This window comes from Stutzerimonas kunmingensis, assembly GCF_014764705.1.
Taxonomy (GTDB): Bacteria; Pseudomonadota; Gammaproteobacteria; order Pseudomonadales; family Pseudomonadaceae; genus Stutzerimonas.
Genome location: NZ_JACXXG010000001.1, coordinates 283681 through 338594 on the forward strand (window position 1 = coordinate 283681; position 54914 = coordinate 338594).

The following is a 54914-nucleotide window of genomic DNA, read 5'->3' on the forward strand; positions in this document are numbered from 1 at the left end:
CAACCACCGCATCGGTTTGTACGACGCCTTCCTGATCAAGGAAAACCACATCGCCGCTTGCGGTGGCATCGCCGAGGCGGTTGCTGCTGCACATCGCATCGCGCCGGGCAAGCCGGTGGAGATCGAGGTGGAGAGTCTGGACGAGCTCGAACAGGCGCTACTAGCAGGTGCCGATATCGTCATGCTGGACGAGCTCAGTCTGGATGACATGCGCACCGCGGTGGCCATCAATGGCGGGCGGGCCAAGCTCGAAGCGTCGGGCGGTATCAGCGATGAAACGCTGCGCAGCGTGGCGGAAACGGGGGTGGACTACATCTCCATCGGCGCGCTGACCAAGCATGTGCGGGCGGTGGATCTGTCGATGCGCTTGCGGCAGTAAGGGCGGGGCGAGGTTGCGGTGCCTGGCGCAGCGGCTGCGCCAGGCGGATCGGTCAGTGACGGCTTTTCAGGCCGAAATTCTCGTGCAGGGTGCCGGGGGTGTCGTCGCCCTTGGGCGCATAGTCCTTCGGCGGCTCGGTGAAGGCCGGCGACGAGAGACGCTCACGAGTGCCGTGGTTCTCTTCGCTGTGCAGTGCGGCCATCAGGCGTTGACGGGTCTGTTCGTCGAGTGCGAGGCGGCTGGCGCCGTCGGACAGGTGATCCTGAATGTCCTGATAGTTGTTGGTCAGCTTGCGCAGCAGGCTGGCGGTGGTGTTGAAGTGGGTAACCACCTCACTCTGATAAGTGTCGAAACGCTCTTGCAGGTCATCGACCTGACGCTGTGTGCGGTTTGGTGCGCTGCTGCGTGCCACCAGATAACCGATGGCGATGCCGGCGATCAGGCCGACGATCGGGAGCAACCAGGTCGCGAGGGTCTGTTCCACGAGTCCTTCCTCTATATAAACGGCTGTGCTTACGTTAACGTCTCGTACCTGCTCTGTATACCGCGACGCGAGGCGGCGGTTATTGGCAGCTAGTTAGCAAGACGAGTCGACTCGTCCCAAGGTCACGGAGTTCCTGCTTTGTTGAAACGCGAAACCCCCCTCACTCTCGACGGCCCTTGCGGGGCGCTTGAGGCGCTTTACTTCGACCAGCCTCAGCCAGTGGGGCTGGCGCTGATCTGCCACCCGAACCCGGTCAAGGGCGGCACCATGCTGAACAAGGTGGTCTCGACCCTGCAGCGCACCGCTCGCGACGCCGGCTACAGCACGCTGCGCTTCAATTATCGCGGTGTCGGCGGCAGCGCCGGCGCGCATGACATGGTCGAGGGCGAGGTGGATGACGCCGAGGCTGCGCTGCGTTGGCTGCGCGAGCAGAATCCGGAGCTGCCGCTGACGCTGCTGGGGTTCTCCTTCGGCGGGTTCGTCGCCGGCAAGCTGGCCCACCGTTTGAACGCGGAGGGCGTGGCGGTACAGCGGCTGATGATGGTGGCGCCGGCAGTGTCGCGCCTCGTCGAGCTGTCGTTGGCTGACGATTGCCAGCTGACGATCATCCAGCCGGAGCAGGACGAGGTCATCGATGCCGAGTCCGTGTACACCTTTTCCGCGCAGCTGCAGCACCCCCATGAGCGGCTGAAAGTGGCAGAATGCGGCCACTTTTTTCATGGCAAGCTGGTGGAATTGAAGGAGCTGGTCGCCCCGCGGCTTTGATGCCCGAACCTGCTTCTCTCCGCCGCGCTCAACGATCGAGAATGACTGCATGACTACCCGCATCCTGACCGGTATCACCACCACCGGCACGCCGCACCTGGGCAACTACGCCGGCGCGATCCGCCCGGCCATCCTGGCCAGCCGCGACGCGGCCGCCGATTCCTTTTATTTCCTGGCCGACTACCACGCGCTGATCAAGTGCGATGACCCGCTGCGTATCCAGCGCTCGCGCCTGGAGATTGCCGCGACCTGGTTGGCATGCGGCCTCGATGCCGAACGCGTGACCTTCTATCGTCAGTCCGACGTTCCGGAAATCCCCGAGCTGACCTGGCTGCTCACCTGCGTCACCGCCAAGGGGTTGCTCAATCGCGCCCACGCCTACAAGGCCTCGGTGGACAAGAACGTCGAGAACGGCGAGGACCCGGATGCCGGCGTGACCATGGGGCTCTACAGCTACCCGGTGCTTATGGCGGCGGACATCCTGATGTTCAACGCGCACAAGGTGCCGGTTGGCCGCGACCAGATCCAGCATGTGGAAATGGCCCGCGATATCGCTCAGCGCTTCAATCATCTGTTCGGTCACGGTCGTGAGTTCTTCACCCTGCCGGAAGCGGTGATCGAGGAAGGCGTCGCCACGCTGCCCGGCCTTGACGGACGCAAGATGTCGAAGAGCTACGACAACACCATTCCGCTGTTCGGCAGCGCCAAGGAGCTCAAGGGCGCGATCGCACGCATCGTCACCGACTCGCGCCTGCCGGGCGAGCCGAAGGACCCCGACAGCTCGCACCTGTTCACCCTCTACCAGGCGTTCGCTACCGCGCAGCAGCAGGATGCGTTCCGCCAGGAGCTGCTCGACGGGCTGGCCTGGGGCGATGCCAAGCAGCGCCTGTTCGAGCTGCTCGACAACGAGCTGGGCGAGGCGCGCGAGCTGTATCACCAGCTGATCACCAAGCCCGCCGAGCTGGAGGACATTCTCCAGGCGGGCGCGGCCAAGGCGCGCCGAATCGCCACGCCGTTCCTTGGTGAGCTGCGCGAGGCGGTGGGCCTGCGCAACTTCCGCAGCGAAGTTAAAAGTGCAGCGCCAGCCAAGAAGAAGTCCAGCAAGGTGGCGCGCTTCGCCAGCTTCCGCGACGCCGACGGCGCGTTCCGCTTTCGTTTCTTCGCGCCCGACGGCGAGGAGCTGCTGCTGTCCCGTCCGTTGAGCAACCCGAAGGCGATCGGCAGCCTGACCCAGCGGTTGATTGCCGGCGGGCCAGACGCGCTGGAACTTCGCGAGGACGAAGGCGATCAATTCACCCTGTGGCTGGACGACGAATGCATCGCCGACAGCCCGCACTACGAGAGCGCCGAAGCGCTCGACGCCGCCATGTTGCGGGTGCGCGAGGCGCTGGCCACGCTTGTCGAGTAACGCTGCTGGCTGGCCGGGCGCAGCCGATGGGTGCGCTCGGCGACGCGGTGATTTCCAAGTACGGGTGTCCCAGGAGGGCTGACGCTTGAACGACCTGAGTAAATTGCCAACCACCGAGGGCGCCGCTAAAGTGTCGGCCCCGTTTCACTACCCAGACTCCGCCATGACTCCTCTTGAGCGCTATCAGGCCGACCTGAAACGTCCTGACTTCTTCCACGATGCCGCCCAGGAAAACGCGGTGCGTCACCTGCAGCGTCTGTACGACGACCTGGTCGCCGACGATCGCAGCAAGAGCGGCCTGCTCGGCAAGCTGTTCGGCAAGAAGCAGCAGGGTCCGATCAAGGGCATCTACTTCTGGGGCGGCGTCGGCCGCGGCAAGACCTACCTGGTGGATACCTTCTTCGACGCGCTGCCCTTCGAGCAGAAGATGCGCACGCACTTCCACCGCTTCATGAAGCGCGTGCACGAGGAAATGAAAACCCTCAAGGGCGAGAAGAACCCGCTGACCATCATCGGCAAGCGCTTCGCCGACGAGGCCCGGGTGATCTGCTTCGACGAATTCTTCGTCTCTGATATCACCGATGCGATGATCCTCGCCACGCTGCTCGACGAGCTGTTCAAGAACGGCGTGAGCCTGGTGGCGACGTCCAACATCGTGCCCGACGGCCTGTACAAGGACGGCCTGCAGCGTGCCCGCTTCCTGCCGGCGATCGACCTGCTGAAGAAGCACACCGAGATCGTCAACGTCGACAGCGGCATCGACTATCGCCTGCGAGCGCTGGAGCAGGCCGAACTGTTCCACTTCCCCCTCGACGCCGAGGCCGAACAGAGCCTGGAGCGCAGCTTCAAGAGCCTGCTGCCGGAGAACTGCCGGGTCGTGAACAACGACGCGCTGATGATCGAGAACCGTGAAATCCTCGCGGTGAAGACCGGCAACGACGTGGCTTGGTTCGAGTTCCGCGAGCTCTGCGACGGCCCGCGCAGCCAGAACGACTACATCGAACTGGGCAAGATCTTCGGCGCCATCCTGCTGGCCAACGTCGAGCAGATGAGCGTCACCAAGGACGACATGGCGCGGCGTTTCATCAACCTGGTCGACGAGTTCTACGACCGCAACGTCAAGCTCATCATCTCCGCCGAGGTGGAGCTCAAGGACCTGTATACCGGTGGGCGTCTGGAGTTCGAATTCCAGCGCACCCTGAGCCGGCTGCTGGAGATGCAGTCCCACGAGTACCTGTCGCGTCCGCACAAGCCCTGATACGCCCCGGCGCTGTCGCCGCGGCGGTCCTCCTCGCTTCGGCGCGCAGCGACCGCCGGCCGCCAGCGATCACCCCTGGGCTTCCGGTCGGTACTTCTGCCGGTAGTGATTGGGTGACAGCTCGGTGTGCTGGCGGAAAAGGCGGGCGAAGAAGCTCGCATCGTCGTAGCCCACTTCGTAGCTGATCGTCTTGATGCTCTTGCCGGTGGTGGCGAGCAGGCTCTTCGCCGTCTCGATCCGCAGGCGTTGCAGATAGTGCAGCGGCTTGTCGCCGGTGGCTGCCTGGAAGCGGCGCATGAAGTTGCGAATGCTCATGCCATGCTGCCGCGCCACGTCCTCGAAGCGAAACTTTTCGGCGAAGTTGGCTTCCAGCCATTCCTGTATCTGCAAAACCCGCGTATCCAGATGCAGCTTCTGCCCGCCGAAACCCAAGCGCCCTGGGCTGTAACTGCGTTGTAGCTCGTAAAGCACGTCACGCGCCATGCCTTGGGCCACGTGTGCGCCGCAGAAGCGCTCGACCAGATACATGTACAGGTCGCAGGCCGAGGTCGTGCCGCCTGCGCAGTAGAGGTTGTCGCTGTCGGTGAGGTGCTTGTCGGCGCTGAAAGCCACACCGGGGAAGCGCTCGACGAAGTCATTGGCAAAGCGCCAGTGGGTGGTCGCCTCGCGGCCTTCCAGCAGGCCCGCCTGGGCCATCCAGAACACCCCGGTGGCTTCGCCACAGATGACGCTGCCTGCTGCGTGACGCTCGCGCAACCAGGGCATCACACGCGGATGCTGCGCGCAGAGCGCATCGAAATCTCCCCAGAAGGCCGGCAGGATCACCATGTCGGCGTCGTCCAGCGGACTATCCACGGCGATGGCGATACCGCTGAAGGTATTCACCGCCTTGCCGTCCGGGCTGACCAGACGGGTTTCGAAAGCAGGGGTGAGGTCAAGGCCGAGCTGTTTGCCATAGCGCAGGCTGGCCATGTGGAAGAAATCCTTGGCCTGGGTGAGTGTCGAGGCGAACACCCCTTCGGTGGCAAGTATGCTGACGCGCTGGATCGAGGCGAGATTGGGCATGCGATTCTAATTATTGTGGTGAGTAACAGGGTAAATCTGCCGTGTGGCGGCTGGAGCGTCCTATTTTTGAGTGCATCTGTCCAGCCTTCCCTGAAGCGATGCGGCTGAACCGTCACGGCGACCCGGCGTCGAACGGCTGATGCACAGGAGCGAAGAGATGAGTGAAAGCAGTCAGTATCCGACAGCCCCTTTTGGCGATTGGGACGGCAGCCCGGCCGCAGCGCGTGCGATGCAGCAGAGCCTGGCGGCGCAGGTGAGCTTGCAGGATGACTTCCCACCGTTGCGATTGATCGCCGGGGTGGATGTCGGTTTCGAGGATGGTGGCACTATCACCCGCGCCGCGGCAGTGCTGCTGGATGCCGATACCCTGGAGCTGGTCGGCAGCAGCCTGGCGCGAATTCCGACGAACATGCCCTACATTCCGGGCCTGCTTTCGTTCCGTGAGCTACCCGCGGTGCTGCAGGCGCTCGGCGAACTGCCGGCCGTTCCCGACCTGATCTTTTCCGACGGCCACGGCATCGCCCACCCGCGCCGCCTGGGCATTGCTGCTCACCTGGGCGTGGTGACCGGCCTGCCCACCATCGGCGTGGCAAAGAAGCTGCTCACCGGGGCGCACGACGAGCTGGATCTGGCGCGTGGTGCACAGGTCGAGTTGCGCGACAAGAAGACCGGCGAAGTGATCGGCTGCGTGCTGCGCAGCAAGGACAAGGTGCGGCCGCTGATCATTTCCCCGGGTAACCGGGTCAGCATCGTCACCGCACCGCAGCTGGTGATGCGTTATGTCACGCGCTATCGCCTGCCGGAGCCGACCCGGCTGGCCGACCGGCTGGCATCGCGGCGGGAAGAAAAGGCCGCCGCGCGGCGCTTGTCTGGAGCGGCCGAGTAGTTAAAGCAGTTGTAACCGGGATTGCCCGCGACCGTGGCGACGCTTGCAGCTGGCGTCTCGCAGGCGCTAGCCTGCGGGCCTGTTGTCAGCTCGGACCCTACGATGATTCTGGATTGCGCTACCGGTTGGTGTCAGGGCGTTCGCCACTGCCCGTCACCGAACTTCAACCAGCGGCCGGCCGGCGAGATTTCCCTGCTGGTGATCCACAACATCAGCCTGCCGCCGGGGCAGTTCGGCACCGGCAAGGTTCAGCAGTTCTTCCAGAATTGTCTGCAATGCCATGAGCACCCGTTTTTCGAGGAGATCGCCGAGCTGCAGGTGTCGGCGCATTTTCTCATCGAGCGTGATGGCGCGATCACTCAGTTCGTCTCCTGTCTGGATCGTGCCTGGCACGCCGGCGTGTCCTGCTTCGACGGTCGCGAGGGCTGCAACGATTTCTCCATCGGCATCGAGCTGGAGGGGACTGACGACCAACCCTTCAGTGAGGCGCAATACCAGGCGCTGATCGGATTGTGCCGGGTACTGCAGGGCGCGTTTCCAGCGATTACCCCCGGGCGGGTTTGCGGCCACAGCGATATCGCGCCGGGGCGCAAGACCGATCCCGGCCCGGCATTCGACTGGCAGCGGCTGCGTGCGGCTTCCATTACCTGCTGACGAAAGGAAAGGACGATGAGTTTTCTGGTGATCCTGCTCGTGCTGCTGGTGGAGAAGTTCTCTGATTGGCGCCCGCGGCTGCAATACGACAGCCCCTGGCTGACGCGCCTGCGCCAGGCGGAGGCCAACCCGCGTCTGCGACAGACGCCCTGGCTGGCGCTGCTGTTGCTGGTGTTGCTCCCAGTGCTGCTGCTCGGCCTGGTTCTGCTGGCACTGGAACCGCTGGCCTACGGGTGGCTGAGCCTGCCGGTGCATCTGCTGGTGCTGCTCTACAGCCTCGGCCGCGGCCATGCCAAGGCTGAACTCGGTGCGTTCCGCGACGCTTGGCGCCGTGGAGATGAGGAAGCCGCGGCGCTGGCCGCCGAACGTGACGCCGGCCTGCAGGCGCAGGACCCGCCGAGCCTGTTGGCAGCGGTGCAGTCCTGGCTGCTGTGGCGGAGCTACGAGGGTTTTTTTGCGGTGATCTTCTGGTACCTGCTGCTCGGGCCGATGGCGGCGCTGGCGTACCGGCTGCTGGCGCTGTGCGCCGAGCACACTGAGCTCGAAGGATTGCGCGAGCGGGCTGAGCAGCTGCGGCATGCCTTCGACTGGTTGCCGGTGCGGGTGTTGCTCGGCAGTTTTGCGCTGGTCGGCAACTTCGTCGCGGTCAACCGTGCGCTGCTGCACGAGTTACTGAGCTGGGATGTGCCAGCTCGGCGGCTGTTGGCCGATGCCGGTCCGTTGGCCGCCGATCTGCCGCCCGCGGTCGACGGCGAGGCGGGCATCGCGAGGCTCGACGGGATCGCGGCATTGCTCGTACGTACACGGGTGTTCTGGTATGCGGTGATCGCAGTCTGGACGATCCTCGCCTGAGGCTTTTGGCCAGCGGCGCCGCTAATGGACGTCCATAACGCCTCTGTATGTGGGGGCACCGCCGAATCGCTGTAACCCGCAGGCCAGACGCCTCGCCGAGCGTCTGGTTGATACCTGTCGAAGAGCCATCATTTGGCCATTACCTTAAGTTACAAAAACGCTTACCGATATCCCGTATAACCCGGGCAGAAGCCACTCTCTGACGAGCCCTGCTGCGCGCTGCAACTGCGTGCAAGCCAATACCAATAAAATTGGGAGACGTCGTGTGAATAGCCTGTTGTATCCCGCGATCGCGTTCATGAACCGCCTGAGCTTCGGCATGAAGTTCAGCCTGGTCAGCGTCCTGTTTTTCGTTCCCATGCTGCTGAGCAACTACTACCTGGTGCGCGACTCGTACCGGGCGTATGTCGGTACCCGTAACGAGCTGCAAAGCCTCGAGCTGCTTGGCTCGACCCTGCAGGTGCGGCGTAGCATGGAAGACTGGAAAGACCTCGTGCATATCGAGTCGATCATCGGCCAGACCGGCAATGTCGAGGCGTTGAAGACCCGTCTGAACCGCGTCGAAAGCGAGCTTACGGCGCAGCTGCAGGCGCTCGCGCCGGTTGGCGATGCGCCCGAGCAGGTGGCCGAATTCAATGCCCGTCGCGACGAGCTGGTGACCGGCCTGAACGCCGCCCAGGCCGAGCAATCGTTGCAGTCCAAGGCAGCCATGGCCGAGTCCCTGCTGGGTCAGTCGCAGGTGATAATCAAGCTCGTCGCCGGCCAGTCTGGCCTCAGCCAGGATCTCGAGCGTGAGGTCCGTCTGTTGGCCGAGCTGCTGACCACGGTAACCCCGGCCATCAGCGCATCGCTCGGCGAGGGGCGCGCGGTGGGCTCCTACACGTTCGGCCAGGGCTACCTGAACTCCGATGCCAGCAATACGCTGGACAACCTCGTGCTGGAACTGGAAAAGCAGCAGGCGCAGTACGCCGCACAGTTGCAGGATGCCCTGGGCGCAAGCCAGGCCGCGCGTACCCGGCTCGACGCCTTCGCCACCGCCAGTCGTGAGTCCCTGCAGGCGAGCAGCGAAATTCTGCAGGACGAGGTGATCATGGCCGAGGCGCTGGACCTGCCTTGGGAGCAGTTCTACGAGCGCATCAGCGCGCAGATGGCCAAGACCTACGAGCTGAACGACGCCATTCTCGGTTTCCTCGAGGTGGAGCTTGCCGAGCGGCTGGAGCAGAAGCGCCTGCTCATGACCCTGCTGCTTTCGGCACTGGCGGTGGTGCTGTGCCTGGTGGCGTATCTGTACGCAGGCTTCTACGCCTCGACGCGCGCCTCGCTGCACAGTCTCGGCAGGATCATGGACAAGGTCGCCGCCGGTGACATGACCGTGCGCTATCAGGTACAGAGCCGCGATGAGCTTGGCGAGCTGGGCCAGGTGTTCAATACCACCGTGGCGCAGATCCGCGAGCTGATCGAGCGAGTCGGGCAGACCGTCGCCGAAGTCGAACGCCAGGCACAGCGGGTCGAAAGCGTCTCCGGCGAGAGCAATCAGACGGTATCCGAGCAGCGTGGGCAGATCGAGCAGGTCGCCACGGCGATGAACGAGATGTCCGCCACCGCCCAGGAGGTCGCCAGCAGTGCCGAGGCCGCAGTTGGCAGCGCACAGAGCGTCAACGAGGAAACCGTCAGCGGGCGCGAGCTGGTGGTAGCGCAGGTCGGCGGTATCCAGCGGCTGGCCGGCGAGATAGAGCAGTCGGTGCAGGTGATCAACCAGTTGGCCGACGACAGCAAGGCGATCAGCCAGGTGCTGGACGTGATCAAGACCATCGCCGAGCAGACCAACCTGCTGGCCCTCAATGCGGCCATCGAGGCCGCGCGTGCGGGCGAGCAGGGCCGTGGCTTCGCGGTGGTCGCAGACGAGGTGCGTGGGCTGGCGCAGCGGACGCAGAAGTCCACCGCGGAAATCGAGCAGATGATCGCTCGCCTGCACAATGGTGTCGGCGCAGCGGTGAAAACCATGCATGCCAGCCATACGCTGGCCGAAGACACCGTAGGCCAGTCGGGGCGGGTCGAGCAGGCGCTGGAAAACATCCTCGGCGCGGTGGGGCTGATCGTCGATCAGAACCAGCAGATCGCCGCTGCGGCTGAGCAGCAGACAGCCGTGGCGCACGATATCGATCGCAATATCGTCGCGATCAACGAGGCCGGCCAGCGCACCGCCGAGGGCGCCGGGCAAACCGAGCAGGCGAGTCGCGAACTGTCCCAGCTGGTGGGACGCCTGCAGCAGCTGATCGGCGCGTTCCGGGTCTGACCGAGGCGATGATCAGGGCTGCGGCCAGCCGAACAGTTCACAGCTGTTGCGATAGCTGGCTGCGGCCAGCTCTTCGGCGCTGACACCCTTCAGATCGGCCAGCATCCGGCAGATATCCGGCAGCAGTTCCGGGCTGTTGCGCTCGCCGGCATGGCCGGCCGGCGGGATATCAGGCGAGTCGGTTTCCAGCACTATGGCCTCCAGCGGCAGTTGCTTGAGCACCCGCTGCATGCGCAGCGCCTGTGGCCAAGTACCGGCACCCCCGAGGCCGAGCCTGAAGCCGAGGCGCAGGTATTCCTGAGCTTCCTCCCAGCTGCCACTGAAGGCGTGCACGATGCCGGCGCGCTGCAGCTTGTAGCGTTTGAGCATGGCGATCATCGGTGCGTGGGCGCGGCGTACGTGCAGCAGTACTGGCAGCTCGAACTCCGCAGCCAGCGCCAGCTGCGCTTCGAGCAGTTCGTGCTGGCGCTCGATGTCCGGGTCCTCGACGTAATAGTCCAGGCCGATCTCGCCGATGGCGCAGAGTTTAGGCTCACCGCGTAGCTGCTCCAGCCAGTCGCGCAGCTTGCCCAGGTGCTCGTCCCGGTGCTCGGCGATGAACACCGGGTGAAGGCCCAGCGCGGCATGAACCGCTGGCTGCTCGCAGGCTAGCTGCCAGACCCGCTCCAGATTCGCTTCGTGCACACCGAGTACCACGATGCGCTCGACGCCAGCGGCCGCGCTGCGGGCGATGACCTGGGTCCTGTCATCATCGAACATCTCGAAATCGAGGTGGGTATGGGTGTCGATAAGCTGCACGACAGGCTCCGTACGGTCGGCGGTGGGCGGGCGCGTAATGCTACATGGCCTTCAGTGGCTTTCCTCTTCGATCTGAATGTCGCTGACGCCCAGCTCTTCAAGCCGGCTGTCTTCGCTGGGGCGTATCGGGTTTTCCCAGGGGGCGTCGACCGCCGCACGCGGCTCGCGGACGTAATGCAGCAGTATTTCCAGTTCGGCCTGCTCCAGACCGGGCACTTCGAACGAGCTGATCAGCAGCGAGGCGGGTTCGCCGTTGATGCAGTAGTGGATGCGGTAACGCTTCAGATCGGTCATGGCGGGCTTCCTGCGGTTGGCGGCACTGAAGTATCCGACCGCCGAAATCCGCTCAGGCTCCCGAGTCTCCTTGTGCTTCGCGCTCGAGCAACGCTGCCTTGCGTTCCAGCCCCCAGCGATAGCCGGTCAGCGCCTGATGACTGCCGACCACGCGATGGCAGGGCACCAGCAGGCCGACGGTGTTGCTGGCGCAGGCGCGGGCCACCGCACGGGCGTGGCTGCTGAGGGTTGCCGCCAGCTCACCGTAGCGCCGCGTCTCGCCGGCGGGAATCTGCTGCAACGCCTGCCAGACGCGCTGCTGAAAGGCCGTGCCGCGCAGGTCGAGCGGCAGCTGGGCGGCACGCTGCGGTTCTTCCAGTTGGCTGACGATTGCCTGCAGCCACTCACCCAGGCCTTCCTGGTCGCGCTGCAACTGTGCCGCGGCAAAGCGTGAGCGCAGCTCGTCTTCCAGCGCTGTCTGGTCGTCGCCGAACAGCAGGGCGCAGATGCCTTTGTCGCTGCTGGCGACCAGCAGCTGGCCGAGTGGGCAGGGCGCCAGGGCGTAGCGCAGGGTTTCGCCCGCACCTTTGCGGCGGCGCTGGGCCGGCGTCAGTGCCTGGGCGTCCGCGTAAGGGGCCCGCGTGCCGGAGTAGCCGGCAGCGAGGGCGGCATCGAGTACCGAGTCGGCCTCGGTCAGGTGGGTTTCCAGACGTTCGCGGCGGCGCGCCGCCGACCACGCCCGCGGGGTCATGCCGGTGCGCGCCTTGAATGCCCGTGACAGGTAGGCCGGCGACAGCCCGATGCGCGCGGCCAGCTGCTGCAGCGGCGGCGGCGTCTCGGTTTCGTCGAGCAGGCGGCAGGCGGCGATCACCAGTGCATCGAGCTGCTCGCTCGGGCTCGGGCCGCAGGGCGAACAGCGGCGACATGGCCGGTAACCGGCGGCCTGGGCTGCCGCTGGATCGGTGTAGAACGCCGTCCGCTCGCGAGCTGGCCGGCGTGCCGGGCAGCTGGGTCGGCAGAAAATACCTGTCGAGCGCACGGCGAACACGAAGCGGCCATCGAAGGCGGCATCGCGTTCGCATAGCGCTTGCCAGCAGCGGTCCTGGTCGAGCATGGCGCGACTCCCCTGGTTGATGCTGCGATTGTCGGTCCTGGCCGGACGTGCGCCAATCCAAAGCGTGCTTTCAAAGTCGATGGGGAGCATGGAAGCCGCCCCGTGATTGCCGTAACCTGCAGCATCGCCCTGACCGAGAAGGACCTGCAAGCCGCTGATGAAAACGCCTAAACGACTCGAACCGCTGATCGAGGATGGCCTGATCGACGAGGTGCTGCGGCCGCTGATGAGCGGCAAGGAAGCAGCGGTATACGTGGTGCGCTGTGGCGATGAGCTGCGCTGCGCCAAGGTCTACAAGGAAGCCAACAAGCGCAGCTTCCGCCAGGCCGTGAAATACCAGGAAGGCCGCAAGGTGCGCAGTAGTCGCGATGCGCGCGCGATGGCCAAGGGCTCCAAGCACGGGCGCAAGGAGAAGGAAGACAACTGGCAGAACGCTGAGGTGGCGGCGCTGTTCCGCTTGGCCGATGCCGGCGTGCGCGTTCCCAAACCCTGCGACTTTCTCGACGGCGTGCTGCTGATGGAGATGATTGCCGGCGAAGATGGCGATGCCGCACCGCGACTGAACGACGTGGACCTGCATCCGGACGACGCCCGCGAGTTCCATGCGTTCATGATCCACGAGGTGGTCAAGATGCTCTGCGCGGGGCTGGTGCACGGTGATCTGTCGGAATTCAACGTGCTGCTCGACGAGCACGGCCCGGTGATCATCGACCTGCCGCAGGCGGTGGATGCGGCCGGCAACAACCATGCGTTCGAAATGCTCGAGCGCGATGTTGGCAACATGTCGGCCTATTTCGGACAGTTCGCGCCGGAACTCAAGTTCACCCGTTACGCCAAGGAGATGTGGGCGCTGTACGAGCAGGGCAAGCTGACCACCGAGACCGAGCTGACCGGGGAATTTGCCGAGCCGGAAGATGCCGCGGATATCGATGCGGTAATGCGGGAGATCAAGGCCACGCTGGCCGAACAGGAGCGCCGTGAGGCCTTGCGCGGTGCGGACGATGCGCCGAAGGATGAGCCGCCGGAGCCGCCGTGGATGAAAGGCTGATCGGCAGTCTCTGGCGAACCCCGGAGACTGCTGCTTCTGTGTTTTTGCCGACTAGCGGGAGTCTTCAAAGACTCCGGCCAGCTAAGGTCTTCAGTGCGTCGATTGCTCTGTAGAGTTTTCCCCAGCGTCCGCGGTATCCGCGGACGCCGCCTTCCACCCACCCCCCAACGCCACATACAACGCCACCTGCGCCGTCGCCAGCGCGGTCCGGCCTTCCAGTGCGCGCTGGCGGGCCTGTAGCGCACCGCGCTGGGCGTCCAGCACCTCGCTCAGGTTTGCCTCACCCAGCTCGTAGCTGCGCTGCGCCAGCCGATGCGCCCGTTCACGGTGCTCGCGGGTGCGGCTGAGGGATGCGTGCCTGCGCTGCTGACCGGCCATCCTCGTCAGGCCCCGTTCGACTTCCTCCAGCGCGCGGGCCAGCGCCTGCTCGAAGGCGACGTAGGCGGTCTCGCCCTCGGCATCGGCGAGGTCGATGGCGGCGCCGCGGCGTGGAAAATCCAGCAACGGCAGGCCGAACGTCGCGCCGACCCTGGCGAAGTTGGAGGCGCCGGATACCGCGTCGCCCAGGGCGAAGCCGGAGCGGCCAACCGCGGCCTGCACCGCCAGCTTGGGGAACAGATCACGACGGGCGGCCAGCGATTGCAGCTCGGCGGCGTCCAGCCGTGCGGCTTCGGCGATCAGGTCCGGACGGCGGCGCAGCAGGTCAATGGGCTGGCCGGGGGCGATGAGCTGCTCGGCCAGTGGTACCGGCGCACTGGCGGCGAGACGCGCGGCGGTGCTGCCCGGCGGCTCGGCGAGCAGGGTGTCCAGCGCCAGCTGCGCTTCGGCCAGATGAATGTCCAGCTCGTCCAGATCGGCTTCCAGCGACGCGCGCTCGGCGGAGGTGGCCTCCACGTCCAGCCGGGTCACTTCGCCGGCGTGGAACAGCAGCCCGGCGATACGCTCCAGTTCGCGCGCCACTTCGATGCCTTCGACCAGCAACGCGCGCTGGCCCTGCAACGCGCGCAGTTGCAGATAGCCCTGGGCGGTGTTCGAGGCCACGGCCAGCCGTGCGGCGATCGTTTGCGCTTCGGCTGAGCGCAGTTGCTGGGCCGCACTGTCACGCCGCGCACGGGTGGCGCCGAACAGGTCCAGCTCCCAGGTCGCCTGCAGCGCCAGCTCCCAGGTATCGAAGCTGATCACGTCGTCGTCGGGGATGAAGTCGGCCAGCGGGCTGTCGGGTTCGGCTTCCTGATCGTTCTCGTTCCACTGGCGGCTGGCCGAACCAGGCAGATCGAAGCTCGGCAGCAGGCCGGCGCGCGACTGGCGCAGCTGGGCTCGCGCTGCAGTGACGCGCGCCATGGCCAGGCGTACATCGTGGTTCTGCTGCATGGCGCGGCTGACCAGCGCGCTGAGCTGCGGGTCATCGAACTGGCGCCACCAGGCGGCCAGCGACTCGGCATCGGCCGGGTGCGCACCGGCGGCACTGAACCAGCCTTCCGGCAGTTGCGGATCGGCATGCTGCGGTGCGCTGGAGCAGGCACTCAGGGCCAGGGCGAGCAGCAGCGGGGCGGCCAGGGCCTTGGCAGTCATGCGGTTTCCTCCGGGCGTACTTTCATGAACAGCAGGTACAGGCACGGCACCGCCAGCAGCGTCAGCAACGTGGCGAAGCCCAGGCCGCCCATGATGGTAACCGCCATGTTGGCGAAGAACGGGTCGAACAGCAGCGGCACCATGCCCAGTACGGTGGTGCCGGCGGCCATCATCACCGGTCGCAGGCGCGACGCCGAGGCTTCGATGATGGCGGTCAGGCGCGGCACCTCGTCGTCGATCTGCCGGTCGATCTCGTCCACCAGCACCACAGCGTTCTTGATCAGCATGCCGGTCAGGCTGAGCAGGCCGAGCAGTGCCATGAAGCCGAACGCCTGACCGGTGAGCAGCAGGCCGAAGCTCACCCCGCAGATCGCCATGGGTACCACCAGCCAGATCATCAGCGGCTGGCGCACCCTGGCGAACAGCAGCACGGTGACCAGCACCATCGCCAAGTAGGGCACCGCCAGCGTGCTGGCCAGCGCCTGCTGGGCGTCGGAAGACTGTTCGTAATCGCCGCCCCACTTCAGGCTGTAGTTGACTGGCAGCTCGATGCCCTCGATCAGCGGGCGAATGCGCTGGTGTGCCTCGTTGGTGTTCTCGCCATCGCGGGGTTCGGCGCGAATGGAGATGGTGCGCTCGCGGTCGTAGCGCACGATGATGCTGTCCTCGCTGATCGGCTCGATGCCGTCGGCGACCTGTGCCAGCGGCACGTAGCCGGTGCCGGCGGGGCTCCAGATCAGCCGTTGCAGCAGGTCGTCGCTGCCGACACGGTCCTCCGGCGCGGCACGCAGCAATACCGGGATCAGCTCGTCGCGCTCGCGCAGTAGGCTGACCCGCTGGCCCTCGCTACCGGCGGCCAGGGCGCGCGCCACCGCCTGGCGCGTCAGCCCGGCGTCGGCGAGGCGATCCAGCGCCAGTTGCGGGCGGAGCACCAGTACCTGCTGGCGCCAGTCGTCGCGCACGTTGAAAACCTTGCCTTCGGCCTGCAGGCGCTTGCGACCCTCGGCGGAAATGGCCCGCAGCACCTCGATGTCCGGGCCGCTGATGCGCGCTTCCAGCTTGGCCTCGGCATTGGGGCCGAACATGAACTGCGCAGCCGAGACGTCGGCCGAGGGATAGCGTTGTGGCAGCTGCTGGTTGATCTGCCTCACCAGCCCGGCGATCAGCTCGGCATCCTCGGTGCGCACGAGAAAATGCATCAGCGACGAATTCGGCTGCTCCGGCATATAGGTCAGCATGAAGCGCGAGGCTCCGGCGCCGATGAAGCTGGACACCTCGCTTACCCCCTCCAGCTCCGCCAAATACGCCTCCACTTCAGAGGCGGTCTCTGCGGTCTCGCGAATATGCGTGCCCTGTGGCAGGAACAGATTGACGTAGAACAGCGGCGTGCTCGACGGCGGGAAGAAGCTCTGCGGCAAGCGGGTGAACAGCACCATGCTGACCACCGTCAGCACCACTAGCACGCCGACCGTCAGCCAGGGCCGATGCAGCACTCCGCCGGCCAGTCGGCGGTAGCGGTTGTACCAGGGGCCGTCGTAGGCGGCGTCGGGGTCCTCGTCGGTCTTGGCGTTGCGCAGCAGGTAATGACCGAACAGCGGCACCAGCAGCAACGCCAGCAGCCAGCTGAGCAGCAGCGACACGGCGATGACGAAGAACAGCGAGAAGAGGAATTCGCCGGTGGTGTCCTGGGACAGGCCGATGCCGGCGAAGGCGAGGATGCCGATGATGGTGGCGCCGAGCAGCGGCCACTGCGTCTGTTGCAGCGTTTCCTGCGAGGCCTCGAGGATGTTCTTGCCCTGGCGCTGGCGTACCAGCATGCCGTCACAGACCACCACCGCGTTGTCCACCAGCATGCCCATGGCGATGATCAGCGCGCCGAGGGAAATCCGCTCCAGTTCGATGCCCGCCAGCCACATCACCAGCAGCGTGCCGAGCACGGTGAGAAACAGCACCGCGCCGATGATGACGCCGGCGCGCAGTCCCATGGCGATGCACAGCACGCCGACCACGATGGCCACCGAGAGGAACACGTTGAGCGCGAAGCTGTTCACCGACTCATCGACGATCTGGTGCTGCTCGTACAGCGGATGCAGTTCGGCGCCCAGTGGCATGCGGTGTTCGATGGCCTGCAACGCCGCTTCGACGCTGTGGCCGACCTCGACGATGTTCGCGCCCGAGACGCCGCTGACTCCCAGGGTCAGTGCCGCCTGGCCGTTGTGGCGGATGATCTGCCGCGGCCGCTCGGCATAGTCGCGCGACAGCTTGGCGATGGCGCCGAGTTCGACCCGCTGCGGGCCCTGGCCGACCGGCAATGCGCGTAGCTCGTCGAGCGAATCGAAGGCGCCGCTCGGGCGCAGGCGCACGAAGAACTCGCCGGCATGCACGCCGCCGGCATCCACTGCGGCATCGGTGTCGGCCAGCGCCGCCGCGATCTCGTCGGGGGCGATGCCCATCGCGGCCAGCTGCGCCTGGTCGACTTCCACGAGGATGCGCTCTTCCTGCACGCCAGCGATCTCGACCTTGCCGACGCCGTCGGCGGCCACCAGCGTGCGGCGCAGATCCTTGGCCGTCTCGTGCAGCTCCTTGAGCGTCAGGCCGTCGCCGGTCAGCGCATAGAAAATGCCGTAGACGTCGCCGAAATCGTCGTTGACCAGCGGCGGTTCGATCCCCGGTGGCAGGTCGCCCTGGGCATCGTTGATCTTGTTGCGCAGCTCGTCCCAGATCTGCGGCAGCGCATCGCCGTCGTAGCGGTCCTGCATCTCCACGCGAATCTCGGCGATGCCCGGCATCGAGCGCGAGCGGAGCTCCTTGATCTGCGACATCTGCTGGATCGCGCTCTCCAGCGGCTCGGTCACCTGCTGTTCGACCTCCAGCGCCGTGGCGCCGGGATACTGCACGTTGACGATAGCCTGCTTGATGGTGAATTCCGGGTCTTCCAGGCGGCCGATCTCGAAGAAGGCGAGGGTGCCGCCGAGCAGGCAGATCAGTATCAGAATCCAGATGTTGACCGGGCGGGTGATGGCGTAGCGGGCGAAATCCATCGGCTCAGTTCCGCTCCTTCGCTTCGATCGGTTGATCGTCGTGCAGCTTGCTGCCGCCAGCGACGATGATCGGCAGCTGCGCCTGCAGGCCCTCGCCACGGATCAGTGCCTGATCGCCTTCAACCTGCTGCAGGTCCACGGCCAGCCGCCGCGCGCGGCCATCGTCCGCCTGCCAGATGAAATGCTGGCCGTCGCTGCCGGTCTGCAGCGCCGACAACGGCAGGCGAAAGGCGTCATGGGTCGTTTGCGGCTGCGCCGGACGTTCGATGCTGACGCGCATGGCCATGCCCGGCAGCAGGTTGTAATCCTCCGGCGGCTCGCCCTGCAGCACCAGGCGGTAGGTGCGCGCGCCTTCACGCGGCTGCGTGCTGTGCTCCTTGTAGCGCAGCGGCAGACGCAGATCGGCGATCACCAGTTCAGCCTCGGCCTGCAGCTCGGGCCCGAGCGGGATGCTCAGCGCTGCGCTTTCCGGCAGGTCGACGCTGACTTCGATATGGCGGTTGTCCTGCATCTCGAATACCGGCGTGCCGACCGCGACGACCATGTCCGGCTCGGCCAGGCGGCGCGCCACCACGCCATCGAACGGCGCGTTCAGCGTGCTGTGATCGAGGTCGCGCTGGGCGCTGTCGCGCGCCACCCGTGCGGCCACGGTGTTGGCTTGCAGCGCTTCGATTGCGGCGGGGGCGAGGATGCCTTCGGCGAGGAGGGTGCGCTTGCGTGCCAGATCCGCCTCCAGTTGACGCAGGCGCGCCTCGGCTTCGCGCAGCTGCAGGCGGTAGTCGGTGCGATCCAGCTGTGCCAGCGGTTGCCCGCGGCGCACCCGCGTACCTTCGTCGACCAGGATGCGCTCGATACGCCCGGCCACCTCGAACGACAATTGCGTGGAGGTCACGCTCTGCACCACGCCGGAGAAGCGCAGCGCCTCGGCTTTCGGCTCGGCCGCCTGCAACGGCTCGACCAGGGCCACCCGTGGCGGCTCGGGTGCCGGCTCGGCTTCCGAGGAGCAACCACCGAGCAGCGGCAGCGCACAGACGATGATCGTCAACCAGGCCTTGGACGCTGGGAATGCTCGCGTTGACGTCATCGTGGCTCCTGTCTGATCGGCGTTGCGGGCGTGCGGGCGCCCATTGGGACTGACAGTAGAGCCCCGCGTCTGCGCAGGAGTTCGCTGGCGATGTTCGTAGAAGTGAGGTGACCGGGCGGTCGACTTCTGCCGAGGCTCTGCCACACTCAAGGGTGCGCGGCTGCGGCTCTGCAGCGCTTGACCGTCGTGAACTCAGCGGGGATGCTTGCCCGCTGTTGAAGGCGCATCACTCATGGGGAATACGCAATGCAAGGCCAGGCACCGGTAATCGACTATCTGAAGGAGCTGTTGCGCGGCGAACTGGCGGCGCGCGATCAGTATTTCCTGCATTCGCGGATGTACGCCGACTGGGGCTTCAGCAAGCTCTACGAGCGTATCAATCACGAGATGGAAGAAGAGACGCAGCACGCCGATGCACTGTTGCAGCGCATCCTCTTTCTCGAAGGCACCCCGGACATGACGCCGGAGCCGATCAATCCGGGGCACACCGTGCCGGACATGCTGCGCAACGACCTGGCGCTGGAGTACAAGGTGCGCGCCGCGCTGGCCCAGGGCATCGCGCTGGCCGAACAGCACGGCGACTACCCGACCCGCGACATGCTGGCGCTGCAGCTGCACGACACCGAGGAAGACCACGCCTACTGGCTGGAGCAGCAGCTCGGCCTGATCGACCGCATCGGTCTGCAGAATTACCTGCAATCCCAGGCCAGCTGAGCCTTCCACCCCGCGAGGCAGGGCCTGCCTCGCGAGGTTCCGTCAGAGCCGGAAGCGGCTCACCATCGACTGCAATTGACCGCCCAGACGGGCCAGCTCGGTGCTCGACGCCGCGGTTTCCTCGCTGGCGGCGGCGGTCTGTTCCGACACATCGCGCACATTCACCACGCTGCGGCTGATTTCCTCGGCCACTGCGCTCTGCTCCTCGGCGGCCGCTGCGATCTGCTGGTTCATCGCCTGGATGTTCGACACTGTGCGGGTGATGCTGCCCAGTGATGCACCGGCCCGGCGCGCCAGCTCGACGCCGCTGTCGGTCAGGTCGCGGCTGGTGTGCATGATCGAGGCAACCTGCTGGGTGCCGTTCTGTAGCGCGGCGACCAGCCCTTCGATTTCCTCAGTGGACTTCTGCGTACGCTGAGCCAGGCCGCGGACCTCGTCGGCGACCACGGCGAATCCGCGTCCGGCCTCGCCGGCACGGGCAGCCTCGATGGCGGCGTTGAGCGCCAGCAGGTTGGTCTGCTCGGCCACCGCCCGAATCACGTTCATCACACTGCCGATTTTGTCGCTCTCTTCCTGCAGTGCCTTCATCGCCTCGGTGGAGCGCACCACGGCGTTGGCCATGCGTTCGATCTGGGTGACCACCTCGGTGACCACGCGATCGCCTTCCCGGGCTTCGCCGTCCGCCTCGGTGGCTGCCAGCGCGGCCTGTTCGGCATTGCGCGCGACTTCCTGAACGGTCGCCGACATTTCGTGCATGGCGGTGGCGACCTGATCGGTTTCTTCCTTCTGGCTGTTCACGCCGGCGCTGGTCTGCTGGGTGACGGCCGAGAGCTCCTCGGCGGCGGCGCTGATCTGGCTGACACCATCGCGGATGCCGCCGATCAGCTCGCGCAGGGTCGAGCCCCGCGCTGCAGCACGCCCAGCTCGTCGCGGCGCTGAACCTGTGCGGTGGCGCTGAGGTCGCCGGAGGCGATGCGCTCGACGTCAGCCAGGGTCGCACGCAGCGGCAGGATGATCTGCCGGGTGATCAGCCAAGCGGCCAGCATGCCCAGCACCAGGGCCAGCAGCGCGCTGACGATCAGGCGCGTGCGTGCTGCGGCGCTTTCCACGTCGAGCTGGTCGAGCTGGAACTGGTAGAGCGAGTCGCTGATACGGACGATTTCCTTCTGCTGGTCGGTCATCTCCTGGCGCGCCTTGGCGATTGCCTGGGTGGCCTTCTCCAGCGCCTCGATGGCGCTGCGGTACTCGCCGAGCACCGTGCGCATCTGCTGCAGCGCCGCGCCGCTGTCGGCGTCCAGAGCGCCGGCATGACGGCCGAGGGTGGCCTGCGCGGCGTCGAGCTGGGCGTAGATCGCCTTCGCCGCCTCGGCACCCGGGCTGCTCATGTAGACGCGCAGCAGGTACTGCGCACGCTGCACGTCGTCTTCGATCTGGGTGATCGCCTGGAATTGGGCGAAACGGCCCTCGTCATAGTCCGAGAGCTGCAGCACCTGACGGTTCACGCCAGCCATCAGCTCGCTCAGACGGCCGGCGGCCTGGTCGATGATCTGCCGCGAGGCGTTGGCCTGGGCATAGGCCTTGCGCATATCGTTCAGCGAATGCTGATACTGCGCGTTGTAGCCGGCCTGCTCCTTGAGCTGGGCGACGTTGACCGGGTTCTTGAAGGTCTCCAGCAGCTTGGTCTGCTGGGCGAGGTAGATGCCCAGGTTCTTGTCCAGACGCTCGGTGGATTCGTTGTCACCATTGGCCAGCATGAATTGCAGGCGGGCGATACGCAGGTCGGTCAGTGTCTTGTTCAGCAATGAGATTTCGGTCATCCAGCCGCTGCGCTGGATGACGCTGCCGAGGCTGCCCCAGCCGTTCCAGGCGAGGATGAGGGTCAAGACCAGCACGGCACCGAAACCCAGTGCGAGCTTCCTGCTGACGCCGATGTTTGCAAACCAGTTGTTCATGTCATTCCAATCAGATGAATAGTTCGAAACGAGCGGGTGCCTTGCCGGCGGCCCGCGGGTGTCTTCGGGCCCTCTTTCGGCCGCGAGCATACGAACTTGAATGTAAATCGAGGAATGGTCGCAGCGAATGCTGGAGCAGGGGGCGCGGGCCGGGGCGGCCCGCGTTGGCATCAGCCTTTGCCAGGTGCAGTGATTGGGGACGGACGGGATGACGGGGCGCTGCAGCAGCCGCTTTCGATGCCCTGCAGGATCGGGCAGTCCGGGCGATCATCGCCCTGGCAGTGGTCGACCAGCTCCTGCAGGGTGTCGCGCAGGTCGACCAGCTCAGTGATCTTGCGGTTCAGCTCGTCGATGTGCGCGCCGGCCAGGGCTTTCACATCGGCGCTGGCGCGCTGACGGTCCTGCCACAGCGCCAGCAGCTTGCCGACCTCCTCCAGCGAGAAACCCAGGTCACGGGCGCGGCGGATGAAGGCCAGCTGATGCAGGTCGCGCTCGTTGTAGTGGCGATAGCCATTGGCGCCACGCCCGGCCGGCGTGAGCAGGCCGATGGATTCGTAGTAGCGGATCATCTTCGCCGTGAGGCCACTGTGCTTGGCTGCCTGACCAATGTTCATGGTGTGCTCCCGATCATTCTTCCGGCTTCCAGGAACGCAGCAGCAGGGCGTTGCTCACCACGCTGACGCTCGACAGGGCCATCGCCGCGCCAGCCACCACCGGGCTGAGAAAGCCGAAGGCGGCGAGCGGAATGCCCACCAGGTTGTAGATGAAGGCCCAGAACAGGTTCTGCTGGATCTTGCGGTAGGTGCGCCGGCTGATGTCCAGCGCCGCCGGAACCAGCCGTGGATCGCCGCGCATCAGGGTGATGCCGGCGGCGTGCATGGCCACATCGGTACCGCCACCCATGGCGATGCCGACATCCGCTGCGGCCAGGGCCGGGGCATCGTTGATGCCGTCGCCGACCATCGCCACCACGGCGCCGCCTTTCTTCAGCTCCGCCACGGTGGCGGCCTTGTCCGCTGGCAGCACCTCGGCATGCACATCATCGATGTGCAGCGCTTCGGCCACCACCCGCGCGCTGCCACGGTTGTCGCCGGTGATCAGGTGGCTGCGGATATGCCGCGCCGCGAGCCCGGCAATCGCTGCTGCGGCGCCGTCCTTGAGGCTGTCACCAAAAGCGAACAGGCCGAGGATACGCGGCTCGGGCGAATGCTCCACCAGCCAGGAGAGGGTGCGACCCTCGGCTTCCCAGCGCTGGGCGGTTTCCAGCAGCTCGCCCGGCTGCAGGCCATACTCTTCGAGCATGCGCCGGTTGCCCAGCGCCAGCTGCTGACCATCCAGCGTTCCGGCGATGCCGCGGCCGCTCAGGGCCTGGCTCTTCTGTACATCCGGCACGGCGATGCCGTCGGCTTCGCAGCGCTCCAGCACGGCGCGCGCCAGCGGGTGTTCGCTGCCCCGCTGCAGGGCGCCGGCCAGGCGCAGTATCCGCGCTTCGTCGCCGTCCACGGCATGCAGGTGGATGATCTGCGGCTTGCCCGAGGTGAGCGTGCCGGTCTTGTCGAAGGCCACGGCCGTGACCGCATGGGCGACTTCCAGCGCCTCCGCGTCCTTGATCAGGATGCCGTGGCGCGCCGCCACGCCGGTGCCGGCCATGATCGCCGCCGGCGTGGCCAGACCCAGGGCGCAGGGGCAGGCGATGACCAGCACGGCCACGGCGTTGATCAGCGCGACCTCGACCGGCGCGCCAGTGAGCAGCCAGCCGATCAGGGTGAATACGGCGATCACCAGTACCGCCGGGACGAACACCTGGCTGACCTTGTCCACCAGCTTCTGGATCGGCGCCTTGGCTGCCTGGGCGTCTTCCACCAGGCGGATGATCCGCGCCAGCACGGTCTCGCCACCGAGCGCAGTAGTGCGCACCAGCAGCCTGCCCTCGCCATTGATCGCGCCGCCGGTGATGCGGTCGCCTGGCGCCTTGTTCACTGGCAGGCTCTCGCCACTGATCAGCGCTTCGTCGGCCTGGCTTTCGCCCTCGACCACTTCACCGTCCACCGGGAAACGCTCGCCTGGCTTGACCATCACCAGGTCGTCCAGGCGCAGCGCGGCGATTGCGACGTCTTCCTCGCGGCCGTCGACTACCCGTGTCGCGCGGTCTGGGCGCAAGGCTTCGAGCGCACGAATGGCGGCGCTGGTCTGGCGCTTGGCGCGGCTTTCCAAGTATTTGCCCAGCAGCACCAGGGCGATCACCACCGCTGAGGCCTCGAAATACAGGTGCGGCATCTGCCCGGCCGGCGTCGCCCACCATTGATAGAGGCTCAGGCCATAACCGGCGCTGGTGCCGATGGCGACCAGCAGGTCCATGTTGCCGGCACCAGCACGCACCGCCTTCCAGCCGGCCACGTAGAAGCGTGCGCCGAGGATGAACTGCACTGGAGTGGCGAGCAGGAACTGGATCCACGCCGGCAGCATCCAGTGCTGCCCGAACAGTTCGCCGAACATCGGCAGCACCAGCGGTGCGGCCAGCAACAGGGCGGCGATCACCGCCCAGCGTTCACGCTGCAGGCGTCGCGCGGCATCCTGTTCGGGGCGCTGCTGGTCGCCGGCGCTCGCCTTGTAGCCGGCGGCCTCGATCGCCTGGATCAGCACGGCGGGGTCCGGCGTGCCGATCACCTCGACATGCGCGCGCTCGCTGGCCAGGTTCACCGCGGCGCTGCGCACGCCGGGCACCTTGAGCAGGGCGCGTTCGACCCGGCCGACACAGCTGGCGCAGGTCATGCCCTCGATGTTCAGCTCGATGCTCTGCAGCGGTACGCCGTAGCCGGCCTTTTCCACGGCCTCGATCAGCGTCGCCACACCCAGGTCATCGCCTTCGACGCGCACCTGTTCATTGGCCAGATTGACGTTGGCCGCGGCGACGCCCGGCACCTTGAGCAGGGCGCGTTCGACGCGGCCGGCGCAGCTGGCGCAGGTCATACCGCTGACCGGCAGCGTATGGGTGGCGCTGGACATGGCAGTGACTCCTCGGATTGCGATGGCTGCAGGATCGACCTTAACCCTATGGCAAGGTCAACACCATGATCTGCGACAGCAGGTGCCTTGACCTTGCCCGGGTGGCAAGGTCGAGAATCGGCGCCTTCAGCAGACGAGGAGAGCGACGATGCAAGTATTCAACGTGAGCGGAATGACCTGCAGCCATTGCGAGCGTGCGGTAACCCAGGCCATCCAGGCGCTAGACCCGCAGGCGCAGGTGCAGGTGGACCTGGCTGCCGGAACGGTGCAGGTCCAGAGCAGCGCCAGCGAGCAGGCGATTCGCCAGGCGATAAGCGAAGAGGGTTATCAGGTGAGCTGATCGCTCACACGGCAGGCTGGTCGGGATCGTCCGGCCAGTCGCGGACCAGGCCGCGGAACAGCGGGTCGATCAGCGCCCTGGTATCGACCTCTGGGGCGAACAGTTCGGTGTCGCGCGTCCAGTCGGTGAACAGTCCGACCACCAGGGCATGCAGCGACAGCGCGGCGAGCCGCGGCGTGACGCCGGGGCGCAGGCAGGTCGAGGCGTTGCGCAGCAGGTTTTCGCACAGATCGATGAACTGGTTGATGAAGGCGTGGTGACGTTCCTCGGCTTCACGCAGTTCATCGGTGAATTCGCACTTGTGCAGCAGGATGGTGAAGATCCGGCGCTTCTGCTCGTTGCTGGCCAGGGTGCTGATGGCCTCGACCGTCAGGTTGCGCAGAGCGATCAGTGCCTGCAGCGGCTGCTGCTGATCGCAGCTGCACAGGCGCTCGGTCATCTGCTCCGGTGGCAGGCGAATCTGGTTGAGCATTTCGTGGAACAGGTGCGCCTTGTTCTGAAAATGCCAGTACACCGCGCCGCGCGTCACACCGGCGTCACGGGCGATCTGGTCGAGGCTGGTGTGGGCCACCCCCTTGTCCAGAAACAGCCGCTCGGCAGACGCGAGGATGGCGATACGAGTTTTTTCGGCTTCTTCTTTGGTTCGGCGCATGGGCAGATTCAGGCAGATGACGGCTGCTTCGGGCGTCCAGCAGCGATGGAGGGCGGCCAGTGTAACGGCGCATCTCGTCGTGATGCATGTTTACAATCGGCGGTGTATGTAACAGCATCTTGCACGCCGGTGCAAATTCCCGGGCACGGTCGAGGTCCCAACAACTCACCCGGCCACGTCTTCTTTCCAGCTTGCGAGCCTCTGATGTCCCTGCGGATTCTTCTCATACTGGGCGCGCTCAGCGCGTTCGGTCCCCTGGCGATCGACATGTACCTGCCGGCGTTCCCCTTGCTGGCGGAGTCGTTCGGCACCAGTGTCGATCACGTGCAGCTTTCGCTGGCGGCTTATTTCATCGGCCTGGCCATCGGTCAGCTGGTCTACGGGCCGTTGGCCGATCGCTATGGGCGGCGCGGGCCGCTGCTGGTCGGCGTGACGCTCTTCACCCTGGCATCGCTGGCCAGCGCCTTTGTGCCGTCCATGGACTGGCTGATCGGCGTGCGTTTCGTCCAGGCTCTCGGTGGCTGTGCCGGCATGGTGGTAGCGCGTGCCGTGGTGCGTGACCTGTGCGACCCGATGACCAGCGCCAAGGTGTTCTCGCAGCTGATGCTGGTGATGGGCCTGGCGCCTATCCTCGCGCCGGTGGCGGGCGGCGCGTTGCTGGCGTCGTTCGGCTGGCCGTCGATCTTCATCCTGCTGACGCTGTTCAGCGCGATGTGCCTGGTGGCGGTCACGCTGTGGCTGCCGGAAACCTATCCGGCCGGGCTGCCGCGTCAGCCGATGTCCGGTGCGCTCGGGCAGTATCTGCGGCTGTTCCGTGATCGCTTCTTCATCGGCCACGTGCTGACCGGTGCGCTGTGCATGGCCGGCATGTTCGCCTACATCACCGGCTCGCCGTTCGTCTTCATCGAACTGTATGGTGTCAAACCCGAGCATTTCGGCTGGCTGTTCGGCGTCAATGCGGCGGGTTTCATCCTGATGGCGCAGGTCAACGTGCGGCTGGTGCGCTGGCGCGGGCCGGAGTTCTGGGTGCGGCGCTGGGTGTGGTTCTTCTTCGGCAGTGCGCTGGCGTTGTTGGCAGTGGCGGCAGCACAGCCGGAATCGCTCTGGCCGTTGCTGATTCCGCTGTTCTGCTGCGTGTCCTGCCTCGGTTGCCTGCTGCCGAACGCCACGGCCTGCGCCATGGCCGACCAGCGCGCGAATGCCGGCAGCGCCTCGGCCTTGCTCGGCAGCATGCAGTTCACCATTGCCGCCATCGCCGCTTCCGCGGTGGGGGCTTTGCACAACGGCACCGCAGTGCCCTTGGCGGCGATCATCAGCCTGTGCGGTCTGCTGGCAACGATCGTCGCCTACACCACGGCGCGCGCCAGTACGGATTGACTGTCAGGCGCTGAGTGGCAGGGGATGCGGCGCCTGCAGGCGACGGTGCAGAGTTTCGACGAAGGCGCGCGCTTCGGCTTCGCTGCGAAAGGTGACTTTCTGCCGGTCGAGGCACACCTGCCAGGCGCTGTCGGGTGACGGCGTCAGCGGGCGGACGAGAATGTGCATGGCGATCTCCTCGTGTGTGGGTCGCCGCACAGTCTAGGCGCAGCCATGGCTCGCGCGGCGAGCCATGGTGTCGCAGGTGGGCCGGGCGCCGACGAATGGCTCAATAGGCCAGTCGTGCGTCCAGACTGTTTTGTGCCAGGCGGCGGGCCTGTTCTTCGGTCATGCCCAGGCTTCCGTGCAGCGCGACGAAGTTCTCCGTCACATAGCCGCCGAAGTAGGCCGGGTCATCGGAATTCACCGTGACCTTCACGCCCTGCTCCAGCAGGTCGAGGATGTTGTGCTGGCGCATGTCGTCGAACACCTTGAGCTTGGTGTTGGACAGCGGGCAGACGGTCAGCGGAATCTGCTCCTCGATCAGCCGGGCGATCAGCTTCGGATCTTCGGCCGCACGCACGCCGTGGTCGATACGGCTGACCTTGAGCAGATCCAGTGCCTGCCAGATGTACTCGGGCGGGCCTTCCTCGCCGGCATGGGCAACGGTGAGGAAGCCTTCGGCGCGCGCCTTGTCGAACACGCGCTGGAACTTGCTTGGCGGGTGGCCGACTTCAGAGCTGTCGAGGCCGACGGCGAAGAATGCGTTGCGATAGGGCAGCGCCTGTTCCAGCGTCCTGAAGGCTTCCTCTTCCGGCAGGTGGCGCAGGAAGCTCAGGATCAGCCCGCTGCTGATGCCCAGCAGCTCACGGCCGTCGGCCAGCGCCGCGCTGATGCCGTTGAGCGCGGCCTCGAACGGCACGCCGCGGTCGGTGTGGGTCTGCGGGTCGAAGAAGGGCTCGGTATGTACCACGTTCTGCTCTTCGCACTTCTGCAGGTAGGCCCAGGTCAGGTCGTAGAAATCCTGCTCGGTGCGCAGCACGTCGGCGCCGGCATAGTAGAGGTCGAGGAATTCCTGCAGGTTGCCGAAGTTGTAGGCGCTGCGCAGCGCCTCGACGTCGTTCCAGGGCAGGGCGATCCTGTTGCGCTCGGCCAGGCGGAACATCAGTTCGGGTTCCAGCGAGCCCTCCAGGTGCAGGTGGAGTTCGGCCTTGGGCAGATTGTTGAGCCAGTCGTGCATCGCGAAATTCTCGTCTTTCGGGTGTGCGGGCATTCTATCGGTGGGTTGGAGCAACTGATATGCCAGCTGACCAGTTTGTCCCGCCTAGCAATTCTGGATGACAGCCGAATGACTGGTTCATTGCGGTTAGCGCAATTTGGCGATTAATTGACCAGCGGTCTGCAGCCCAGATCTGACGGGCGCTGGCGAGGTTGTTCCCAATGTTATCCACAAAGTTCTCCACTCAATTCGGGCATAACCTCGAGCTGGCAGAACGCGATTGATAGCAAAACGTCAGTAGCCGACTGCCCAGTCAAAAAACACAGTAATTCAAGCGCTTAACGCACCCCGTTGGGGCGCGTAAGGCTTATTGATCAAAAATTGTGCAGTTTTCCCGAGCGCCCGCCGCGAGCGCTTTCCAGGCGGCCATACAATTGTTATCCACAATTGCGTCCACAGTATTTGTGGGCAACGACGCGTCTAGTCCATGGCTTCCAGCTGGCTGCGCCCGCGGGTGATATCAGCGAGCAATCTCGCCAGCGGCTGCAGCTGAGCGGCGGGAAGGGCAATCTCCAGGGTCGCGCCTTCGGCATCGAAATGTTCGGCTTCCAGCAGCGCCTCGAATTCCGCCAGGCGTGCCTTGAACAGCGCCAGCTCGGCGAAGCGGCAATGACAGCGACAGCGCGAGCGCGACACCAGCTCGCTGCGTTCGCCGGCCTGCAGGCACTTCGCCGTGGTGCCGCCATAGGCACGGGCCAGGCCGCCAGTGCCGAGCTTGATGCCGCCGAACCAGCGGATCACCACCACCGCGACCCGGTCGAAATCCTGCCCTTCGATGGCGGTGAGCATCGGCCGACCCGCCGTGCCGCCGGGCTCGCCGTCGTCGCTGAAACGGTACTGGTTGCCGATCTTCCACGCCCAGCAGTTATGCGTAGCGGTGGGATCGCTGACCGCCTGGATAAAGGCCTGGGCCTCTTCGGCGCTCTGCACGGGTGCCGCCTTGGCCAGGAAGCGGCTTTTGCTGATGACTTCCAGCAATTCGCAGGGCGCGGACAGGGTGAAGGGCATGGCTGTTACGGCGTCGGTGATGGTTTGCAGGGCGGCCATTGTAGCGGCGCCGCCGCGGCTGCGCTGCGTCGTCCTGCAAGAGGCCATCCGGCGAACGGATTGAACTTCGCCGGACCGTCCAACCCCTATCTAGTAGGGCGCGGTTGCGCGCATGGCCTGGAGAGGCCCTGCCGTACCGCATTTCGCTGGCACATCGGATGGAGGACATTCCATGCTCAATTCCAGTTACCAGTCATGTATCCAGGCCTGTTCCAATTGCGCACTGGTCTGCGAGACCTGCGCGGCATCCTGCTTGCGCGAGGACGACGTGAAGATGATGGCGCGCTGCATCGAACTCGATCGTGACTGCGCCGACATGTGTGCGATCGCAGCAGTGCTGATGACCCGCGACAGTGCCTATGCCAAAGCCTTCTGCAAGCTTTGCGCGCAGGTCTGTCGCGATTGCGCCGAGGAGTGCGGCAAGCACAAGCACGACCATTGCCAGGCCTGCGCCGAGGCCTGTCGCAAGTGCGCTGAAGAGTGCGAAAAGATGGCAGCCTGATCGGTTGTCGATTCGGAGGGCCGCAGCTGCGGCCCTTTTGCTTCAGCTCAGCCAGTCCAGCGTCAGGATCAGACGGTGCTCAGCCGTTGTCGCCTGCGGCGAGCGATGAATGATCCCGGCGCCTTCGTTACCCAGCCATTTCTCCCCCTTGAACAACGCCACGTCGCCAACCCCGAGCTGCTGGATGGCCGCCGGATCAGTCGGTTCGGCTGCCGGATCGCCCAGGCGCCGACGCTGCATGCCGCCCTCCTGAAGCCATTCGCTACCTGCGCCGGCGTAGGTGGTGATCAGCCGCAGCGGTACGTGATCGACGTGAAAGCGCGGGCACATGGGCTTGTCCAGCATGCGCAGACGCAAGCCAATGCGCCGCGCATCGACCAGGCAGCTGAACGCCCGCACCAGCCAGGACACGTCGGCGACGAAACCGGCACGGCCGGCAAGGTCTCGATAAGCCGCCGCCAGGTTTGGCAGTTGCAGCTCACCGTCGCCGGTCGGTTCGAGGGTCAGCGATTCCGCCAGCGGCTCGCCCAGGGCCAGGAGTGTCTCGGCGAACTCGGCAATGTGCAGCGGCAGCTGGCGCTGCCATACGCTGAGGTTGACGCCATCGTTCAGCGCTTCGCCGAGTACTGCCGGGGAGTCGCCCAGCAACTGGCGCGGCTGTGGGCGGATGATCTGCTGCGCCAGCATCAGGCGACTTGCTCGTGCCAGGGGCCGAACGGGTCCGGCAGGCGCAGCCAGCCGGTGGCGCCCACGGCCCACTCGCTGTCGTTCAGCAGGCAGGCGTCGAGTTCGCGGCGCAACCGTTCGAAATCGATGTTCTGCCCGATGAAGACCAGCTCCTGGCGGCAGTCGCCGAACTCACCGCGGGACTTGCCGAGGATTGCCGTGCGGCTTTCGCTGTCGCTCGGCCAGGCCGATTCAGGGGTGAAGTGCCACCAGCGCCCGGCATAGTCGTAGCGCATCAGCCCACCGGCCTGGGACCAGCTGCCTGCTTCCTCGGGGCGGGTAGCGAGCCAGAAGAAGCCTTTGGAGCGCAGCAGGCGGCCGTTGCTCCACTCGCGGTTGAGGAAGTTGTAGAAGCGTTGTGGGTGGAACGGCCGGCGCGCCAGATAGGCGGTGGAGGCGATGCCGTATTCCTCGGTTTCCGGCACATGCTCACCGCGCATTTCCTTGAGCCAGCCCGGCGCCTGGGCGGCGCGTTCGAAGTCGAAACGGCCGGTGTCGAGGATTCGGTCGAGCGGCACCTGGCCCATGCTCATCGGCAGAATCTCGGCATGGGTGTTGAGCCGGCCGAGAATGGCGGTCAGCTCTTCGCGCTCGGCGGCGGAAATCAGGTCGATCTTGCTGATCAGGATGACGTCGGCGAACTCCACCTGCTCGATCAACAGCTCGGTGACCGAGCGCTCGTCGTCCTCGCCAAGGGTTTCGCCGCGATTGGCCAGGCTCTCGGCCTCCTGGAAGTCGCGGAGGAAATTAACCCCGTCGACCACCGTGACCATGGTGTCCAGCCGAGCCAGTTCGGCCAGGCTCTGGCCCTGCTCGTCGCGGAAGGTGAAGGTTTCGGCCACCGGCAGCGGTTCGGAAATCCCGGTGGACTCGATCAACAGGTAGTCGAAGCGACCCTCACGGGCGAGCTTGCCGACCTCCTCGAGCAGGTCTTCGCGCAGGGTGCAGCAGATGCAGCCGTTGCTCATCTCGACCAGCTTTTCCTCGGCGCGATTGAGGCTGACGCCGCGCTGCACCTCGTTGCCGTCGATGTTGATCTCGCTCATGTCGTTGACGATCACCGCGACGCGGCGGCCTTCGCGGTTCTTCAGGATGTGGTTGAGCAAGGTGCTCTTGCCGGCACCGAGGAAGCCGGACAGGACGGTAACGGGGAGGCGGTTCATGGCGGTCTCTCAGGCGGAACGTTGGTGTTTTTCGCGCTGTTCCTGGCGTTGCTTCGCCTCGATGGACAGCGTCGTGGTGGGGCGCAACAGCAGGCGCTGCAGCCCGATGGGTTCGCCAGTCTCGGCGCACCAGCCGTATTCGCCGCGGGCGATGGCATCCAGCGCGGCGTCGATCTTGTCGAGCAGCTTTTTCTCCCGCTCCAGCACACGCAGCTGCCAGTGACGCTGTTCTTCTGCGCTGCCGATGTCGGCGGGGTCGCTGCTCGGCTCCTGTTCGCGCAGCGCCTGGAATTCTTCCTCGATACGCGCCTGCAGCTCGGCACGCTGGTGCAAAAGCAGGTCGCGGAAGAAAGCCTGCTGCTCTGCGTTCATGTACGCCTCGGCGGGCTGGGCGAGTAGTTCGGCTTCGGTCATCGGGAGGCATGTGTCGGAAATAATGTAAGAGTTATAACATAACAATTATGTTCGTAATGCAAGCGCTGTTTGCGTGTCGAGCGGCGCACCGGTAAGCGCGTTGTTCCGAGGCAAAGAAAAAGCCCGCGGCGCGGATCGCGCGGCGGGCTCGGGTGTTGATGGGGGCTGGGCGGTCAGACGGCGCCGGGCAGCCCGTGGTAGTTGCGACCGAAGTACACCAGCGCATCGCTGCTGTCGCGGCGGTACACGGCGAGCACTTCGCAGTAGAGGATGTCGTGGGTGCCGACGCTGGCGCTGTGGCTGATGCGGCAGTCGAACGACACGGTGGCGCCGTCGAGCAGCGGCGAGCCGGTCACGCCGGTGCTCCACTGTGCTGCGGCGAAGCGTTCTGTCATGGGCGTCTTGCCGCCGAACAGGTTGGACAGGTCCCGCTGTGCGCCGGCCAGGGTGTTCACGCACAGCTGCCCGTTGGCGGTGACGATGGGATGTGCCGATGCGCTGCGGTTCAGGCACACCAGCAGCGTCGGTGGTTCGTCGGTGACGCTGCACACCGCGGTGGCGGTGAAGCCGGCGCGGCCGCTGGGGCCGTCGGTGGTGATGATGTTGACTGCCGCGGCCAGCCGCGCCATGGCATCACGATAATCCTCACGAATCACTGGAGCGCTGAATTGACTGGTGGTTTCGCATTGAGCCAGTTGCATGGTCGGTTCTCCATCAGGCGAGGACGCAGGCGCGGTCGAAGGGCAGGCGTGGCAGGCGGTCGCGCAGCTTGCTGGCGTCGCCGTAGCCGAGGTTGATCAGCAGGTTTGATTTCCAGCTCGTGCCAGCGAAGAAAGCGGCATCCAGCGCCTTGCCGTCGAAGCCGGACATCGGTCCGCAATCGAGCCCCAAAGCGCGGGCGGCGAGGATCAGGTAGCCGGCCTGCAGCGAGCTGTTGCGCAGCGCGTTCTCGGTGATCAGTGCCGGTTGCCCGGCGTACCAGCTGCGGGCGTCGGCAAAGGGGAACAGCTCTGCCAGGGTCTCCGGAAAGTCCTCGTCATAGGCGACGATCACCGTGACCGGCGCGGCCATGGTCTTTTCGAGATTGCCCTTGGACAGGCAGGGCGCGAGCTTTGCCTTTCCCTCCGGCGTGCGTACGAAGACAAAGCGGCCGGGGCAGCTGTTGACGGCGGTCGGGCCGAGGCGGACGTGCTCGTAGAGTTGTTCGAGCAGGGCATCCGGCACTGCTTTGTCGAGCCAGGCGTTGTGGGTGCGGGCGTCGCTGAACAGCGTGGCGAGGGCATTCGAGTCGATGGGGGCGTGCATGTTCGGGTCCTCAGGCTGCTGCGACCTGTCCGCATTGCTCGGCAAGATGGTCCAGCAGGATCTGGTTGAAGGGTTCGCTGTCGCTGACGCTGGACGCGTGGCCACCGTAGTTCAGCAACGCCAGTTGGGCATTGGGCAGGACGTCAGCCAGGTGCTGCGAATGCTGCCAGGGCACCAGCATGTCGTCGCGGTTGGCGATCAGCAGGGTCGGAGTGGTGATGCGCGACAGCTCGGCCTCGATATCGAAGGCCAGCAGTGCCTCGATACGCCGCACCAGATTCATCGTCGCTGGGAAATGCGCCAGTGCATGGGCATCGTCGCGTGCCAGTCGCTCGCTGTTGGCCGCGATCCAGTCGGCCGGGTAGAGAAACAGCGACTGCGCCTGCACATAGGCTGCCGGGCCACTGTCGCGCAACAGGTTCAGGCGCACCGCGAAACAGCGCGCACTGTGCGGGTTGGGGCTGCTCCAGGCATTGATCGGTACCAGACTCTGCAGCAACTGCGGCCGCAGCAGGGCGATCTGCAAGCCGACCAGCCCACCGAGGGCATGGCCGATGAAGTGGCAGCGGCGGATGCCCAGGGTGTCCAGCAGCTCCAGTAATTCCACTGCCATGGACTCGATGGAATAGCCCGCCGGCAGGTTCGCCGGACTCCTGTTGGTCCCCAGCTGATCGTAGACCAGCACCCGGTAGTCCTGGGTCAGCGCCGGCAGCTGCGGTGTCCAGAAGGCGGCGGCGCCGCCGAGGCCGGAGCTGAGCACCAGAGTCGGCGCATCCGGCTCCATGCGGCCATGAAGTTCGTAGTGCATGTCATTCCCTCCGCGAGGTCGATCAGCGGGCCGCGGGCGTGCCGGCTGACCCGCTCTGGCAGGCGCTATTGGCCGACGTGGGCGATGCTGGCGATCTCGATCAGCGCATCGGGCTTCACCAGCCCGCACTGGATGCAGTAGCGCGCGGGCTTCTCGCCGGGGAAGTACTCGGCGTACACCTCATTGACCTTGGTGTAGTTGGCCCAGTCGGTGAGCATGATCATGTTGAAGGTGACGTCGTCCATGCTGCCGCCGGCGGCCTCGACGACGCCCTTGATGGTTTCCAGCACATGGCGGGTCTGTGCGGCGGCGTCGCCGACGTGGACCACGTTGTTGTCCTTGTCGAACGGCAGGGTGCCGGAGACGTAGACCACGCCATCGGCCATGGAGCCGGGCACGTACGGGGCGAGCGGTTTGCCGGAGCCGGCGGGGATGATGGATTGCTTGGGCATGTCGTTGATTCCTTGCAAGGCATTCAGGCGAACCCGGCGGACGCCTCTGCGGGCGTCGCGGTCGGGCACTGGGGTGTAATCAGCTGGCAACAGCCACGCTGGGTGCGGTCGCGAAGCTCTGACAGAAGGCGTCGACGCTGGAGACCCAGCCGAAGAACGTCTCGATGTTGTACAGCGCAGCCTGCTGGGCGAATTCCGGCCCGGCCTGGTGGGTGGCATCGGCCAGCACCACGCCGAAATACTCCAGGTGGAAACCGTCGCGCAGGGTCGATTCCACGCACACGTTGGTGGCGATGCCGGTGAACACCAGATTGCGGATGCCACGGGCACGCAGGGTGCTGTCCAGTTGCGAATTGAAGAAACCGCTGTAGCGAGGTTTGGGCACCAGAATGTCGCCGGGCTGCGGCGCCAGTTCGTCCACCAGCGCGTAATCCCAACCGCCCTTGGCCAACAGTGTGCCGGCCAGTTCCGGGCGCTTGCGCATGGTCTTCAGCGCGTTGGACTTGTGCCAGTTCGGCGAACCCGGCCCGCCGGCCTCGACGTACCCGTTGTCCCAGCCGTTCTGCAGAAAGATCACCTGTATGCCGGCGGCGCGGGCTGTGCCCAGTGCCTGGCGGATTTTCTCGATCACCGGCTGGGTCGCCGAAACATCGAAACCTGCCAGGTCGAGATAACCGCCGCGCGTCGCATAGGCGTTTTGCATATCCACCACGACAAGCGCGGTTTCGCTCGCCTTCATCGCGAGCGGCTCGGGGCGTGCCGGTAGCTGCACGGACTCGTCCGTGGCGCTCAGGCCGTAGCCGGAGATTTGTTCGGCGGCGCTCATCAGGCCGACTCCTTCAGCGCGGTGACGTGCCGACGGCTCTGCATCAGCGGCTGAATCTTCTGGCCGAAGGCTTCGACGCCTTCGAGGAAGTCATCGAAGGTCAGCATCACGCCCTGCATGCCGGGCACCGTGGCGATCTCATCGAGCATCCGCGCGACGTTGGCGTAGGAACCCACCAGCGTGCCCATGTTGATGTTCACCGCCGAAGTTGGGTCGGCCATCTGCCGGATGTTGCTGTCAGCGCCCTTGTCGGCGGCACCCTGCTCGCCGAGCCAGGCGATGGCTTCCTCATCCGCGCCGGCCTTGTAGTGCTCCCACTTGGCGCGGGCGGCTTCGTCGGTTTCGTCGGCGATGACCATGAACAGCACGCAGGACGTCACGTGGCGGCCGGTCTTCTCGGTGGCCTTGAGTAGCCGCTCGGTGGCCGGGGCGAAGGCGGTCGGCGTGTTCACACCCTTGCCGAAGCAGAAGTTGTAATCGGCGTACTGCGCCGAGAAGGCCATGCCGGCATCGGATGAGCCCGCGCAGATGATCTTCATGTCCGCCTGCGGTTTCGGACTGACGCGGCAGTCCTCCATCTGGAAGTGCTCGCCCTTGAAGTCGCTGCGGCCGGTGGCCCAGAGGTCGCGCAGCACCTGGGCGTATTCGCCGAGATACTGGTAACGCGTGCCGAAGAATTCATCGCCTGGCCACATGCCCATCTGTGTGTATTCCGGCTTCTGCCAGCCGGTCACCAGATTCACGCCAAAGCGCCCGCCCGAGATCGAGTCGATGGTCGAGGCCATGCGCGCGACGATGGCTGGCGGCAGGGTCAGCGTTGCGGCAGTCGCGAACAGCTGGATCTTGCTGGTGACCGCCGCCAGACCCGCCATCAGCGTGAAGGATTCCAGGTTGTGTTCCCAGAACTCGGTCTTACCACCGAAGCCGCGCAGCTTGATCATCGACAGCGCGAAGTCGAAGCCGTAACCCTCGGCCTTCTGCACGATGGCCTTGTTCAGCTCGAAGGTCGGCATGTACTGCGGCGCATTCTCGGAGATGAGCCAGCCGTTGTTGCCGATCGGAATGAAAACACCAACATCCATGGGTCGCACCTCTGTACGCAATGGCTAGAAAGCGCTGCCCGAACGTGACGGGCAGGGTCGAGGGTGCATTAGCAGGATGCAGGCCAGAAAGTGAATTGCCTTTTTTATCAACGAGATAAGTAGCTTGTGTGGTGCGATGTGGACCATTTGGTCTGAATCAGAGCACCTGGTTTGTGCGCGGCGCACGAAGATCGTGCAGCAGTCGCTTGCTGCCTTCGTCGCTCGTGCGTCGCACGCTCGCCGCGCTACAGTAGCGCCTCGTTCGAACCATCCGGTAATCCCGTGACAGACCAGCCCCCCGTTCCGCCCCGCAAGCGCCTTACCGCCAGCAAGACACCACGGCCAAAGGGCGCAGTCCGCGTACCGAGCGCCAGCGCCCAGGACCGCCGCCTGCGAATGATCGAAAGCAAACGCGCCAGCATTCTTCAGGCCGCGCTGGAGCTGTTCTCCCGCTTCGGCCTGCACGGCACCAGCCTCGACCAGGTGGCGACCCAGGCAGACGTCTCCAAGACCAACCTTTTGTACTACTTCGGCAACAAGGAAGAGCTATACACCAACGTCCTGCGGCAGCTGCTGGAGGTCTGGTTGCAGCCGCTGCAAGCATTCAGCGTCGAGCAGGACCCGGTCGAGGCGATCCGCGACTACCTGCGGGTCAAGCTCGAACTCTCCCGCGATCATCCCGCCGAATCGCGGCTGTTCTGCATGGAGATCATGCAGGGCGCGCCTCTGCTGCTGGGTGAGTTGCAACAGCCGCTGCACGATCTGGTGGAAAACAAGGTCGCCGTGATCCAGGCCTGGATCGACGCCGGCAAGCTCGCCCCCATCGCGCCGCACCACCTGATCTTCTCGCTCTGGGCGACCACCCAGCACTACGCCGACTTCCGCGTGCAGGTCGAGGCCGTGGCCGGCAAGACCCTGGATGATCCGGCGTTCTTCGAGGAAACGCTCAAGAGCCTGCAGTCGCTGATCCTCGATGGGGTGAGGCCGCGTTGAGCATGCTTTCCATCAAGCCGCCACGCTCCACGCTGAGCTGGCTCGGCCTGAAACTGCTGTCGATTAATCTGATCGCGCTGAGCCTTTCCGCCTGCTTCGAGGAGGCGCCGCAAGTAAACCCGCGGGCTAAGGACGTCACCGTGTCGACCGCCGCTAACTTCGCCCGCGCGCTCGTTTCCAGCGACTTCACCGAGGCTCATGCACTTCTCTCAACGCAGGCGCAGCAGCGATATTCCGCAGCGCAACTGCAGCAGGCTTATGCCGACATGACCTCCTACGGCGATGGGCCGGGCGCAGTGGATGGCCACGTCGAATTCATGGATGACTGGCCCGCCCGGCAATCGCAGGACATCGGTTGGGCCTACGTGTCGATTACCGGTGCAGGATTCATCGAGGCCGTGACGGTAGTCGTCGTTGATGAACGCGGCGCTGCGAAGATTCGCGAAATCGAATGGGGGCGTCCCTGACTTGCCCCGGTCAACGCTAACGCTCTAGCGGCGAAGAACCGCTGCCTAGCGGCTGCCGTACGCCGCGTTCACCGGCTCACCCGCTGCAATCACCTTGCGCGAATGGCCACTGCTGTCTGTACTGGCTGGTCTAACCGTGCGCGGGCCGGAGCGCCTTGGGCAACCTCCGGCATCAGCGCCCTCATGGAGTGAAACGATGAAACCGACATTCCAGCCTGGCCGAAATATCGCGATGAAGGTGCCTGCCCACGAATACCAGCGGACGCTCGTGTTCTACCGCGAGACGCTCGCACTGGAAGAACTCACCCCGGCGGGCGCTGAAGGTGAGCACACGCCGCGCTTCGATTTCGGCGGCAAGGTGCTCTGGCTGGACTGCGTGCCGGGCATCAGCCAGGCGGAGATATGGCTGGAGGTCGTCACGGATGACCTGGAAGGTGCTGCCGCCCACTTTGAGGAACGCGCCTGCACCCGCCGGGACGAAATCGAAGCGCTGCCGGAAGGCTTCAGGGCGTTCTGGATATCGAGCCCGGCCAATATCATCCATCTGGTTTCCGAAGACACTGCGTCCTGACATACAGGCGGCCTGATGACGAACGCTGCCGGTGATTCCGGGACTATGACGTGCATCCGCTTCTCGGAAATCGAACGGTACGTGCCTGCTCTGCCGGGACTCTATGAGATCTACAAGGACGACGGCACGGCGTTGAAGGTTGGAATCGGCGTCAACCTGCGCAAGCGGCTGATTCAGCACCGGAAGTCTCGCCAGAGCAGACTGATCCTCAGGGCTGGCGGTGACTGGAACAACCCTGCCGATGTCAGGAGCGCCCAGTCGATACTGGCTAAACATCTGTACTTTGCCGGCGGCATCGACGGATACGACCTCCGAGCGGAAGCGGGTCGGCAGGCGTTTCTCGAAGAGCGTTGCTACATCCGCGTCCGGATTACTTCGAGCCGTGAGGAGGCGCGTTCGCTGGAACGTGTGCTGGAGGCCGGCGGAGCCTGTCCTTTTCAGGGACGGGTGAATCCTGAGCGTTGAGCTCCGCCGGGTGGTGCCAGCAGTCGCCGCGCCTTCAAACCGCCTGCCTTTGCCGGTAGCCCTGCGCAACCTGCGCCAGCACCACCAGCGTCACGATGGGCAGCAGCCCGATGTTCACCGCTGCCCAGCCAGCCTGAGCGATCAACGCGCCAGAGGCGAAGGACATCACCGCGGCGACGCTGCCGTTGCTCAGCTCCATCAGGCCCTGTGTCCGGGCGCGTTCGCTTGCGGCATGGCCCTGGGCCAGCTGGGTGGTGCCGGCGACCAGCATCAGGTTCCAGCCGATGCCTAGCAGGCAGCTGCTGAGCAGGAAATGCCAGTGGCTGACGCCGAGCAGCGCGACCACCGCGCTGGCGATCAGCAATCCTCCACCCACACAGGCGACCAGCCGGCAGCCGAAGCGGTCCACCAGCGGCCCGGCGACGAATGCCGGGAGGAACATGCCGAGCATGTGCCACTGGATGACCTGACCGCTGGCCTGCAGATCCAGACCTTCGCCATGCATCGCCAGGGGCGTGGCGTTCATCACCAGGATCATCAGGCCGTGGCCGGCGGCGGTGGTCAGCACCGCGGCGCGAATGGTCGGCCGTGCGAGCAATGCCTGCCAGCTGACCGCCGCCGCATCGGCGCGGGTCGCCGGCTTTCCCGAGGTCGCAGGCAGCCCGGCCAAGACCATGAACCCCAGTGCCGCCAGGCTGGCGATCAACAGATAGGTGCCAGCGAAGGGTACGCGAGCGAGATCGCGCACCATATGGCCGAGCGTGGGCGCGATCAGCGCCGCCAGTACGCCACCGCCGATCACGCAGGCCGTGGCTCGCCCCTTGAAGGCATCGCTCACCGCTTCCAGCGCGGCGAAGCGGTAATACATCGCCGAGGCCTGGTAGGCGCCGATGGGCAGGGCGCCGAGGCAAAGCAGGGTGAAGCTGTCGAGCCAGAGCGACAGCGCGCTGATCAGCCCGCCCAGCACGCCGGCCAGCGCTCCGATGAGAAAGCCGGCGCGTCGACCGCGGCGCTGCATCAGCCCCGCCAGTGGTTGCAGGGCGAGCAGGCTACCAAGCATCAGCAGGGCCAGCGGCAGGGTGGCGAGACCGGCCGCCGGCGCCAGGCGCAGCCCGACGATGGAGGTGAAGATGATCCCGGTCATCGAGCAGGACCAGAACAGCGCCTGGGCGATGAACAGGCGCAGGACCTGAGGGTTACTGAACAATAGGTGCATGGCGAGGCCCCTTGAGGGTGATGAGCGGGCACAGCGCTGCCTGGCGATAAGCCGGGCAAGCTGTGAACGGTGAGTGAGGTTCGGACTAGGCGTCAGCCGAAGCGCTGATAGAAGTCCCGCGGGCTGACCGACAGGTGTTTCTGAAAGCTGCGCCTGAGGTTTTCCGGATGGCCGAAGCCGGTCAGCCGCGCCACCGTCGCGATCGAGGCCTGGGCGTCGAGCAGCAGGTTACGTGCGGCTTCCAGGCGCACCCGCTCAATGTATTGGCCCGGCCCCATGCCTGTTTCCTGGCTGAACAGGCGGCACAGCGTGCGCGGCGTCATATGCGCCTGGGCGGCCAGCGCCTCGATGGACAGGTCGTCGCCCAGGTTCCCGGGAATCCATTCCAGTAGCGCGGCAAGGCGCGCCACGCCGCCACTCGGTGTCGCCAGCATCGGGCTGAATTGAGTCTGCCCGCCGGGCCGGCGCAGAAACATCACCAGCCGCTGCGCAACCGAAAGCGCCAACGCGCGGCCGAGATCGGCCTCGACCAACGCCAGCGCCAGGTCGATGCCCGCCGTGACGCCCGCCGAGCTGAACAGATGCGCCGCCTGCGGATCGGTCGGGTCATAGGTGTGCAACCGGTCACCCTGCACCTCGATGGCTGGGTACGTGCCCAGCGCAGCGAGGTCCGCCCAGTGCGTGGTCGCCTTGCGTCCATCGAACAGCCCGGCCTCGGCCAGGATCAGCGCGCCGGAACAGACCGAGCCCAGGCGCCGCACCCTGGGTTCGGCGGCCCGCAGCCAGTCGAGCAGCGGTTGGTCGTGCTTCTGCGAATCCACGCCGACACCGCCCGGAACCAGCAAGGTATCCAGCGTGGCCGGATCGCACACGGCCCAGCTCGCATCCGCCACCAGCTTCAGCCCCGCCGAGGTAGCGACCGGGCCGACGCTGGCAGCGAGCAGCATCAGCTCGTAATGTCTCGGCAGGCCCTGACGCTGCCGCTCGACATTAGCCGAGGCGAACACCTGCATCGGGCCGGTGACATCGAGGCTCATCACATCCGGGTAGATCAGGCAGGCGACGGTGCGGGTGGCGTCCATGGTGCGGCTCTCAGGGTGGATGCCTGCAGTCTGCTGCCGAGGCGCCGCTGTCGCAATGACAAGGTTCCCACGGATCTTGCCATGCACATTCCTGGCTCAATAAAAATCTAGATATTGACATTTATCGATATGAGGTCGACGATCGGCCTCTTGTCGCAGTTGCGGTATACCCAACTGCACAGCCCTCACGGGGCGGTACTCACATTCGGTGAGGCAGCCTCCATCATTTAATATCTAGAATTCGCGATATCTAAATCTTACGTTATGAATCATAAAGCACTTTTTACTCCCGGCTCCCTTGGCTCCTTCACGCTACGTAACCGCATCGTGCTGCCACCGCTGACACGCTCGCGCAGCTCGCAACCGGGCAATATTCCAAACGCCGTAATGGCGACCTACTACCAGCAACGTGCCAGTGCAGGGTTCATGGTGACGGAAGGCATTCAGATCGAGCCGCGAGGCCAGGGATATGCCTGGACGCCCGGGATCCACAGCCCTGAGCAGGTCGAAGGCTGGAAGGCTGTTACCCAGGCGGTGCACGCTGAGGGCGGCGTGATTTTCGCCCAGCTCTGGCATGTCGGCCGTGTCTCGCACACCTCGCTGCAACCCGGTGGGGCGCAACCTGTCGCGCCGTCCGCCATTGCGGCGACCAACGTCAAAGTCTTTATCGAAACGGGGCCGGGCGAGGGTGCGCTGGTCGAGCCCTCGATGCCGCGGGCGCTGTCCAATGCCGAAGTCAAAGAGCTGGTACAGCTCTATGCCGAGGCCGCACGCAACGCGATGGAAGCAGGCTTCGATGGCATCGAGATTCACTGCGCCAACGGCTACCTGGTCAACCAGTTCATTTCCGCCCACACCAATCGCAGGACTGACGAATACGGCGGTTCGCTGCAGAACCGGCTGCGCTTCCTGCGCGAAGCGGTCCAGGCGATAGCCGACGCCATAGGTGCCGAGCGCGTGGGGGTTCGCTTTGCGCCGCTGTTCGCCAGTACGGATGAGGAGCGCGTCTACCTTGGCCTGGTGGAGCAAGACCCGCATGAGACCTACATCGAAGCGGTGAAGATTCTGCAAACCATCGGCGTCGCGTACGTATCACTGGCCGAGGCCGATTGGGACACCGCGCCCGAACTGCCCAGCAGTTTCAGAGAGGCGGTTCGTGCGGCGTTCAACGGCGCGATCATCTACGCAGGCAAGTACACCCCGGAGCGCGCCACCGCGGCGATCGAAGCCGGTTGGGCGGATCTGATCGCCTTCGGCCGTCCGTTCATTGCCAACCCCGACTTGCCGGCGCGTATCGCCAACGGTTGGCCGATGAACCCTCTGGATGCCAGCAGCATGTACGGCGGCACCGAAAAGGGTTACATCGACTACCCGGTGTACGCACACTGAGTCGGCGTGCGTGCGCTTCCATGGAGCGCACGCAGCCAGCGCCGGCAAAGTATCGTAAGATCGCGAAAACCCACTACCTGATGCGGATATGAGCATAGACGTCAGTGAAGCGCTGAAGGCCCTGGATAACCCCACGCGGCTGGCCATTCTTACCCTGCTGAAGGACCCGAAGACCAACTTCCCCGAGCAGGAAGCCGATCCCGAGCAGCTGGGTGTCTGCGTCAGCATCATCCAGGAGCGTGTGGGGTTGTCGCAGTCCACCGTTTCGAATTACCTGGCGGCGCTGCAGCGCGCGCAGTTGGTGACGTCGCAGCGTATCGGTCCCTGGACCTACTACAAGCGAAACGAAGATAAGATCGCTCAGCTGCTCGAGGCGCTCAGCAAAGCCATCTGAGCTGGCTGTGAATTGCGTGTCGCTGGCGTCAGCAGCATGTGAGCCGATCGTTTTTCCAGCCGGACGTGACGGGTCGCTCGCAATGGGGCGCAGTTATCGACTGACCTTGCTCGCCCGATATCGCCCCGGCGTCATGCCGACCACCGTCTTGAAGTCATGAATGAAGTGCGCCTGATCGCTGTATCCGCAGGCCAGGGCGGTGTCCAGTAACGGCTGGCCGGCGCGCAGCTGGTTGCGCACCTGCGCCACGCGCTGGATGCGGCTGAACTGCTTGGGTGTCATGCCTACATGATGGCGGAACAGGCGCTCCAGCTGGCGCTGGCCGAGCGGTACGGACTGGAGGAGGTCGGCCAGGCGTGCACGGCCCTCGGTCGCGGTGATCTCCGACAGTAGCTGTTGCACTGGGAAGCGTCGCTCCTGAGTCGCCTGCAGACGTCTCATCAATTCCTGCTCTACCAGCAGTTGCTGCGCCTCGCGGCTCAGTTCGGCCAGTTGGTCGACCATCCCGGCAAACCCCAGTCGCTGCCAGTCGGAGCTATGAAAGCCCGCCAGCTCATCCAGGCTGATGCCAAAGAACGCCGCGCCCATCCCAGGGCGAAAGCGCGCGCCCATCAGCCTCACCTGCCCAGCCAGTTGCAATCGCGAACTGGCAAGCTGCGGCCCGGCGATCAATGCACGCGGCTTGTGCAGATGACCATCGAAGGCCAGCGGGTCGGCGAAATTGAAGATGACCCCACAGGCGCCGTCCGGATGCAGCATCTGCTCGTCGTACACCGTGGCGGCGTCACCCTCGAGCCACCAGAAGCGCTGCACGTAGGCAGCCAGCGCTGGCGCAGGCGGGCGAGTCAGGAAGCCACTGATGTGTGGCAGTCGTTCGTGCAGGGCGGACATGGAAGGCGGCGTTCAAAGATGTCGAAAATCTACAATAGCTCAGCTCGGCGGCTGCGTAGCCTTGGCTGCACATTCAAACCGAGGAGTGACCACCATGCGCATGAACTACCAGGCCGCCGCCCCCGATGTGATGACCGCCATGATCGGGCTGGAAACCTACCTGGCGCGGCAGAGTCGCCGCGAGGACGGCGTCGACAAACCGCTGATGGAGCTGGTCAAGATCCGCGTCTCGCAGATCAACGGGTGCGCCTACTGCCTTGACATGCACACCAAGGACGCCCGCGCCCTCGGCGAAACCGAGCAGCGCATCTATGCCCTGAGCGCCTGGCGCGAAACCCCGTTCTTTACCGACCGCGAACGCGCCGCGCTGGCCTGGGCCGAGGCCAACACCCTGTTGCCCCAGGGCGTTTCGCAACAGCTGTTCGAGGAGATACGTGAGTATTTTTCCGAAGCCCAGCTCGCCAACCTGACCCTGGCCATCGCCACCATCAACGCCTGGAATCGCTTTGGCGTGTCCTTCGCGCCGGTGCCGGGCAGCTACCAGCCGGGGTAGGGTGGATGCCTGCCGCCACTCGGCTGGAACGTCGGGCGGTCAGGGCTTGATCTGCTGGTTGCCCATGGCGCAGAAGCTCTGTGCCTGCCGGGCAGCCGGCAGTGCACGCAGCCGGCTCATGCATTGGGCCTGGCTTGGCGTCCGTTCCACGCTGAGCATTGCGTTCTCGTCGACAGCGATCAGGTAGGGCTGGTTGTAGCGCGGGCCATCGTGCCAGCTGCTGAACTGCAGATCGCTGAAGGCGCAGCGATAGTGCATGTGGCCGGCGAAGCCCTTGAAAAGATCGTTCCGGAAGATGTGATGGTATTTCTGCCAGTCACGCGCGCGCTGGCCCTCGCGCACCGCTTCGCGGCAACCCTCCAGTTCGGTGATATCCGCTTCATGCAGAAACGCGCTCTGCGCCAGGCTGGTGCCGTCCAGCTGCACCGTGGCGACCAGATAGACCCGCTGTTCGGCCGCCTGTGCCGTGAGCGCCATCAGCAAACCCAGCGTCAACATCCCTGTTCTGATCAATCTGCAATGCTCCTGAAGGGCCGTTTCGTCGAGGACCGCACCCTAGCCGAGGAGCGCGTCGGGAAACAAGCGTGCGAGTGGAAAAGGGCGCCGATCGAGGGGATGAACTCCATTGCCGAGTGCTGTCGAAATCAGTGTGTCCAGCCTGTGCGTACAAGCGGGGAAATGAAATGTTGCAAGCCCATCGTGGCATCCGGCTAACGCTCGGCGGCTTTGCTGTAAATTGGCCTGCCATTGGCAATGAAATCTCCCGTACATGACCCTCCTGATAGCGTTCGCTGTCTTATCCATCCTCGTTTCATTCATCTGTTCGATCCTCGAAGCCGCACTGCTCTCGCTGACACCGAGCTTTATCGCGCATCAGAAGACGACCCGTCCGAAGCTGTACGAGCGCCTGAAAGAACTGAAAGACAAGGTCGACCAGCCGCTCGCGGCCATCCTGACCTTGAATACCGTCGCCCACACCGTTGGCGCGACCGGTGTCGGTGCGCAGGTCACCGTGGTATTCGGCAACGGCTATGTCGGTATCGCCTCGGCGGTGATGACGGTGCTGATCCTGGTGCTTTCGGAAATCCTGCCCAAGACCATCGGGGCGCGTTACTGGCGCACGCTGGCGCCTTACCTGCCGCCTCTGTTGAACGGCATGATCCTGGTGCTCAAGCCCTTCATCTACCTGTCCGACATGATCATGCGGCTGGTCGGTGGCAAGGAGCCGGAACACGACATCCGCCAGGAGATCAAGGCGTTGACGGTGCTTGGTCGCGAGAACAAGAGCCTCGACGAGGACGAGCAGCGCGTCATCAGGAACATCCTCGACCTGCACGAGATCAAGGTCCGTGACGTCATGACACCGCGTACGGTTTGCGACTACACGTCACCGGATACCAGCATCGGCGCATTCAAGGAGCAAGTTGCCGACAGCCAGTTCTCTCGCTACCCGGTGATCGGCGACAACGAGAGCCCGCTGGGTGTGGTGTTTCGCTATGACGCCCTGTCAGCGACCGATGACGAGGCGCCGGTCTCGACGATCATGAAGCCGATGAAAGTCGCGCCGGAAATGACCAGCGTCGAGAACCTGATGACTCAGCTGCTGCACGAGCGCCAGCACATGTGCCTGGTCTACGACGAGTTCGGCAGCTGGCGCGGCCTGGTGACGCTGGAAGACATCATGGAAACCATTATCGGCCAGCCGATCATGGACGAAACGGACGACATCCCGAACATGCGCCGCTTCGCCAAGCGCCGCTGGGATCACCGTATCAAGCGCGCCCGCGACAGCTGACCGAGCATGCGGAGCGGGTCTGCCGCTCCGCATGAAGCTGCCGGATCTCAGCGCTTGACCGTCCCGAGCCGCATGAAACGCGTCTCGCCGCTGGCATCCTCGACCCCGTCGTTATCGGTGACGACGAACACACGCCCCTGCTTGTCGACCGCCGCACCTTCGACCTTGTCCAGCACCCAGCCACCGGTGCTCTTCAGATCAGGTAGCAGATCGCGCTCCAGACGCTTGCTTGCGAGCGGGAAGCGCTGACCTTCGGCGGCGGGCTGCAGGCCGTTCAGGTCGATGCGGTACAGGCGCTTGATCTGTGCCGCCGGGCCCTGCTGGTTGTCGCGCTCGATCACCAGGAACTGGCCGTTGCCGATTGAAGTGAGCTCGGACAATCCGACCCAGCCGCCCTCGGCTGCGGCGTCGAGCGGGTAGTGGATGAAGCCCCATTCACCAGTGCCCGGGTTGAACACGCCGATGCGCACCCGCCCGGCGGGGTCGTTCTTCCACTCGCGTTGAAAGGCCACGTAGACGCGGGTGCTGGCGCCTTCGCCGACCACCGCGACGCCCTCGAAACCGTTGCTGGTCTGCTGGGCGGCGACTTCCGCGGGCAGGGCGAACTCGTCCAGTACTTCGCCTCTGGCGTTGGCGTGGATCAGCAGGTTCGGCCTGGCCTTGCCGTTACCTTCCGAAGCCAGCCAGAAATCGCCATTGCTGGCCTGGGCGATGCCTTCCAGATCGTAGTCGACGCTCGTGCCAGCCTTGCTCAGCTCGATCTGGCGGTCGATCAGTGCCGGTGTCTGGCTGGTGTCGATGCTGAAGATCCGCGACGCCTTGTAGTAGCTGTCTGGCACCGCATAGAGGCGGTCGGACTGGCTGCGGTCCGCGACCAGACCGCTCAGCGCGCCCCAGGAGATCAGGTCGCGATCAGTGGAGCGGATCTCCGGATAAGGTGCGGTCTTGGCTCCGTACTGGTAGATCGAGAGCGTCGACCGGTAGCCGTCCTCGGCCGAATCCTCCTCGCTGCTGACCACCAGCAGGTTGCGCGATGGTATCGGCAGGATGCCCTCGGGGCCCATGCCCGTCGGCAGCAGCTGATGCATCACCGGCGCCCAGGGCAGGGCCACGTCGTAGACGGCGACCGCATTGCCGCGCTCGCTGCCGACGAACAGCAGGCTGTGCTTGCGGAAACGCGCCGCGGCGATGCCCTCCGGCTCGATGCCCTTGTTCTCCGAGCGGCTTTCCGGGTAGTGCCCGGCGCGGATGAAGGCGTGTTCCAGCGAGGCGCCGGCCTCGTGCCAGACGTGGCCGTTGTAGTCGAACAGGGTGAAGCTGCGGCTGCCGCCTTCCGCGCCTTCGGCATCCTCGTAGTCGCCCTCGTTGGCGGTCGCCAGCAGCGGTCCGACCCAGGCGATCGAATCCGGCTCGCGACGCTTGCCAGCGAGCACGCCGACCGGTTCGATGCGGTCGTTCTCCTCGACGTCCACACCTTGCAGATCCACCTGGCCGGCGCTGAAGTGGCGCATCACACGGCCACGGCGCAGGTCGACCAGCACGATGTGGTTGTTTTCCTGCAGGGTGACGGCGGCCACGTCCTGGTCGTTGATGCTGACGTACTCAGGCTCCGGATCACCCGGCGCGACCTCGGCCAGGCCGGTCAGGTCGACGTCCCGCGTGCGCCAGCGCGACGGCTGACCCTTGAGGTCGACGATGCGCAGAAAGCCGGCCGGCAGCTGTGGGATCAGCCCGTCGTTGAGATCCTCGTCGCGCTCGTTCTCGATCGCCACCGCGGCATAGCGGCCCCTCGGGCTGATGGCGATGGAATCCGGCTGGCCACCCATGGGCAGCGTGGCGACGCGTTTGGGTTGCGCCGGATTGCGAATGTCGAACACCGCCAGTACACCATCGGGCTGGGTGAAGCCGAGCGAGGTGTTCACCGCGACCAGCGCGTAGTGGCGATGTACAGCCACCGAGGTCGGTTCGCCTTCCAGCTGGATAAAGCCCGCCGGCTGCGGCGACCTCGGATCGCGGATGTCCACCAGGCCGATGCGCTCGCCAGGACTGTCGGTGTAGATCAGCGTGCGGCCGTCGCGACTCACCGCGGTGATCTCGGCCACGGTCTGCCGGGTGGCATCCTCATCGGCACCCAGGTTGCGAAAGACCGGGAAGGTCGCGACCCGCTCGAAGTAGTCTGCGGCGCGGAGAGGTGCCGCCTGCGAGGCCAGCGGCAACAAGGCCAAGGACAGGGCAGTGGACAATACGGTGCGGGTCAGGCGGGTCGGAGTTCTCATGCGGGCCTCGGCGGTCAGTGTGGGGGACAGCCAGAACACGCTAGGGCCGGATTGTTACGTGGCGGTGACGGCGAGGAGGTCGAGCATTACGGGAGGAGGTGCGGGTGGCATCGGTTCTGCGTTGGCGGCGCGCTGGTTATCGCCCCCGCTGTCAGACGGATACCCGTGCAGGCTCAATCCACGGCCGGCGCCGCTTCGTACAGCTCCAGCGGCAGGCCGTCCGGGTCCGCGAAGAAGGTGAATCGGCGACCGGTGTACTCATCCAGCCGAATCGCTTCCACCGCAACGCCCTGACGCTCCAGCCATGCCTTGCACTGCGCGACGTCGTCCACCGCAAACGCCAGATGCCGCAACCCCTGCGCCTCCGGGCGCGAAGGGCGTGGCAGCGCATCGGGAAAGGAAAACAGCTCGAGCTGAGCGCCATCCGGCAGCGCGAGGTCGAGCTTGTAGGAGCGACGCGCCTCGCGGTAATGCTCGGCAATCACTGTCAGCCCCAGTGTCTCGGTATAGAAGCGCTTCGATACGACATAGTCCGAACAGATGATCGCGACGTGGTGGATGGAGCGGAGCATGCGCAAGGTCCAGCGGGAATTGTCGGGTAGAGACTGTCAGGAAAGGCGAGTGTTCGACGAGCCGGATCGTTATATCTCGTTCGGTTCTCTGCCTGGAGGCCCAGCGCAGTCACCGTCAATAGAATCAGCCCCATGCCCAGAACCTGCAGCGCTGCCAGGCTCTCATCCAGTACCACGACGCCGAAGAGCGAAGCGGTTACCGGCTCGACCATCGCCACGATGGACGCCAAAGCCGGTGCGGTATGTCTGAGCCCGACGATGTAGAGAATGAAGGACAGCCCTGCGCCGACCACACCCAGAACGATGAACAGTGGCCAACTCGGGGCGCCTGGCACCGACGCTGCCTATTGCGCGTCGCTCATCGAGGCGAGTATGCCAACGAGCACCGCGAACGCTATGACGAGAATCGCCTGAGGACTGCCGTGGGGCGCCGCGTACTTGAACGCAAAAATGAAAGCCGCATAGGACAAACCTGATAGCAGGCCGGCTCCGGCTGCCACGAGCGTAATGTCGCTCGCGCCGACGTCATGGATACCGGTCAGCAAGATGACGCCGAGCATCACCGTTGCGATTGCTGCCCATTTGAACAGCGTCGGCCTTTCGAGTCCGAACGCGAAGGATGCCAGGTAGACGAACACCGGCGCTGAGTACATCAAGGTCGCTGCCACCGCAACGCTGCCCTCGGCGATGCTCAAGAAGTAAAAAGAGAAGTTGCCCGCTACGCCGATGCCGGCGATTACCGACCAGAACCACAGCCTGTGGCTCGTCATTCCACTGCCGGCCGGGCGTAATGCCAGCCAGATGAGCACGCACACGAGGCCGATCAGGCCCCGGTAGAGCGAGACTACGGTGGGACTCCAGCCCTCGCTAATGAGGATGCCGCCTATCCCACCCGATAGTCCCCAGCAAAGTGCCGCAAGCACCACCAATAGCGCGCCCAGGCTTGCCGGTTTCCCCTGAGTTCTTCCATTTGTTCGCGGCGAGCGCTGCGCCATAAGGTCATCCTATGCCTTCGAGAAAGCCGCAAGGGACCAACCTGCAGCGCCCGCCGGGGCGCATGACGAGCAGCCGGTAACAGCGCGGTCACCGGCCTGTTGTCCGTCACTGGTTGCTCGTCACCCGCCAGACCACATTGGCCAGGTCGTCCGCGACGATCAGCGCACCGCTCGGGTCGACGGTCACGCCCACCGGTCGGCCGCGGGTTTTGCCGTCCTCGCGGAAGCCGGTCAGGAAGTCGATGGGTTCGCCTGCCGGGCGGCCATCGCGGAACGGCACGAAGACCACCTTGTAGCCGGACGGGTCTTCCCGGTTCCAGCTGCCGTGCTCGCCGACGAACGCACCTTCGGCGAACTGCGCGCCCATGACGTCCGAGGAGAAGTCCAGGCCTAGTGCGGCGACGTGGGCGCCCAGTGCGTAGTCCGGCGTGATCGCCTGCTTGACCTTGTCCGGGTCCTGCGGGCGCACGCGGTCGTCGACGTTCTGCCCCCAGTAGCTGTAGGGCCAGCCATAGAAACCGCCCTCCTGTACCGAGGTCAGGTAGTCCGGCACCAGATTTTCGCCCAGCTCGTCGCGCTCGTTGACCACCGACCACAGCTGGTCGGTGCCGGGCAGTATCGCCAGGGCCGTGGGGTTGCGCAGGCCGGTTGCGTAGGGTTTGTAAGCGCCGGTTTCGGTGTTGATCTGCCAGATCATGGCGCGGTCGACCTCGGCTTCCATCCCGCGCTCGGTGATGTTGCTGTTCGAGCCGATGCCGACGTAGAGGTACTGGCCATCGGGGCTGATGGTCATCGCCTTGGTCCAGTGGTGGTTGATCTCCGAGGGCAGGTCAACGACCTTGGTCGGCGGACCGCTGGCTTCGGTCTGACCTTCCTCGTATTCGAAACGCACCAGTTCGTCCTGGTTGGCGACGTAGAGGTTGCCGTCGTGGAAGGCCAGTCCATAGGGGGCATTAAGTTCATCGGCGAAGACGTTCTGCATTTCGTAGCGGCCGTCGCCATCGGCATCTCTCAGCAAGGTCAGCCGGTTACCGCTTTTGACCGACGTGTTGCCCTGCGCCTTGATGTAGCCGGCGATCACGTCTTTCGGTTTCAGCTTGGCTGCATTGCCGCCACGACCTTCGGCCACAAGGATGTCGCCGTTGGGCAGTACCAAGGTCTGTCGCGGGATCTGCAGGTCGGTGGCTATCGCCGTCACGCTGTAGTTCTCTGGCACCGTGGGGGTCGCATCGCCCCAAGGCGTCGGCTCGGCGATCTTCATGCTCGGCAGCAGCCCGCGGTCGGGTTCCGGCAGTTTGGGGTTGGCACCGTACAGGCTGGCGGCGCCCTGCTCATCGCCACCACAGGCGCTTAGCAACAACGCGATGGTCAGCGCGGAGAGTGCATTGGTGTGCTTCATGCTTCACCTCCGTCTCGCAGGTTGGAAAGGCCGATCCACGCGGCGGCGCAGGCCAGCAGCGTGACGATCACCGAGAGCACCAGGCCGGTCGGCATGACCGCCCAGGCGTCCTTGGCGTGCTGCAGGGCATTGATGAAGCCGAGTACCCAGGTCGCCATGAGCAACAGCAGATAGATCAGCGGCCGACCCGTCCTGTGCCTGGCCTTGATCAGATTGACGACCGCGAACAGGATTGCCAGCCCGCAGAACACCAGCCCGCCGGCGATCAGCCAGGAAGAGAAGTTGCTCCATTGAATCTGGTAGCTGCGAAAGTAGGCGACGTCGCTCAGCAGTGCGCCGAGAAACAACGGCACGCTCCCGGCCAGTAGGATCGAGTGCAGCGGATGCGGCACGTGGCGGGAAACGCTGTGAGTGGTTTCTGTGGTGCGGTGGGTGATGACGGTCACAAGGAACTCCTCATTGCTTTCGACCAGCCCTGCGCGGCGCGGATCGCTCTGAAGGTGCTTAAGAGGGGATCGTGTCGTCGGGCCGTTAGTTCACTCCTATCGCTGAGCGGCGGGGCTGACCTCGGCTGCTGCAGCCCTCGCCCGCTTTTCGTGCCTCATGCACAAACCAAGTGCTCCGAACCGGACCATTTGATCCGTTATTTTCCCGCCATAACGCTAAACCACTGATCCACAAGCGAATCGATCCGGTGGCACGCTTTCTGCTCTCTCCTCGAAAGTCGCCCGTGTGCAAAGGGCGGCGGCATCGCACATACAGAGAAGCGCCTGCGCCACTGGCGACGCGCTCAGTTTCCGCCCTGCGTCAGAGGAGTGCTTCACCCATGACTCTGCAATACGTTCCCATCATCGACCTGGCGCCGTATTTCGCCGGTACGCCGGAGGGCAAGGCCCAGGTGGCCAAGGCCGTGGACCAGGCCTGTCGCGACATCGGCTTTCTGGTCATCACTAATCACCAGATCCCCACCGAACTGATCGAGCGCGTGTCGCGGCTGACGCGGCAGTTCTTCGCCTTGCCGTTGCCGGAAAAGCGCAAGGTCGACCGGCCCAGCCCGGAAATGGTGCGCGGCTACAGCGCCATCGCCGAAGAGAGCCTGTCGTATTCGATGGAGGAGGCGGCGCCCGGCGATCTCAAGGAATCCTTTTCCATCGGACCCAGCGATGTGCCGGATAAGGACTACTACCGTTGCGCCGCAGCCGGCCCGCATTTCGCGCCGAACGTCTGGCCCGGCGGCATCGAGGGCTTCGAGCAGGCCTATCGCGAATATTTCGCTGCCATGAGCGAGCTGTCGCAGTCGCTGATGCGCATCTTCGCCCTGGCACTGGAGCTGCCGGAAACCTTCTTCGACGACAAGATCGACAAGCACATCAGCATGTTCCGCAGCCTCAGCTATCCGGACGTGAGGGGCGCGGTCGAGCCCGGGCAGTTGCGCGCCAGTGCCCACACCGATTACGGCAGCCTGACCATCGTCAAGCCGGACAACGCGCTGGGCGGTCTGCAGGCGCGCAACCGCCAGGGCGAATGGGTGGACGTGCCCTATGTAGAGAACGGCTTCGCCGTGAACATCGGCGACCTGATGATGCAGTGGACCAACGATCAGTGGATTTCCACGCTGCATCGGGTGGTCAACCCGCCCGAGGACAGCCCTGCCAACAACGGGCGACAGTCACTGGTGTTCTTCCACCAGCCCAACTATGACGCGTTGATCGAGTGCCTGCCGGGATGCCTGTCGGAGGGCGAAGCGCCACGCCACGCGCCGGTTACGTCCGGCGACAACCTGCTCTCCAAGTTCGTCAAGCAGACCACCTTCGGCAAAGGCCTGGAGGTCGCATGAGCACGCTTTCCTACGTCAACGTCTTCGCCCGCGACATCGAAGCCCTGAGCGGCTTCTATCGCGAGCTGTTCGGCTTCAGGAACATTCCCGAGATCGCCTCACCGATTTTTCGCGGGCTGGATACCGGCAAGAGCTGCATCGGCTTCAACGCGCCGGAAGCCTATGAACTGCTGCAGCTGGACGAGTACGCCGACACGCACGGCTGCAAGTTCCTGCTGAACATCGACGTCGACTCGAAAGACGAGATCGACCGCCTGGTGCCCGTTGCCGTCGCCATGGGCGCGACGCTGATCAAGGCGCCCTACGAGACCTATTACCACTGGTATCAGGCGGTGCTGCTGGACCCCGAGAAAAACGTGTTCCGCATCAACCACATGCTTTGACGATCCCACCATCAGGAAATCAAAAATGCTGAATAAGTTCATGAAACGGACCTTGTGTGCGGCGGTGGCTCTCGGCCTGATAGGCGCGGCGGGCCTGGCTTCGGCGCAGGAAGGGCAGGGGCTGACGCTCGATAAACCGGCGAAGATCGCCATGCTCTACATCAGCCCGCGCAATGACGGCGGCTGGACTCAGGCCTTCGACGAGGCGCGGCAGAAGCTCGAAACCGAGCTGGATACCAAGATCCAGTACGTCGAGAGCGTGCCGGAGAATGCCTCTTCGATCCGCCCGGCCGTGGACCGGCTGATCCAGCGCGGCGCCAACGTCATCATCGGCACCGCCTTCGGCTACTCGGACACCTTCAAGGAGCTGGCAGACAAGTATCCGGACGTGGCCTTCCTCAACGGTTCGGGCACCACCAACAGCGGCAATCTCGAATCCTTCTACGGCCGTACCTACGAAAGCCAGTACCTCTGCGGCATGGCCGCGGGCGCGGCGTCGAAGACCGGCAAGCTCGGCTTTGTCGCGGCCAATCCCTTCGGTCAAGTCAACTGGACGGTCAACGCCTTCGCCCTCGGCGCCCAGCAGATCAACCCGGACGCCACCGTGACCGTCGTGTACACCGGTTCCTGGAACGATCCGGTCAAGGAACGCGCCGCCGCCATGGCGTTGATCGACGCCGGCGCCGATGTGCTCGGCCAACACGTCGATAGCCCGACACCGCAGATCGTCGCCCAGGAGCGCGGCGTGCACGGCACTGGCCACCACCGAGACATGCGCGAGTTCGCCCCGGACGCCACCGTCTGCTCCTCGGTCTGGGTGTGGGACAAGTTCCTCGCGCCGGAGCTGAAGAAGATCAGCGCCGGTAACTGGACGCCACCGGAAAACGGCGCGCTGCTGTCCATGGCCGAAGGCGGCACCGACGCGGCCTGCTGCGGCCCGGCGGTTTCCGAAGCAGACAAGGCGAAGATCATGGCGGCTCGCGAAGAGCTGCTCAAAGGCGAGAAGAAGATCTATGCCGGGCCCATGGTCGACCG

At 65.0% G+C, this 54914-nt stretch carries 57 protein-coding genes and 1 pseudogene (2 of these 58 only partly in view); 24 read left to right on the forward strand and 34 right to left on the reverse strand.

The window, feature by feature from the left end:
* Positions 1-379, forward strand: partial view of a carboxylating nicotinate-nucleotide diphosphorylase gene (gene nadC / locus IEG05_RS01345; RefSeq protein WP_044315717.1) — the 3' portion only. The gene continues 470 nt to the left of window position 1, outside the view; only the last 379 of its 849 coding nucleotides appear in the window; its start codon lies beyond the left edge, outside the window; it ends in the stop codon at positions 377-379.
* A gap of 52 nt (positions 380-431) precedes the next feature.
* Here the strand turns inward: nadC and IEG05_RS01350 are convergent, their stop codons facing one another.
* Positions 432-863, reverse strand: a complete 432-nt coding sequence (locus IEG05_RS01350; protein ID WP_003298586.1) for a Z-ring associated ZapG family protein — start codon at positions 861-863, stop codon at positions 432-434.
* A 138-nt stretch (positions 864-1001) separates the two neighbouring features.
* Here IEG05_RS01350 and IEG05_RS01355 point away from each other — a divergent pair, with 138 nt between their 5' ends.
* The 3 genes from IEG05_RS01355 to zapE all read left to right on the forward strand — a co-directional run bounded on the left by IEG05_RS01355 (position 1002) and on the right by zapE (position 4294).
* Complete coding sequence (locus tag IEG05_RS01355) at positions 1002-1628, forward strand: alpha/beta hydrolase (protein ID WP_046619223.1); 627 nt, start codon at positions 1002-1004, stop codon at positions 1626-1628.
* A gap of 49 nt (positions 1629-1677) precedes the next feature.
* Positions 1678-3036, forward strand: a complete 1359-nt coding sequence (locus IEG05_RS01360) for a tryptophan--tRNA ligase (protein WP_191121524.1) — start codon at positions 1678-1680, stop codon at positions 3034-3036.
* A 163-nt stretch (positions 3037-3199) separates the two neighbouring features.
* Positions 3200-4294: a cell division protein ZapE gene (gene zapE, locus IEG05_RS01365; RefSeq protein WP_046619340.1), complete on the forward strand. Its 1095-nt coding sequence runs from the start codon at positions 3200-3202 to the stop codon at positions 4292-4294.
* 69 nt (positions 4295-4363) lie between these two features.
* Here zapE and IEG05_RS01370 read toward each other — a convergent pair whose 3' ends face one another.
* A complete protein-coding gene (locus IEG05_RS01370) occupies positions 4364-5359 on the reverse strand; it encodes a GlxA family transcriptional regulator (RefSeq protein WP_191121525.1) in 996 nt (331 codons plus the stop codon).
* A 157-nt stretch (positions 5360-5516) separates the two neighbouring features.
* Between IEG05_RS01370 and nfi the strand changes: the two genes are divergently transcribed.
* The 4 genes from nfi to IEG05_RS01390 all read left to right on the forward strand — a co-directional run bounded on the left by nfi (position 5517) and on the right by IEG05_RS01390 (position 10047).
* The gene (gene nfi, locus IEG05_RS01375) at positions 5517-6245 is read left to right on the forward strand and encodes a deoxyribonuclease V (protein ID WP_045665480.1); all 729 of its coding nucleotides are present in this window, start codon (positions 5517-5519) and stop codon (positions 6243-6245) included.
* Positions 6246-6347: 102 nt separating this feature from the next.
* Positions 6348-6899, forward strand: coding sequence for a 1,6-anhydro-N-acetylmuramyl-L-alanine amidase AmpD (gene ampD / locus IEG05_RS01380; protein ID WP_191121526.1), 552 nt, complete (start codon positions 6348-6350; stop codon positions 6897-6899).
* A gap of 15 nt (positions 6900-6914) precedes the next feature.
* Positions 6915-7751: a regulatory signaling modulator protein AmpE gene (gene ampE, locus IEG05_RS01385; RefSeq protein ID WP_191121527.1), complete on the forward strand. Its 837-nt coding sequence runs from the start codon at positions 6915-6917 to the stop codon at positions 7749-7751.
* Positions 7752-8016: 265 nt separating this feature from the next.
* The gene (locus tag IEG05_RS01390) at positions 8017-10047 is read left to right on the forward strand and encodes a methyl-accepting chemotaxis protein (protein WP_191121528.1); all 2031 of its coding nucleotides are present in this window, start codon (positions 8017-8019) and stop codon (positions 10045-10047) included.
* Positions 10048-10059: 12 nt separating this feature from the next.
* On the opposite strand, the gene IEG05_RS01395 is transcribed toward IEG05_RS01390, so the two are convergent.
* The 3 genes from IEG05_RS01395 to ada are packed head-to-tail and all read right to left on the reverse strand — an operon-like array spanning position 10060 to position 12232.
* Positions 10060-10845 carry a TatD family hydrolase gene (locus IEG05_RS01395; RefSeq protein WP_101275137.1) on the reverse strand — a complete coding sequence of 262 codons (786 nt, stop codon included), beginning with the start codon at positions 10843-10845 and terminating at the stop codon, positions 10060-10062.
* 51 nt (positions 10846-10896) lie between these two features.
* The gene (locus IEG05_RS01400; protein WP_014819080.1) at positions 10897-11139 is read right to left on the reverse strand and encodes a hypothetical protein; all 243 of its coding nucleotides are present in this window, start codon (positions 11137-11139) and stop codon (positions 10897-10899) included.
* 52 nt (positions 11140-11191) lie between these two features.
* A complete protein-coding gene (gene ada / locus IEG05_RS01405; protein WP_191121558.1) occupies positions 11192-12232 on the reverse strand; it encodes a bifunctional DNA-binding transcriptional regulator/O6-methylguanine-DNA methyltransferase Ada in 1041 nt (346 codons plus the stop codon).
* Between the two features lie 157 nt (positions 12233-12389).
* Between ada and IEG05_RS01410 the strand changes: the two genes are divergently transcribed.
* Positions 12390-13280, forward strand: a complete 891-nt coding sequence (locus tag IEG05_RS01410) for a PA4780 family RIO1-like protein kinase (RefSeq protein WP_046619236.1) — start codon at positions 12390-12392, stop codon at positions 13278-13280.
* 90 nt (positions 13281-13370) lie between these two features.
* Here IEG05_RS01410 and IEG05_RS01415 read toward each other — a convergent pair whose 3' ends face one another.
* Genes IEG05_RS01415 through IEG05_RS01425 form a run of 3 tightly spaced genes read right to left on the reverse strand, consistent with a single transcriptional unit; the run spans position 13371 to position 18977 of the window.
* The gene (locus IEG05_RS01415) at positions 13371-14852 is read right to left on the reverse strand and encodes an efflux transporter outer membrane subunit (RefSeq protein ID WP_046619237.1); all 1482 of its coding nucleotides are present in this window, start codon (positions 14850-14852) and stop codon (positions 13371-13373) included.
* Positions 14849-17893: an efflux RND transporter permease subunit gene (locus tag IEG05_RS01420; protein WP_191121529.1), complete on the reverse strand. Its 3045-nt coding sequence runs from the start codon at positions 17891-17893 to the stop codon at positions 14849-14851. Before IEG05_RS01420 ends, IEG05_RS01415 begins: the two co-directional genes overlap by 4 nt.
* 4 nt (positions 17894-17897) lie before the next feature.
* Complete coding sequence (locus IEG05_RS01425; protein WP_046619241.1) at positions 17898-18977, reverse strand: efflux RND transporter periplasmic adaptor subunit; 1080 nt, start codon at positions 18975-18977, stop codon at positions 17898-17900.
* 246 nt (positions 18978-19223) lie between these two features.
* Between IEG05_RS01425 and bfr the strand changes: the two genes are divergently transcribed.
* Complete coding sequence (bfr, locus tag IEG05_RS01430) at positions 19224-19691, forward strand: bacterioferritin (RefSeq protein WP_014819086.1); 468 nt, start codon at positions 19224-19226, stop codon at positions 19689-19691.
* Positions 19692-19733: 42 nt separating this feature from the next.
* Here bfr and IEG05_RS01435 read toward each other — a convergent pair.
* The 3 genes and pseudogenes from IEG05_RS01435 to IEG05_RS01445 all read right to left on the reverse strand — a co-directional run bounded on the left by IEG05_RS01435 (position 19734) and on the right by IEG05_RS01445 (position 24649).
* Positions 19734-21759, reverse strand: a pseudogene (locus tag IEG05_RS01435) (methyl-accepting chemotaxis protein).
* A 54-nt stretch (positions 21760-21813) separates the two neighbouring features.
* Positions 21814-22257 carry a Cu(I)-responsive transcriptional regulator gene (gene cueR, locus IEG05_RS01440; protein WP_046619245.1) on the reverse strand — a complete coding sequence of 148 codons (444 nt, stop codon included), beginning with the start codon at positions 22255-22257 and terminating at the stop codon, positions 21814-21816.
* A 13-nt stretch (positions 22258-22270) separates the two neighbouring features.
* Positions 22271-24649 carry a heavy metal translocating P-type ATPase gene (locus tag IEG05_RS01445; protein ID WP_046619246.1) on the reverse strand — a complete coding sequence of 793 codons (2379 nt, stop codon included), beginning with the start codon at positions 24647-24649 and terminating at the stop codon, positions 22271-22273.
* Between the two features lie 148 nt (positions 24650-24797).
* Here IEG05_RS01445 and IEG05_RS01450 point away from each other — a divergent pair, with 148 nt between their 5' ends.
* Complete coding sequence (locus IEG05_RS01450; RefSeq protein ID WP_014819090.1) at positions 24798-24989, forward strand: heavy-metal-associated domain-containing protein; 192 nt, start codon at positions 24798-24800, stop codon at positions 24987-24989.
* Between the two features lie 4 nt (positions 24990-24993).
* Here IEG05_RS01450 and IEG05_RS01455 read toward each other — a convergent pair whose 3' ends face one another.
* Entirely contained in the window at positions 24994-25641 is a 648-nt protein-coding gene (locus tag IEG05_RS01455; RefSeq protein ID WP_046619248.1) for a TetR family transcriptional regulator, read from the reverse strand.
* Positions 25642-25845: 204 nt separating this feature from the next.
* Here IEG05_RS01455 and IEG05_RS01460 point away from each other — a divergent pair, with 204 nt between their 5' ends.
* Complete coding sequence (locus IEG05_RS01460) at positions 25846-27018, forward strand: Bcr/CflA family multidrug efflux MFS transporter (protein ID WP_046619251.1); 1173 nt, start codon at positions 25846-25848, stop codon at positions 27016-27018.
* Positions 27019-27021: 3 nt separating this feature from the next.
* Here the strand turns inward: IEG05_RS01460 and IEG05_RS01465 are convergent, their stop codons facing one another.
* The 3 genes from IEG05_RS01465 to IEG05_RS01475 form a co-directional block, all read right to left on the reverse strand.
* On the reverse strand, positions 27022-27186 hold the full coding sequence (locus IEG05_RS01465; RefSeq protein WP_014819093.1) for a hypothetical protein: 165 nt from the start codon (positions 27184-27186) through the stop codon (positions 27022-27024).
* A 100-nt stretch (positions 27187-27286) separates the two neighbouring features.
* Complete coding sequence (locus tag IEG05_RS01470; protein WP_191121530.1) at positions 27287-28237, reverse strand: adenosine deaminase; 951 nt, start codon at positions 28235-28237, stop codon at positions 27287-27289.
* 459 nt (positions 28238-28696) lie between these two features.
* Complete coding sequence (locus tag IEG05_RS01475) at positions 28697-29284, reverse strand: IMPACT family protein (RefSeq protein WP_031298498.1); 588 nt, start codon at positions 29282-29284, stop codon at positions 28697-28699.
* Positions 29285-29495: 211 nt separating this feature from the next.
* Here IEG05_RS01475 and IEG05_RS01480 point away from each other — a divergent pair, with 211 nt between their 5' ends.
* Positions 29496-29825, forward strand: coding sequence for a four-helix bundle copper-binding protein (locus IEG05_RS01480; protein ID WP_023447147.1), 330 nt, complete (start codon positions 29496-29498; stop codon positions 29823-29825).
* A 42-nt stretch (positions 29826-29867) separates the two neighbouring features.
* Here the strand turns inward: IEG05_RS01480 and IEG05_RS01485 are convergent, their stop codons facing one another.
* The 9 genes from IEG05_RS01485 to rutA form a co-directional block, all read right to left on the reverse strand.
* Positions 29868-30512: a DUF1826 domain-containing protein gene (locus IEG05_RS01485; RefSeq protein ID WP_046619255.1), complete on the reverse strand. Its 645-nt coding sequence runs from the start codon at positions 30510-30512 to the stop codon at positions 29868-29870.
* On the reverse strand, positions 30512-31714 hold the full coding sequence (gene zigA / locus IEG05_RS01490) for a zinc metallochaperone GTPase ZigA (RefSeq protein ID WP_046619257.1): 1203 nt from the start codon (positions 31712-31714) through the stop codon (positions 30512-30514). The genes IEG05_RS01485 and zigA overlap by 1 nt, the downstream gene beginning before the upstream one ends.
* 9 nt (positions 31715-31723) lie before the next feature.
* Positions 31724-32128: an RNA polymerase-binding protein DksA gene (gene dksA, locus IEG05_RS01495; protein WP_017244483.1), complete on the reverse strand. Its 405-nt coding sequence runs from the start codon at positions 32126-32128 to the stop codon at positions 31724-31726.
* A gap of 173 nt (positions 32129-32301) precedes the next feature.
* Positions 32302-32829: an NADH-dependent FMN reductase RutF gene (gene rutF / locus IEG05_RS01500; protein WP_046619258.1), complete on the reverse strand. Its 528-nt coding sequence runs from the start codon at positions 32827-32829 to the stop codon at positions 32302-32304.
* A 13-nt stretch (positions 32830-32842) separates the two neighbouring features.
* On the reverse strand, positions 32843-33433 hold the full coding sequence (locus IEG05_RS01505) for a malonic semialdehyde reductase (RefSeq protein ID WP_046619259.1): 591 nt from the start codon (positions 33431-33433) through the stop codon (positions 32843-32845).
* A 10-nt stretch (positions 33434-33443) separates the two neighbouring features.
* Positions 33444-34241, reverse strand: coding sequence for a pyrimidine utilization protein D (gene rutD, locus IEG05_RS01510; protein WP_046619261.1), 798 nt, complete (start codon positions 34239-34241; stop codon positions 33444-33446).
* Between the two features lie 65 nt (positions 34242-34306).
* The gene (gene rutC / locus IEG05_RS01515) at positions 34307-34693 is read right to left on the reverse strand and encodes a pyrimidine utilization protein C (protein WP_046619263.1); all 387 of its coding nucleotides are present in this window, start codon (positions 34691-34693) and stop codon (positions 34307-34309) included.
* 79 nt (positions 34694-34772) lie between these two features.
* Positions 34773-35519, reverse strand: a complete 747-nt coding sequence (gene rutB / locus IEG05_RS01520) for a pyrimidine utilization protein B (protein ID WP_046619265.1) — start codon at positions 35517-35519, stop codon at positions 34773-34775.
* Complete coding sequence (rutA, locus tag IEG05_RS01525; protein ID WP_038656810.1) at positions 35519-36601, reverse strand: pyrimidine utilization protein A; 1083 nt, start codon at positions 36599-36601, stop codon at positions 35519-35521. Before rutA ends, rutB begins: the two co-directional genes overlap by 1 nt.
* A 282-nt stretch (positions 36602-36883) precedes the next feature.
* On the opposite strand from rutA, the gene rutR reads away from it, so the two are divergent.
* The 4 genes from rutR (at position 36884) to IEG05_RS01545 (ending at position 39097) form a co-directional block, all read left to right on the forward strand.
* Positions 36884-37594: an HTH-type transcriptional regulator RutR gene (gene rutR / locus IEG05_RS01530; protein WP_041754131.1), complete on the forward strand. Its 711-nt coding sequence runs from the start codon at positions 36884-36886 to the stop codon at positions 37592-37594.
* Between the two features lie 2 nt (positions 37595-37596).
* Complete coding sequence (locus IEG05_RS01535) at positions 37597-38061, forward strand: hypothetical protein (RefSeq protein ID WP_191121531.1); 465 nt, start codon at positions 37597-37599, stop codon at positions 38059-38061.
* Between the two features lie 196 nt (positions 38062-38257).
* On the forward strand, positions 38258-38632 hold the full coding sequence (locus IEG05_RS01540; RefSeq protein ID WP_046619271.1) for a VOC family protein: 375 nt from the start codon (positions 38258-38260) through the stop codon (positions 38630-38632).
* A 15-nt stretch (positions 38633-38647) separates the two neighbouring features.
* Positions 38648-39097, forward strand: a complete 450-nt coding sequence (locus tag IEG05_RS01545; RefSeq protein ID WP_224742622.1) for a GIY-YIG nuclease family protein — start codon at positions 38648-38650, stop codon at positions 39095-39097.
* A 34-nt stretch (positions 39098-39131) separates the two neighbouring features.
* Here the strand turns inward: IEG05_RS01545 and IEG05_RS01550 are convergent, their stop codons facing one another.
* Positions 39132-40313, reverse strand: a complete 1182-nt coding sequence (locus tag IEG05_RS01550) for an MFS transporter (RefSeq protein WP_191121532.1) — start codon at positions 40311-40313, stop codon at positions 39132-39134.
* 92 nt (positions 40314-40405) lie between these two features.
* Complete coding sequence (locus tag IEG05_RS01555) at positions 40406-41395, reverse strand: GlxA family transcriptional regulator (protein WP_046619275.1); 990 nt, start codon at positions 41393-41395, stop codon at positions 40406-40408.
* A gap of 264 nt (positions 41396-41659) precedes the next feature.
* Between IEG05_RS01555 and IEG05_RS01560 the strand changes: the two genes are divergently transcribed.
* Positions 41660-42784, forward strand: coding sequence for an alkene reductase (locus tag IEG05_RS01560; RefSeq protein WP_191121533.1), 1125 nt, complete (start codon positions 41660-41662; stop codon positions 42782-42784).
* An 88-nt stretch (positions 42785-42872) separates the two neighbouring features.
* Positions 42873-43178, forward strand: coding sequence for an ArsR/SmtB family transcription factor (locus IEG05_RS01565; protein ID WP_191121534.1), 306 nt, complete (start codon positions 42873-42875; stop codon positions 43176-43178).
* Positions 43179-43271: 93 nt separating this feature from the next.
* Here IEG05_RS01565 and IEG05_RS01570 read toward each other — a convergent pair whose 3' ends face one another.
* A complete protein-coding gene (locus IEG05_RS01570; RefSeq protein ID WP_191121535.1) occupies positions 43272-44069 on the reverse strand; it encodes a helix-turn-helix transcriptional regulator in 798 nt (265 codons plus the stop codon).
* 94 nt (positions 44070-44163) lie between these two features.
* Between IEG05_RS01570 and IEG05_RS01575 the strand changes: the two genes are divergently transcribed.
* Entirely contained in the window at positions 44164-44622 is a 459-nt protein-coding gene (locus tag IEG05_RS01575; protein ID WP_191121536.1) for a carboxymuconolactone decarboxylase family protein, read from the forward strand.
* Between the two features lie 39 nt (positions 44623-44661).
* On the opposite strand, the gene IEG05_RS01580 is transcribed toward IEG05_RS01575, so the two are convergent.
* Complete coding sequence (locus IEG05_RS01580) at positions 44662-45120, reverse strand: hypothetical protein (protein ID WP_191121560.1); 459 nt, start codon at positions 45118-45120, stop codon at positions 44662-44664.
* Positions 45121-45391: 271 nt separating this feature from the next.
* Here IEG05_RS01580 and IEG05_RS01585 point away from each other — a divergent pair, with 271 nt between their 5' ends.
* Positions 45392-46417, forward strand: coding sequence for a CNNM domain-containing protein (locus tag IEG05_RS01585; RefSeq protein WP_191121537.1), 1026 nt, complete (start codon positions 45392-45394; stop codon positions 46415-46417).
* A gap of 47 nt (positions 46418-46464) precedes the next feature.
* Here the strand turns inward: IEG05_RS01585 and IEG05_RS01590 are convergent, their stop codons facing one another.
* The 6 genes from IEG05_RS01590 to IEG05_RS01610 all read right to left on the reverse strand — a co-directional run bounded on the left by IEG05_RS01590 (position 46465) and on the right by IEG05_RS01610 (position 52105).
* On the reverse strand, positions 46465-48693 hold the full coding sequence (locus IEG05_RS01590; RefSeq protein ID WP_046619286.1) for an esterase-like activity of phytase family protein: 2229 nt from the start codon (positions 48691-48693) through the stop codon (positions 46465-46467).
* 173 nt (positions 48694-48866) lie between these two features.
* On the reverse strand, positions 48867-49265 hold the full coding sequence (gloA2, locus tag IEG05_RS01595) for an SMU1112c/YaeR family gloxylase I-like metalloprotein (protein WP_046619289.1): 399 nt from the start codon (positions 49263-49265) through the stop codon (positions 48867-48869).
* Positions 49181-49600 carry an EamA family transporter gene (locus IEG05_RS23175; RefSeq protein WP_268767969.1) on the reverse strand — a complete coding sequence of 140 codons (420 nt, stop codon included), beginning with the start codon at positions 49598-49600 and terminating at the stop codon, positions 49181-49183. Before IEG05_RS23175 ends, gloA2 begins: the two co-directional genes overlap by 85 nt.
* Before the next feature lie 9 nt (positions 49601-49609).
* Positions 49610-50260 carry a DMT family transporter gene (locus tag IEG05_RS23180; protein ID WP_200899447.1) on the reverse strand — a complete coding sequence of 217 codons (651 nt, stop codon included), beginning with the start codon at positions 50258-50260 and terminating at the stop codon, positions 49610-49612.
* A 106-nt stretch (positions 50261-50366) separates the two neighbouring features.
* Positions 50367-51659 (reverse strand): PQQ-dependent sugar dehydrogenase, encoded by a 1293-nt coding sequence (locus IEG05_RS01605; protein WP_191121538.1) that lies wholly within the window; start codon positions 51657-51659, stop codon positions 50367-50369.
* Entirely contained in the window at positions 51656-52105 is a 450-nt protein-coding gene (locus IEG05_RS01610) for a DUF2231 domain-containing protein (RefSeq protein WP_046619293.1), read from the reverse strand. The genes IEG05_RS01605 and IEG05_RS01610 overlap by 4 nt, the downstream gene beginning before the upstream one ends.
* 380 nt (positions 52106-52485) lie before the next feature.
* On the opposite strand from IEG05_RS01610, the gene IEG05_RS01615 reads away from it, so the two are divergent.
* The 3 genes in view from IEG05_RS01615 to IEG05_RS01625 are tightly spaced (at most 25 nt apart) and all read left to right on the forward strand, a layout consistent with a single transcriptional unit that may run on beyond the window.
* Entirely contained in the window at positions 52486-53496 is a 1011-nt protein-coding gene (locus IEG05_RS01615; protein WP_191121539.1) for an isopenicillin N synthase family dioxygenase, read from the forward strand.
* On the forward strand, positions 53493-53879 hold the full coding sequence (locus IEG05_RS01620; protein WP_191121540.1) for a VOC family protein: 387 nt from the start codon (positions 53493-53495) through the stop codon (positions 53877-53879). The genes IEG05_RS01615 and IEG05_RS01620 overlap by 4 nt, the downstream gene beginning before the upstream one ends.
* A gap of 25 nt (positions 53880-53904) precedes the next feature.
* Positions 53905-54914 carry the 5' portion of a BMP family ABC transporter substrate-binding protein gene (locus IEG05_RS01625; RefSeq protein WP_046619301.1) on the forward strand. 97 nt of this gene lie beyond the right edge of the window, so only the first 1010 of its 1107 coding nucleotides appear in the window; it begins with the start codon at positions 53905-53907; the stop codon falls past the right edge of the window.

Coding starts and splice junctions, on each gene's coding strand:
- IEG05_RS01360 (WP_191121524.1), top strand. CDS start 1,678: ATGACTACCCGCATCCTGACCGGTATCACCACCACCGGCACGCCGCAC.
- zapE (WP_046619340.1), top strand. CDS start 3,200: ATGACTCCTCTTGAGCGCTATCAGGCCGACCTGAAACGTCCTGACTTC.
- IEG05_RS01370 (WP_191121525.1), bottom strand. CDS start 5,359: ATGCCCAATCTCGCCTCGATCCAGCGCGTCAGCATACTTGCCACCGAA.
- nfi (WP_045665480.1), top strand. CDS start 5,517: ATGAGTGAAAGCAGTCAGTATCCGACAGCCCCTTTTGGCGATTGGGAC.
- ampD (WP_191121526.1), top strand. CDS start 6,348: ATGATTCTGGATTGCGCTACCGGTTGGTGTCAGGGCGTTCGCCACTGC.
- ampE (WP_191121527.1), top strand. CDS start 6,915: ATGAGTTTTCTGGTGATCCTGCTCGTGCTGCTGGTGGAGAAGTTCTCT.
- IEG05_RS01400 (WP_014819080.1), bottom strand. CDS start 11,139: ATGACCGATCTGAAGCGTTACCGCATCCACTACTGCATCAACGGCGAA.
- ada (WP_191121558.1), bottom strand. CDS start 12,232: ATGCTCGACCAGGACCGCTGCTGGCAAGCGCTATGCGAACGCGATGCC.
- IEG05_RS01410 (WP_046619236.1), top strand. CDS start 12,390: ATGAAAACGCCTAAACGACTCGAACCGCTGATCGAGGATGGCCTGATC.
- IEG05_RS01415 (WP_046619237.1), bottom strand. CDS start 14,852: ATGACTGCCAAGGCCCTGGCCGCCCCGCTGCTGCTCGCCCTGGCCCTG.
- IEG05_RS01420 (WP_191121529.1), bottom strand. CDS start 17,893: ATGGATTTCGCCCGCTACGCCATCACCCGCCCGGTCAACATCTGGATT.
- IEG05_RS01425 (WP_046619241.1), bottom strand. CDS start 18,977: ATGACGTCAACGCGAGCATTCCCAGCGTCCAAGGCCTGGTTGACGATC.
- bfr (WP_014819086.1), top strand. CDS start 19,224: ATGCAAGGCCAGGCACCGGTAATCGACTATCTGAAGGAGCTGTTGCGC.
- cueR (WP_046619245.1), bottom strand. CDS start 22,257: ATGAACATTGGTCAGGCAGCCAAGCACAGTGGCCTCACGGCGAAGATG.
- IEG05_RS01445 (WP_046619246.1), bottom strand. CDS start 24,649: ATGTCCAGCGCCACCCATACGCTGCCGGTCAGCGGTATGACCTGCGCC.
- IEG05_RS01450 (WP_014819090.1), top strand. CDS start 24,798: ATGCAAGTATTCAACGTGAGCGGAATGACCTGCAGCCATTGCGAGCGT.
- IEG05_RS01455 (WP_046619248.1), bottom strand. CDS start 25,641: ATGCGCCGAACCAAAGAAGAAGCCGAAAAAACTCGTATCGCCATCCTC.
- IEG05_RS01460 (WP_046619251.1), top strand. CDS start 25,846: ATGTCCCTGCGGATTCTTCTCATACTGGGCGCGCTCAGCGCGTTCGGT.
- IEG05_RS01465 (WP_014819093.1), bottom strand. CDS start 27,186: ATGCACATTCTCGTCCGCCCGCTGACGCCGTCACCCGACAGCGCCTGG.
- IEG05_RS01470 (WP_191121530.1), bottom strand. CDS start 28,237: ATGCACGACTGGCTCAACAATCTGCCCAAGGCCGAACTCCACCTGCAC.
- IEG05_RS01475 (WP_031298498.1), bottom strand. CDS start 29,284: ATGCCCTTCACCCTGTCCGCGCCCTGCGAATTGCTGGAAGTCATCAGC.
- IEG05_RS01480 (WP_023447147.1), top strand. CDS start 29,496: ATGCTCAATTCCAGTTACCAGTCATGTATCCAGGCCTGTTCCAATTGC.
- IEG05_RS01485 (WP_046619255.1), bottom strand. CDS start 30,512: ATGCTGGCGCAGCAGATCATCCGCCCACAGCCGCGCCAGTTGCTGGGC.
- zigA (WP_046619257.1), bottom strand. CDS start 31,714: ATGAACCGCCTCCCCGTTACCGTCCTGTCCGGCTTCCTCGGTGCCGGC.
- dksA (WP_017244483.1), bottom strand. CDS start 32,128: ATGACCGAAGCCGAACTACTCGCCCAGCCCGCCGAGGCGTACATGAAC.
- rutF (WP_046619258.1), bottom strand. CDS start 32,829: ATGCAACTGGCTCAATGCGAAACCACCAGTCAATTCAGCGCTCCAGTG.
- IEG05_RS01505 (WP_046619259.1), bottom strand. CDS start 33,433: ATGCACGCCCCCATCGACTCGAATGCCCTCGCCACGCTGTTCAGCGAC.
- rutD (WP_046619261.1), bottom strand. CDS start 34,241: ATGCACTACGAACTTCATGGCCGCATGGAGCCGGATGCGCCGACTCTG.
- rutC (WP_046619263.1), bottom strand. CDS start 34,693: ATGCCCAAGCAATCCATCATCCCCGCCGGCTCCGGCAAACCGCTCGCC.
- rutB (WP_046619265.1), bottom strand. CDS start 35,519: ATGAGCGCCGCCGAACAAATCTCCGGCTACGGCCTGAGCGCCACGGAC.
- rutA (WP_038656810.1), bottom strand. CDS start 36,601: ATGGATGTTGGTGTTTTCATTCCGATCGGCAACAACGGCTGGCTCATC.
- IEG05_RS01535 (WP_191121531.1), top strand. CDS start 37,597: ATGCTTTCCATCAAGCCGCCACGCTCCACGCTGAGCTGGCTCGGCCTG.
- IEG05_RS01540 (WP_046619271.1), top strand. CDS start 38,258: ATGAAACCGACATTCCAGCCTGGCCGAAATATCGCGATGAAGGTGCCT.
- IEG05_RS01545 (WP_224742622.1), top strand. CDS start 38,648: ATGACGAACGCTGCCGGTGATTCCGGGACTATGACGTGCATCCGCTTC.
- IEG05_RS01550 (WP_191121532.1), bottom strand. CDS start 40,313: ATGCACCTATTGTTCAGTAACCCTCAGGTCCTGCGCCTGTTCATCGCC.
- IEG05_RS01555 (WP_046619275.1), bottom strand. CDS start 41,395: ATGGACGCCACCCGCACCGTCGCCTGCCTGATCTACCCGGATGTGATG.
- IEG05_RS01560 (WP_191121533.1), top strand. CDS start 41,660: ATGAATCATAAAGCACTTTTTACTCCCGGCTCCCTTGGCTCCTTCACG.
- IEG05_RS01565 (WP_191121534.1), top strand. CDS start 42,873: ATGAGCATAGACGTCAGTGAAGCGCTGAAGGCCCTGGATAACCCCACG.
- IEG05_RS01570 (WP_191121535.1), bottom strand. CDS start 44,069: ATGTCCGCCCTGCACGAACGACTGCCACACATCAGTGGCTTCCTGACT.
- IEG05_RS01575 (WP_191121536.1), top strand. CDS start 44,164: ATGCGCATGAACTACCAGGCCGCCGCCCCCGATGTGATGACCGCCATG.
- IEG05_RS01580 (WP_191121560.1), bottom strand. CDS start 45,120: ATGTTGACGCTGGGTTTGCTGATGGCGCTCACGGCACAGGCGGCCGAA.
- IEG05_RS01585 (WP_191121537.1), top strand. CDS start 45,392: ATGACCCTCCTGATAGCGTTCGCTGTCTTATCCATCCTCGTTTCATTC.
- IEG05_RS01590 (WP_046619286.1), bottom strand. CDS start 48,693: ATGAGAACTCCGACCCGCCTGACCCGCACCGTATTGTCCACTGCCCTG.
- gloA2 (WP_046619289.1), bottom strand. CDS start 49,265: ATGCTCCGCTCCATCCACCACGTCGCGATCATCTGTTCGGACTATGTC.
- IEG05_RS23180 (WP_200899447.1), bottom strand. CDS start 50,260: ATGGCGCAGCGCTCGCCGCGAACAAATGGAAGAACTCAGGGGAAACCG.
- IEG05_RS01605 (WP_191121538.1), bottom strand. CDS start 51,659: ATGAAGCACACCAATGCACTCTCCGCGCTGACCATCGCGTTGTTGCTA.
- IEG05_RS01615 (WP_191121539.1), top strand. CDS start 52,486: ATGACTCTGCAATACGTTCCCATCATCGACCTGGCGCCGTATTTCGCC.
- IEG05_RS01620 (WP_191121540.1), top strand. CDS start 53,493: ATGAGCACGCTTTCCTACGTCAACGTCTTCGCCCGCGACATCGAAGCC.